General features: G+C 43.4%; 60 protein-coding genes, 5 tRNA genes and 2 pseudogenes (2 of these 67 running past the window's edge). 9 read left to right on the plus strand and 58 right to left on the minus strand.

The window, feature by feature from the left end; genetic code table 11:
• The 29 genes from ccoO to pdxS all read right to left on the minus strand — a co-directional run.
• Positions 1-368: the 5' portion of a cytochrome-c oxidase, cbb3-type subunit II gene (ccoO, locus tag LBC_RS08015; protein ID WP_221253919.1), read on the minus strand. 298 nt of this gene lie to the left of the window's left edge; the window shows 368 of its 666 coding nt (coding positions 1-368); it begins with the start codon at positions 366-368; its stop codon lies beyond the left edge, outside the window.
• The gene (gene ccoN, locus LBC_RS08020) at positions 368-1849 is read right to left on the minus strand and encodes a cytochrome-c oxidase, cbb3-type subunit I (RefSeq protein ID WP_221253920.1); all 1482 of its coding nucleotides are present in this window, start codon (positions 1847-1849) and stop codon (positions 368-370) included. Before ccoN ends, ccoO begins: the two co-directional genes overlap by 1 nt.
• Positions 1850-2112: 263 nt before the next feature.
• Entirely contained in the window at positions 2113-2793 is a 681-nt protein-coding gene (locus LBC_RS08025) for a response regulator transcription factor (RefSeq protein ID WP_221253921.1), read from the minus strand.
• Positions 2790-4136, minus strand: coding sequence for a PAS domain S-box protein (locus LBC_RS08030; protein WP_221253922.1), 1347 nt, complete (start codon positions 4134-4136; stop codon positions 2790-2792). Before LBC_RS08030 ends, LBC_RS08025 begins: the two co-directional genes overlap by 4 nt.
• Positions 4129-4800 carry a sulfite exporter TauE/SafE family protein gene (locus LBC_RS08035; protein WP_221253923.1) on the minus strand — a complete coding sequence of 224 codons (672 nt, stop codon included), beginning with the start codon at positions 4798-4800 and terminating at the stop codon, positions 4129-4131. Before LBC_RS08035 ends, LBC_RS08030 begins: the two co-directional genes overlap by 8 nt.
• A gap of 8 nt (positions 4801-4808) precedes the next feature.
• Positions 4809-5927 carry a glutamine-hydrolyzing carbamoyl-phosphate synthase small subunit gene (gene carA / locus LBC_RS08040; RefSeq protein ID WP_221253924.1) on the minus strand — a complete coding sequence of 373 codons (1119 nt, stop codon included), beginning with the start codon at positions 5925-5927 and terminating at the stop codon, positions 4809-4811.
• Complete coding sequence (locus LBC_RS08045) at positions 5924-6475, minus strand: DUF507 family protein (protein ID WP_221253925.1); 552 nt, start codon at positions 6473-6475, stop codon at positions 5924-5926. Before LBC_RS08045 ends, carA begins: the two co-directional genes overlap by 4 nt.
• A 595-nt stretch (positions 6476-7070) precedes the next feature.
• Positions 7071-7649 (minus strand): MotE family protein, encoded by a 579-nt coding sequence (locus LBC_RS08050; protein WP_221253926.1) that lies wholly within the window; start codon positions 7647-7649, stop codon positions 7071-7073.
• Positions 7646-8068: a flagellar FliJ family protein gene (locus LBC_RS08055; protein WP_221253927.1), complete on the minus strand. Its 423-nt coding sequence runs from the start codon at positions 8066-8068 to the stop codon at positions 7646-7648. Before LBC_RS08055 ends, LBC_RS08050 begins: the two co-directional genes overlap by 4 nt.
• Entirely contained in the window at positions 8065-9315 is a 1251-nt protein-coding gene (locus tag LBC_RS08060) for an adenylosuccinate synthase (protein ID WP_221253928.1), read from the minus strand. Before LBC_RS08060 ends, LBC_RS08055 begins: the two co-directional genes overlap by 4 nt.
• Positions 9312-10160 (minus strand): ATP phosphoribosyltransferase regulatory subunit, encoded by an 849-nt coding sequence (locus LBC_RS08065; RefSeq protein WP_221253929.1) that lies wholly within the window; start codon positions 10158-10160, stop codon positions 9312-9314. The genes LBC_RS08060 and LBC_RS08065 overlap by 4 nt, the downstream gene beginning before the upstream one ends.
• Entirely contained in the window at positions 10153-14283 is a 4131-nt protein-coding gene (locus LBC_RS08070; protein WP_221253930.1) for an EAL domain-containing protein, read from the minus strand. The genes LBC_RS08065 and LBC_RS08070 overlap by 8 nt, the downstream gene beginning before the upstream one ends.
• Positions 14284-14405: 122 nt before the next feature.
• Complete coding sequence (locus LBC_RS08075; RefSeq protein ID WP_221253931.1) at positions 14406-15344, minus strand: NAD(P)/FAD-dependent oxidoreductase; 939 nt, start codon at positions 15342-15344, stop codon at positions 14406-14408.
• 9 nt (positions 15345-15353) lie between these two features.
• Positions 15354-15746 carry a hypothetical protein gene (locus LBC_RS08080; RefSeq protein ID WP_260173402.1) on the minus strand — a complete coding sequence of 131 codons (393 nt, stop codon included), beginning with the start codon at positions 15744-15746 and terminating at the stop codon, positions 15354-15356.
• 68 nt (positions 15747-15814) lie between these two features.
• Positions 15815-16129, minus strand: a complete 315-nt coding sequence (gene trxA, locus LBC_RS08085) for a thioredoxin (protein ID WP_221253933.1) — start codon at positions 16127-16129, stop codon at positions 15815-15817.
• A 71-nt stretch (positions 16130-16200) separates the two neighbouring features.
• Positions 16201-16539, minus strand: coding sequence for a YraN family protein (locus tag LBC_RS08090; protein ID WP_221253934.1), 339 nt, complete (start codon positions 16537-16539; stop codon positions 16201-16203).
• Position 16540: 1 nt separating this feature from the next.
• Positions 16541-17803, minus strand: a complete 1263-nt coding sequence (locus LBC_RS08095; protein WP_221253935.1) for a homoserine dehydrogenase — start codon at positions 17801-17803, stop codon at positions 16541-16543.
• Positions 17800-19008, minus strand: a complete 1209-nt coding sequence (locus LBC_RS08100) for an LL-diaminopimelate aminotransferase (protein ID WP_221253936.1) — start codon at positions 19006-19008, stop codon at positions 17800-17802. Before LBC_RS08100 ends, LBC_RS08095 begins: the two co-directional genes overlap by 4 nt.
• 25 nt (positions 19009-19033) lie before the next feature.
• Positions 19034-19831, minus strand: coding sequence for a hypothetical protein (locus LBC_RS08105; RefSeq protein ID WP_221253937.1), 798 nt, complete (start codon positions 19829-19831; stop codon positions 19034-19036).
• A complete protein-coding gene (locus LBC_RS08110; RefSeq protein ID WP_221253938.1) occupies positions 19825-20817 on the minus strand; it encodes a hypothetical protein in 993 nt (330 codons plus the stop codon). The genes LBC_RS08105 and LBC_RS08110 overlap by 7 nt, the downstream gene beginning before the upstream one ends.
• Positions 20810-21490 carry a 23S rRNA (guanosine(2251)-2'-O)-methyltransferase RlmB gene (gene rlmB / locus LBC_RS08115; protein ID WP_221253939.1) on the minus strand — a complete coding sequence of 227 codons (681 nt, stop codon included), beginning with the start codon at positions 21488-21490 and terminating at the stop codon, positions 20810-20812. The genes LBC_RS08110 and rlmB overlap by 8 nt, the downstream gene beginning before the upstream one ends.
• 69 nt (positions 21491-21559) lie before the next feature.
• A complete protein-coding gene (gene rsmI / locus LBC_RS08120; protein ID WP_221253940.1) occupies positions 21560-22375 on the minus strand; it encodes a 16S rRNA (cytidine(1402)-2'-O)-methyltransferase in 816 nt (271 codons plus the stop codon).
• Entirely contained in the window at positions 22376-22576 is a 201-nt protein-coding gene (gene rpmE / locus LBC_RS08125) for a 50S ribosomal protein L31 (RefSeq protein WP_221253941.1), read from the minus strand. It abuts the gene before it with no gap.
• A gap of 62 nt (positions 22577-22638) precedes the next feature.
• A complete protein-coding gene (locus tag LBC_RS08130) occupies positions 22639-23283 on the minus strand; it encodes an RsmE family RNA methyltransferase (protein ID WP_260173476.1) in 645 nt (214 codons plus the stop codon).
• Positions 23284-23294: 11 nt separating this feature from the next.
• Positions 23295-23699 (minus strand): hypothetical protein, encoded by a 405-nt coding sequence (locus LBC_RS08135; protein WP_221253943.1) that lies wholly within the window; start codon positions 23697-23699, stop codon positions 23295-23297.
• Positions 23700-23952: 253 nt separating this feature from the next.
• The gene (locus tag LBC_RS08140) at positions 23953-24351 is read right to left on the minus strand and encodes a tetratricopeptide repeat protein (protein WP_221253944.1); all 399 of its coding nucleotides are present in this window, start codon (positions 24349-24351) and stop codon (positions 23953-23955) included.
• Positions 24318-24590, minus strand: coding sequence for a hypothetical protein (locus tag LBC_RS08145; RefSeq protein WP_221253945.1), 273 nt, complete (start codon positions 24588-24590; stop codon positions 24318-24320). Before LBC_RS08145 ends, LBC_RS08140 begins: the two co-directional genes overlap by 34 nt.
• A gap of 367 nt (positions 24591-24957) precedes the next feature.
• A complete protein-coding gene (pdxT, locus tag LBC_RS08150; protein ID WP_221253946.1) occupies positions 24958-25806 on the minus strand; it encodes a pyridoxal 5'-phosphate synthase glutaminase subunit PdxT in 849 nt (282 codons plus the stop codon).
• Positions 25806-26678, minus strand: a complete 873-nt coding sequence (pdxS, locus tag LBC_RS08155) for a pyridoxal 5'-phosphate synthase lyase subunit PdxS (protein ID WP_221253947.1) — start codon at positions 26676-26678, stop codon at positions 25806-25808. The genes pdxT and pdxS overlap by 1 nt, the downstream gene beginning before the upstream one ends.
• A gap of 121 nt (positions 26679-26799) precedes the next feature.
• On the opposite strand from pdxS, the gene LBC_RS08160 reads away from it, so the two are divergent.
• From LBC_RS08160 to LBC_RS08170, 3 genes and pseudogenes are all read left to right on the plus strand, one after another.
• Positions 26800-27969: a DUF2157 domain-containing protein gene (locus LBC_RS08160; RefSeq protein WP_221253948.1), complete on the plus strand. Its 1170-nt coding sequence runs from the start codon at positions 26800-26802 to the stop codon at positions 27967-27969.
• Positions 27966-28487 carry a GDYXXLXY domain-containing protein gene (locus LBC_RS08165; RefSeq protein ID WP_221253949.1) on the plus strand — a complete coding sequence of 174 codons (522 nt, stop codon included), beginning with the start codon at positions 27966-27968 and terminating at the stop codon, positions 28485-28487. The genes LBC_RS08160 and LBC_RS08165 overlap by 4 nt, the downstream gene beginning before the upstream one ends.
• Positions 28488-28675: 188 nt before the next feature.
• Positions 28676-28780: pseudogene (locus LBC_RS08170) on the plus strand (Rid family hydrolase); the annotation flags it as partial.
• 174 nt (positions 28781-28954) lie between these two features.
• Here the strand turns inward: LBC_RS08170 and LBC_RS08175 are convergent.
• The 10 genes and pseudogenes from LBC_RS08175 to mqnP all read right to left on the minus strand — a co-directional run bounded on the left by LBC_RS08175 (position 28955) and on the right by mqnP (position 36155).
• The gene (locus tag LBC_RS08175) at positions 28955-29779 is read right to left on the minus strand and encodes an alpha/beta hydrolase (RefSeq protein ID WP_221253950.1); all 825 of its coding nucleotides are present in this window, start codon (positions 29777-29779) and stop codon (positions 28955-28957) included.
• A gap of 28 nt (positions 29780-29807) precedes the next feature.
• A pseudogene (locus tag LBC_RS08180) lies at positions 29808-30541 on the minus strand (hypothetical protein).
• Positions 30542-30721: 180 nt separating this feature from the next.
• Complete coding sequence (locus tag LBC_RS08190) at positions 30722-31120, minus strand: tetratricopeptide repeat protein (RefSeq protein ID WP_221253944.1); 399 nt, start codon at positions 31118-31120, stop codon at positions 30722-30724.
• Positions 31087-31359, minus strand: coding sequence for a hypothetical protein (locus tag LBC_RS08195; RefSeq protein WP_221253945.1), 273 nt, complete (start codon positions 31357-31359; stop codon positions 31087-31089). The genes LBC_RS08190 and LBC_RS08195 overlap by 34 nt, the downstream gene beginning before the upstream one ends.
• Positions 31360-31752: 393 nt before the next feature.
• A complete protein-coding gene (locus LBC_RS08200) occupies positions 31753-32334 on the minus strand; it encodes a 6-carboxytetrahydropterin synthase (RefSeq protein ID WP_221253953.1) in 582 nt (193 codons plus the stop codon).
• A gap of 1 nt (position 32335) precedes the next feature.
• On the minus strand, positions 32336-33091 hold the full coding sequence (locus tag LBC_RS08205) for a 7-carboxy-7-deazaguanine synthase QueE (RefSeq protein ID WP_221253954.1): 756 nt from the start codon (positions 33089-33091) through the stop codon (positions 32336-32338).
• A 92-nt stretch (positions 33092-33183) separates the two neighbouring features.
• Positions 33184-34152 (minus strand): GTP 3',8-cyclase MoaA, encoded by a 969-nt coding sequence (gene moaA / locus LBC_RS08210; protein ID WP_221253955.1) that lies wholly within the window; start codon positions 34150-34152, stop codon positions 33184-33186.
• A 107-nt stretch (positions 34153-34259) separates the two neighbouring features.
• Complete coding sequence (locus LBC_RS08215; protein WP_221253956.1) at positions 34260-34769, minus strand: DUF6115 domain-containing protein; 510 nt, start codon at positions 34767-34769, stop codon at positions 34260-34262.
• A gap of 1 nt (position 34770) precedes the next feature.
• Positions 34771-35289 (minus strand): hypothetical protein, encoded by a 519-nt coding sequence (locus tag LBC_RS08220; RefSeq protein ID WP_221253957.1) that lies wholly within the window; start codon positions 35287-35289, stop codon positions 34771-34773.
• Positions 35286-36155 carry a menaquinone biosynthesis prenyltransferase MqnP gene (gene mqnP, locus LBC_RS08225; protein ID WP_221253958.1) on the minus strand — a complete coding sequence of 290 codons (870 nt, stop codon included), beginning with the start codon at positions 36153-36155 and terminating at the stop codon, positions 35286-35288. The genes LBC_RS08220 and mqnP overlap by 4 nt, the downstream gene beginning before the upstream one ends.
• Before the next feature lie 91 nt (positions 36156-36246).
• On the opposite strand from mqnP, the gene miaA reads away from it, so the two are divergent.
• Positions 36247-37134 carry a tRNA (adenosine(37)-N6)-dimethylallyltransferase MiaA gene (gene miaA / locus LBC_RS08230; protein ID WP_221253959.1) on the plus strand — a complete coding sequence of 296 codons (888 nt, stop codon included), beginning with the start codon at positions 36247-36249 and terminating at the stop codon, positions 37132-37134.
• A gap of 400 nt (positions 37135-37534) precedes the next feature.
• Here miaA and LBC_RS08235 read toward each other — a convergent pair whose 3' ends face one another.
• From LBC_RS08235 to caiT, 19 genes are all read right to left on the minus strand, one after another.
• On the minus strand, positions 37535-38176 hold the full coding sequence (locus LBC_RS08235) for an NAD(P)H-binding protein (RefSeq protein WP_221253960.1): 642 nt from the start codon (positions 38174-38176) through the stop codon (positions 37535-37537).
• Between the two features lie 765 nt (positions 38177-38941).
• A tRNA-Leu gene (locus LBC_RS08240) sits at positions 38942-39026 on the minus strand.
• A gap of 10 nt (positions 39027-39036) precedes the next feature.
• Positions 39037-39113, minus strand: a tRNA-Arg gene (locus LBC_RS08245).
• Between the two features lie 13 nt (positions 39114-39126).
• Positions 39127-39203 (minus strand) — tRNA-Arg (locus LBC_RS08250).
• 8 nt (positions 39204-39211) lie between these two features.
• Positions 39212-39288: transfer RNA gene (locus LBC_RS08255), tRNA-His, on the minus strand.
• Between the two features lie 5 nt (positions 39289-39293).
• A tRNA-Pro gene (locus tag LBC_RS08260) sits at positions 39294-39371 on the minus strand.
• A gap of 120 nt (positions 39372-39491) precedes the next feature.
• The gene (locus tag LBC_RS08265) at positions 39492-40829 is read right to left on the minus strand and encodes an acetyl-CoA carboxylase biotin carboxylase subunit (RefSeq protein ID WP_221253961.1); all 1338 of its coding nucleotides are present in this window, start codon (positions 40827-40829) and stop codon (positions 39492-39494) included.
• On the minus strand, positions 40829-41287 hold the full coding sequence (gene accB, locus LBC_RS08270; protein WP_221253962.1) for an acetyl-CoA carboxylase biotin carboxyl carrier protein: 459 nt from the start codon (positions 41285-41287) through the stop codon (positions 40829-40831). The genes LBC_RS08265 and accB overlap by 1 nt, the downstream gene beginning before the upstream one ends.
• Positions 41288-41335: 48 nt before the next feature.
• Positions 41336-42163, minus strand: coding sequence for a hypothetical protein (locus tag LBC_RS08275; RefSeq protein WP_221253963.1), 828 nt, complete (start codon positions 42161-42163; stop codon positions 41336-41338).
• Complete coding sequence (locus tag LBC_RS08280) at positions 42160-42435, minus strand: septum formation initiator (RefSeq protein WP_221253964.1); 276 nt, start codon at positions 42433-42435, stop codon at positions 42160-42162. The genes LBC_RS08275 and LBC_RS08280 overlap by 4 nt, the downstream gene beginning before the upstream one ends.
• Positions 42432-43691 carry a phosphopyruvate hydratase gene (gene eno, locus LBC_RS08285; protein WP_221253965.1) on the minus strand — a complete coding sequence of 420 codons (1260 nt, stop codon included), beginning with the start codon at positions 43689-43691 and terminating at the stop codon, positions 42432-42434. The genes LBC_RS08280 and eno overlap by 4 nt, the downstream gene beginning before the upstream one ends.
• Positions 43692-43695: 4 nt before the next feature.
• Entirely contained in the window at positions 43696-44790 is a 1095-nt protein-coding gene (recA, locus tag LBC_RS08290; RefSeq protein WP_221253966.1) for a recombinase RecA, read from the minus strand.
• A gap of 77 nt (positions 44791-44867) precedes the next feature.
• Entirely contained in the window at positions 44868-45584 is a 717-nt protein-coding gene (locus LBC_RS08295) for a TetR/AcrR family transcriptional regulator (protein WP_221253967.1), read from the minus strand.
• 66 nt (positions 45585-45650) lie between these two features.
• Positions 45651-45935 (minus strand): ferredoxin family protein, encoded by a 285-nt coding sequence (locus tag LBC_RS08300; RefSeq protein ID WP_221253968.1) that lies wholly within the window; start codon positions 45933-45935, stop codon positions 45651-45653.
• On the minus strand, positions 45932-47218 hold the full coding sequence (locus LBC_RS08305) for an FAD-dependent oxidoreductase (protein WP_221253969.1): 1287 nt from the start codon (positions 47216-47218) through the stop codon (positions 45932-45934). The genes LBC_RS08300 and LBC_RS08305 overlap by 4 nt, the downstream gene beginning before the upstream one ends.
• Entirely contained in the window at positions 47205-48740 is a 1536-nt protein-coding gene (locus tag LBC_RS08310; RefSeq protein WP_221253970.1) for an AMP-binding protein, read from the minus strand. Before LBC_RS08310 ends, LBC_RS08305 begins: the two co-directional genes overlap by 14 nt.
• Positions 48737-49948 carry an L-carnitine CoA-transferase gene (caiB, locus tag LBC_RS08315; RefSeq protein ID WP_221253971.1) on the minus strand — a complete coding sequence of 404 codons (1212 nt, stop codon included), beginning with the start codon at positions 49946-49948 and terminating at the stop codon, positions 48737-48739. The genes LBC_RS08310 and caiB overlap by 4 nt, the downstream gene beginning before the upstream one ends.
• 9 nt (positions 49949-49957) lie before the next feature.
• Positions 49958-51094 carry a crotonobetainyl-CoA dehydrogenase gene (gene caiA / locus LBC_RS08320; RefSeq protein WP_221253972.1) on the minus strand — a complete coding sequence of 379 codons (1137 nt, stop codon included), beginning with the start codon at positions 51092-51094 and terminating at the stop codon, positions 49958-49960.
• Positions 51095-51476: 382 nt separating this feature from the next.
• Positions 51477-53141, minus strand: coding sequence for an L-carnitine/gamma-butyrobetaine antiporter (gene caiT, locus LBC_RS08325; protein WP_221253973.1), 1665 nt, complete (start codon positions 53139-53141; stop codon positions 51477-51479).
• Between the two features lie 756 nt (positions 53142-53897).
• Here caiT and fixA point away from each other — a divergent pair.
• The 5 genes from fixA to LBC_RS08350 all read left to right on the plus strand — a co-directional run.
• A complete protein-coding gene (gene fixA, locus LBC_RS08330) occupies positions 53898-54659 on the plus strand; it encodes a putative electron transfer flavoprotein FixA (RefSeq protein WP_221253974.1) in 762 nt (253 codons plus the stop codon).
• A gap of 213 nt (positions 54660-54872) precedes the next feature.
• A complete protein-coding gene (locus tag LBC_RS08335) occupies positions 54873-55100 on the plus strand; it encodes a hypothetical protein (protein ID WP_221253975.1) in 228 nt (75 codons plus the stop codon).
• Complete coding sequence (locus LBC_RS08340; protein WP_221253976.1) at positions 55027-55935, plus strand: FAD-binding protein; 909 nt, start codon at positions 55027-55029, stop codon at positions 55933-55935. Before LBC_RS08335 ends, LBC_RS08340 begins: the two co-directional genes overlap by 74 nt.
• Before the next feature lie 18 nt (positions 55936-55953).
• On the plus strand, positions 55954-56739 hold the full coding sequence (locus tag LBC_RS08345) for an enoyl-CoA hydratase-related protein (protein WP_221253977.1): 786 nt from the start codon (positions 55954-55956) through the stop codon (positions 56737-56739).
• Between the two features lie 299 nt (positions 56740-57038).
• Positions 57039-57671 carry the 5' portion of a sodium:solute symporter gene (locus LBC_RS08350; RefSeq protein WP_221253978.1) on the plus strand. Its footprint extends 963 nt past the window's final position, so the window shows 633 of its 1596 coding nt (coding positions 1-633); it begins with the start codon at positions 57039-57041; its stop codon lies off the right edge, out of view.

Raw genomic sequence — 57671 nt, forward strand, 5'->3', positions numbered from 1 at the left:
GCTTTCATGTGATGTTCATGCCAGTCTGTGGTGCGATAATCCCCCACTCTCCATAAATCAGGTCCAGTACGCTTAGAACCCCATAAGTGAGGACGGTCAAAGGCATACTCACCGCTAAGAGAATACATGCCGTAACGGTCAGTCTCGGACTTAAATGGGCGAATCATCTGCGTATGGCAGGCATTACAACTTTCTTTTATATACACATGCCTGCCAGCAAGTTCTAACACGCTATAAGGCTGCCTACCCTCAAGTGGGCGGGCGCGATTAGCAAAATCTGGTAGAATTTCAACAATACCAGCATACGCTATAACTACAAAAACACAAACCGCAAAGAAAAACGGATTTTTTTCCAACCAAGCAAACATTACGCTACCTCCACTTTCATACCACCCATAGGAGAGGCGTTTTTAGGCTCTGCATTAAGCTTTGGCGCAGATAAAGATTTATAGATATTATAAACAAAAATGAAAAAGCCTATTAGGTACAGCAAGCCACCTATCGCACGTATCCAGTAGTATGGGATAAGCACAGTAACAGTGTCTATAAATGAATATAGCAAATTGCCGTATTCATCGGTCGCACGCCACATCATACCTTGGGTAATACCCGCAATCCACATAGATGCAAAGTATAATACAATACCCGCAGTTTGTATCCAAAACTGTACTTCCATGAGTGATTTTGAATAAATTTCTCGCTTAAAAAAGCGTGGCGTCATATGATAAAGAGCCGCCATAGTCATAAAGCCGACCCAGCCAAGCGTACCATCATGCACGTGTCCTGGCACCCAGTCTGTAAAGTGAGCTAGGGCATTTACAGATTTAATAGACAAAATCGGACCTTCAAGGGTTGAGAACATATAAAAAGTAGATGCTAGCACCATAAATTTAATCAAAGGATTTTCTCTTAGCTGCTGCCACTCGCCCTTCATCGTCAAAAGGATATTTGTAGCACTACCCCAGCTAGGCAGAATTAGCACCACAGAAAATACAGAGCCCATAGTCTGCATCCAATCAGGCACAGTTGAGTAAATGAGGTGGTGTCCGCCAGCCCAAAGATAGACAAACATAAGTCCCCAGAAGCTAAAAAGCGAAAGCTTGTAACTAAATATAGGCTGTCCACTCTCCTTTGGTAAGAAATAATAAATTTGTGCAATTATCGCCACCGTAAAGACAAACGCCACGGCATTATGCCCGTACCACCACTGTACAAGCGCATCGTTTGTGCCAGCATACATAGAGACTGAGTGTAGCCAGCTACCATAGCCACTTACTAGGCGGGTTGGCACCTCCATATTGTTAAATAGATAAAGCATAGCCACGCCCAAAAACGTAGCAATATAATACCATACAGAAATATAAAGCGTCTTTTCTCGTCGAATACCAATTAGCCCAAATATGCTAACACCCCAAAGCACCCACACAAGCACGACTAAAATATCAATAGGCCACTCAAGCTCCGCATACTCTTTTGATGTGCTTATTCCAGCCCAAAGACTAACTACCGCAAGCACCATAACAAGCATATAAAGCCAAAAGTGAAGCTGTCCAATACAGCGTAAAAATGCGCTCTCAGATAAAGATACCTTTAGCACGCGCTGCCCGATATAATACCACGACGAGAAAATACCAGAAAGCATAAAACCAAAGATTACGCCATTAGTATGAAGTGGGCGAAGCCGTGAAAAGCTCGAGTACTCCCCTGCTATATAGTTTAAATCAGGATATGCCATCTCAAATGCTATAAAAACACCGATAGCCATACCCACGATACCAAAGACTATCGTGGAAAACATAAAAAGCTTAGCCACGGTGTAGTCATAGCTAAGCATCTGACCTGGTCGCATAAAACCCTCCTATTAAATTTACGTTAAAAATTACAAATATATTTTAAACTAAAGTTGATATAAAAAAACTTAAATTTAAAATTTCTTAAAATTATTAAAGACAAACTTTCGCCCAAAAGCACCACTTATTAAGTCCTTAACAAAGCTTTGCCACAGATAAATTTTAGGGCTATTGTTTTTTAAAATTTAGCTTTTATGCTACTTAGTTTTATAAATTTATCACTTAGAATCCAGCTAAATTTATTAGCATATTAAAGTCCATTTTAGCTAATAAATTTTTCTATTTTATAGCCAACCGTTGGGACATTTTTTATAAAATTTATCCCAGCCTTATCTCGTATGCGCTTTATAAAAGTCCTCACCGCAGTGTTGTTTATCTCGCTATTTTGCCAGATGCGCTTTTTAATAAGCTCCATATCCACAACCATGCCTAAATTTGCCACAAGAAGCGCCACAAAAGAACTCTCTCGCTTTGAAAGAGATAGCGGCAAGCCGTCTTTTAGCAGGCATTTTCTAGCCCTATCAAAGCTTAGTCCCTCGCAAAGCTCCACGACATCACGCACTGGCAAAGCCCTATTTACGAGTTTTTTAAGTAGCTCTATCATATCGTCCATATCGACTGGCTTTATGATGTATTTATCTACATTTGCATCAATCGCGCCTAAAAGCATCTCTTTTTCACTATGTGCGCTTATCATTATGACTGGGGTTTGGCGGTTTAGGCTCTTAATCTCATGCGCCATATCAAGCCCATCCATAATAGGCATAGCCACGTCGGCCAAAACTACATCTGGGGAGTATTTTTTAAATTTCTTAAGCCCCTCATCACCATTTTTAGCTGTTATGACAGAGTCAAATTCCTCCTTTAACACCTCACTCATCAAATTTAAAGTACAAACCTCATCATCAACCACAAGAATACTCAAATCTCTTAATCTGCTCATACGTCATCCCCCCCCCCCGTATGCTTTTTGCATAGGGGTAATAAAATACTAAAGCAAGTGCCATCTTTGGAGCTTTTTAGCTCGATTTTGCCACCTATGCGCTCTAGTATAAGCCTAGAGACATATAGCCCAAGCCCTGTGCCTTGCTTTGCTTTTTTGGTCGTAAAAAATGGCTCAAAAATCTTGCTTGCTAACTCATCTGGTACACCACTTGCGTTATCTTTTATACTAATAATCGCATATTCACCTTTTTGAAAAAGACAAATTTTTATAATCTTATCCTCTTTATCACTCTCCTCAAGAGCGTCTTTTGCGTTTTTTACGACATTTATCATCACTTGATTAAGCCAGCTTTTGTAGCTTTTTATATAGGTATCGCTCTTTACCTCTATGATAAGCTTTATCATATTTGTCGCTAAAGTATTGCCTATCATAAGCTCAAGCTGAGAAAATATCTCAGATAGCCAAAAGCCCTGCATCTCCTGCTCAGATGAAAAAAATGAGCGAAAATCATCAATCGTGTTTGACATATTTAATATCACCTGCTTTGCTGCACCATAGGTCATCTCAAACTCTTGTGAAATTTTTTGCGGATTTATAGGCGAGGCTAAGAGCCTATCCCTATCGCGGCAGTTTGGATTTACATAGCAGCGTCCTGGCTGCCAAAGTGCCACATCGTCGGCTAGACCTTTGATATTTTGCTTTAGCTTATACATGAGGATAGATAACTCATTTAGGGGCTGGCGCCACTGGTGGGCTATGCTAGCAACCATCTCGCCCATAGAGGCAAATCTACTCTGGGCTAGGAGCATTTTTGTGCTTTCCTCGTTTTTGGCTACTTCGCTTAGCACGAGTGATTCTAAGTGCTTATTAAGCGCTTGTAGCTGGGCGGTTTTTTGCTCGACTTTAACCTCAAGCTGCTCGTTTAGCTCTCTTAGCTTGCTTTGAGTGCGAACTAGCTCGTCATTTATTAGCACCATTTTTGTAATATCATGGCGGATAGCGACAAACTCAAGTATCTCGCCCTGCTCATCTAAAATAGGTATAATGGTGGTGTTTAGATACACTATTGAGCCGTCTTTGTTTAAATTTTTAGCAACTGTTTTATAGACCTTTTTGCTAAGTATGGTCTGCCACATTTTTTTAAATACATCTGGCGATACGTCTGGGTGGCGGACTATATTGTGATTTTTGCCTATTAGCTCCTCGCGTGAGTAGCCGCTTATCTTGCAAAACTCATCATTTACAAAAGTAATTATGCCATTTACGTTGGTTTTTGAGACTATGTTACTCTGTTCTATGGCGTTTTGATACTGCAAAAACCTAGTACAAACACTATCCATAAGCCAAATACCCCAAATATGCTAGATAAATCCCATTTAGCCCCACAAGCAAAAGCGTAAAATTTAAAAATACACCTCTAAATCGCGCCAAAAAGCTAGCAAAAGCACCAGCAAAAATCAGGGCTGGCAAAGTGCAAATGCCAAATATAGCCATTATCAAAGCGCCCTCTTGCCAGCTTTGGCTAAGCATGGCATACGAAAGAAAATAATACACCACCCCACAAGGAAGCAGCCCATTTAAAACACCAAGAGCTAGGATTTTGATAAAGAAATTCTTAGGGTTATTTAGGCTTTTTACTATGCTTGTGCTTGCACTGCTTACTACTCCAGCTAGCCTTTTACTCTCTAAAATAGCCAAAATACTCCCCCTAAAATAAAGCGCCGCAGCCACAAAAACCATAAAGCAGCCCACCGCAAAAAAAAGCAGAGCGCGGGCTTTTTGGCTGATTACTACGCTTGCGCCAAAGCTAGCTGTTAAAATTCCAAGCAAAACGTAGCTTAAAATGCGCCCAAAATGAAATAAAAAATAGCCAATTGCCTTTGCACCTTTTGCTCTCTGCCTTAAACTTACGCCCAAAAGTGTGTTAAAGCCACCACACATAGCCATGCAGTGGCTTAGGCTATTAAGCACGGCAACACTAACAATAAAGGCGATTTTTGGCACTAATTTACCTATAAAATTTCCACAAATTCAGCGAAAATATACTTACTCTCACTAGGTCCACCGCTGGCTTCTGGGTGGTGCTGGACGGAAAATACGGGATAATCTTTATACCTAACACCCTCAATCGTACCATCAAATAAATTCCTGTGCGTTATCTCTGCCACTTCGGCGATATTTTCTGGGACGTTGTAGTTGTGATTTTGCGTAGTTATCTCCACTGCGCCTGTGATTAAATTTTGCACTGGGTGGTTTGCACCGTGTTGTCCGAATTTAAGCTTATAAGTAGGGTAGCCAAAGGCGTTTGAAAGCAGCTGATGTCCTAAGCATATGCCAAACATAGGCACTCGTGCCTTAATTAGCTCCTTAATCTGGGCTATCTCATCTGTTAGCATTTTTGGCTCGCCTGGGCCATTTGATAAAAACACTCCATGAATCTCTGAGTTTTTAAATTTATCTATTAGCTCGCTAGCTCTAATATCATGCGGATACACCGTAACCTCAAGCCCCACCTCACAAAGCTCGTTTAAGATATTGCGCTTTACACCGTAATCTATCACGGCTACTTTTTTACCTATGCTCTTTAGCGGCTTGTAGCTCTTTGTGCGCATATCCCAAGCCGCGCTTTTATGTGTGTACTCATCTTTTGCACTAACTCGTGCGACGTGATTAGTAGAGGCTATGCTACCAGCTGCGCTTAGGCGTCTGGCTAGCTCGTCCTTGTCGTCTATCTGCGTAGAGACGTATGCCATTAGTGCGCCTTCGTTTCTTAGCATTTTGGTTAAATAGCGCGTATCTATGTCATAAACGCCAAATTTACCCTGCTCCTCAAAAAGCTTTGCAAGGCTCTTTTGAGCACGATGGTTTGAGTAGGTTTTGCTGTAGTTTCGCATAAAAGCACCGCTTGCATGAATTCTAACGCTCTCCATATCATCATCATTTGCGCCGACAATACCTATTTCTGGCATAGTAAAGACTATAAACTGCCCAGCATAGCTAGGGTCTGAGATAATCTCCTCGTAACCGCTCATAGAGGTGTTAAAGACCATCTCGCCAGCCCATTCGCCGTGTACACCAAATGCCTTTGCCTTTAAAAAAGTGCCATTTTCTATATAAATATAAGCGTTCACAGCATGCCTCTTTTTCTAAGCTCGTCTTGATAAAGCCTCTCATAGACTAGATCGTACTCGTCTGTACCAGGGATTAATTTGCGCTTATATTCGTCCATTTTTCCAGCTACTTCTGCCTCGATTTGAGAGTAAATTCGTAAGTAATTATCAATTGAGGAGTAGATTATATTTTTTACTCTATTGTCGCTTACGCTAAAATTTATAAGCCCCTCGTCTATTAAAACCGAAAGGATAAGGTGCGCAATATGGCTAAATCTATCCTCATGTGAGAGCATGAAGCCTTGCTCGGCTGCGAGCCTTTTTTTCACAAGGCGAAACATATCCCTGCGGTCAATTTGCAGCTCTTGCATTTGATCCTCTTGCTCCTCTAATATATCCTGCGCCCTCTCCTCAAGTGTGCGTTCTTTTTTTATGTCTGCGATTAGGATTATTTCTGCTTGTTTTGCCACTGGCTCGACTCCCGCATCAAGGGTAACAAAGCCTGAGTTTAACAAATCAATGGCAATTTTATTTGCAATATATGGTGCATGTGGGAGTTTTATACGCATTATTTTCCTTTAGTTTTTAATATATTTTATCCTATTAGTGGTTAAAAATAAATAATTTTTTGGTTTATTTAACAATAATAATATATTTAACTTAAAGACAACTTTTTTATTTACATTTTTGATATTTAAATTTACCAAAATACCGATTTTACAGTACTTTGTGGTGAATAAGGCTTAAGTATAAGAGTGATAAAATTATTACTTATTTTGTTAAATTTAAAACAAGTATTATCGCTATTAAAGACTGTGACAATTTTAGCTTAAATTTGATTTATCAAACAAAGAGTTTAAGGCTTTATTTTAGCGATTACAAGTAAAGCAAAGTTGCAAAACACCTAATTGACATCATTTTAAAATAGCCTTAAATTTATGGCAAATAATAATCATGTTAAAGTGCTTTAAATAAAGCCAAACCCTCACGTCAGCATAAATTTAAAGCTTTGATTTTACTAGGATAAAATCATGTACCAAATTTATGCCGAAGTTTACGGCTTTTTTATAGTAAAATTTCATACCTTGTGCGCAAAAGCTCTAAAGTCAAAAGTAGCCCAAAACCTACCAAAAAGCTAAAGTTTTTTAAATTTAAAAGATAAAACTACTCTATCAAACTGCCAGCAGGGGAGCTTATCTCCTCTTTCTTTTCGTCTTTAAAAGGTGGTCCATCTTGGAGCATTTTAGTAAGAGTACTAGCCTTATCTGGGCTCATTTTTGCCATGACGGCAGCGATTTTCTTTGGCTCAAGCGCATATAATATAGACGCTGCTGCTGCACCCGACATAGCAGAAAGTACGTCTGCGGCGGCTTGGTCTTTCATCTTTGCATAGCTTGCTGCGACTTTATCGCTTGTCATACTCTTTAGATCGGCTAGAATTTTTTCATTCTGCTCTTTAATCGCAGCTATCTCGGCTTTTTGGGCTTCGACACGCTTTTGCGTAGCCTCAATCTCAGCCTTTTTGCTGTTTAAATCAGCAAGGCTTTTATCATATGCACTTTGCACTTGCGCCCTGTAAGCCTCAAGCACCTGACGCTGTTCGTCTATTTTTTCTAACTCTTTTACTAGCTCACTCTTTCTAGCCTCAAATATCTGCGTGCAATCAACTGGCACATCGCTCGCTGCACTAAATACAAGTGTGGCGCATAGCATAAACGCTAAAATGATAAATTTAAATCTCATAGGCGCATCTTTCTAGCAAAGCCAATGGTGCCAAACTCATCAAGTCTAGCAGCCTCGGACTTTGCATTTGCTTCAAGGGCTGCTTTAATCTCTTGTTCGTGCAGGTAATTTATCTTTTCAAATTCCAAATTTGCCTGCTTATAAAGATGCTTAAAGTGCGCTAGCTCCTTACTAGCTAGGCTAACTCTCTCACTAGCCATAGCTAGGCTTGCACGTGCCGAAGCAATGCTGGCTATGGCCATGCTAAGCTGCGAGCTATCGCCTTTTGTGGGTAGAGTTAGGCTTAAAAGCTCGGATTTTGCATTTTGTACAACAATTTCAGCATTTGCTAGGGCATTTTGCGCCTTTGCCACCCTAGCCTCAGCTAGCTCTAGAGCACGCTTTTTTACCTGCAAAATGGAGCTAAATTTGCTTTTCATCTAATAATAGTATCGCGGCGGTCTGCGCCAGTGGAGACTAGGGCAACTTTAACGCCAGTTAACTCCTCTATGCGCTCAATATAGCGACGCGCATTTAAAGGTAGATCGTCATATCGCTTAATCCCAGCTATGCTCTGCCAGCCAGGAAGCTCTTCGTAAATTGGCACTGCATTTTCCAAATCAGCTGGGAAATAATCAATCGTTTGCCCCTTGTACTGGTAAGCTTTGCAGATTTTTATACTCTCAAAGCCATCAAGTACATCAAGCTTGGTTAGGGCAAATTTATCAAGTCCATTTAAGCGTGCTGAGTAGCGTACCGCAACCGCATCAAACCACCCACATCTGCGGCGTCTGCCAGTAGTCGTGCCAAACTCCCTACCCACATCACAAAGCCTATCTCCATCGCTGCCTAAATCCTCAGTAGGAAAGGCACCGTGTCCCACGCGCGTAGTATAGGCTTTTAAAATTCCTATCACATCGCCTATCTCTTTTGGGCTTAGCCCTAGTCCAGTACACGCCCCTGCGCTTACGGTATTTGAGCTGGTTACGTATGGGTAGGTGCCGTGGTCAATGTCAAGCAAAGTGCCTTGTGCGCCTTCGATTAGGACACGCTTATCCTCATCTAAAGCAGCCCAAAGCAGGCGTGTGGTATTTGTGATATATGGGGCTAGGGCGTTTTTATACCTCGTAAGCTCGCTTAAAAGCTCATCACGGCTTGGTACTTCTATCTTTAGGGCGTTTAAAATCGCACTATTTGCCTCAAAATCTGCCATTAAGTCATCCACAAGCTTTTCTGGCTCAAGCAGCTCGCTCATACGATGCCCTGTACGACTTACCTTATCAGAGTAAGCTGGTCCTATACCCTTGCCTGTAGTGCCGATAGCCTTCTCGCCTTTGGCTCGCTCTTTGGCTTGGTCAATTAAGCTGTGATGGGTTAGGTTTAAATGTGCCTTATCGCTTATAAAAAGCCTGCCTTTTAGATCATCAAACTGTGCCATTTCAGTGATTAGGACGTCTGGATTTACAACTACGCCGTTACCTATTAAATTTATTATATTGTGGTGCAACACGCCACTTGGCATAAGGTGTAGGGCGTATTTTACACCGTCAACTATAATGGTGTGTCCTGCGTTGTGTCCGCCATTTGCACGGCACACCATATCATAATTTGTCGAGAGCATATCGACTATCTTGCCCTTGCCTTCATCTCCCCACTGCGCTCCTACTATGACATCAGCTTTTCTCATTTTGCTTCCTTTGTTGATATTTTTTCAATTACGGCATCGGTATAGACTGCAAATCCACTACACTCCACCTCATCTACCATATATTCCCCTCCGCTAGCCAAGGTCGTATTTGCCTCAATCAAACGGAAAAATAGCCCCTCATAATACCTCATACAAGAGTAATAAAGTGGCTCTACACGCACACTTTTAAATTTACTTGCCCTAGATAGGTCTATGAGACTCTTAGCATTTTTAGCTATCTCATCAGGTAGCTTTATCCGCTCTAAATCATCTGCACTTTTTACACGCAAAAGCTCGCTTAGCCAACTTACATTAAGAGCTAAAATATCCTCTACCCTGCTATCTCTAAATAATGCTATGTCTATACCTAAAAGATCGCATATAGCCAGTGGTATACCCATGTGACTAAGCTGAAGCGTAGCCGAATTAAGCCCTAAATTTGAAAAAAGCTCAATAGACAAACTAGCGTGTAAAGAAAGCTCATTTAAACCTATGCTCTCAGCCCCTATTTGATATAGCTCATAACTTGGGTAATGAAATACAGGCTGAATATAATAATACCTACCCTGCTCTTTTAGCCTACGCATAGCTATACGCACCACATCAACGGTGCTATCAGCCCTTAAAGATAGCTCGGCGTTTGATATATCGCTTAATCTAAGCAAGAGCCTAGGCTCAACACTAAGGGCTTGATGATAGCTAAAATAAGGCGTAACTATCTCGCTAAATCCAGCCTTTAAAAGTATATCGCTTGCCATGCCTTCTACACGGCGTTTTATCGCTGCGCTAGCACCAAAATACAGTCTAGACCCAGACGGTATCTCGTGTGCAAAAACATCACTCATATTGCTCCCTTATCCTGTCTGTACCGACACTTTGTATGTAGTTTAGGCAATCCCCTTCAACACTCTTTGCAAGAGAGCTCATAGCAGCTATATCTGTCTGTTTTAGCGCGCTTATGAGGATGTCTGTAAACTTGCTAAAGTAGGTATTATCTCTAAGCTCATCCTCTATATCCTTTTTCTCATGCTCACTTAGTTCGCTTGCTTCACGTACTATTTTAGACGCTACCTGCCTTACTTGTACGCACTCACAAAGCCTTTGAAACTCATCATCTTGCATGAGGTAGGATATATCAAGCTCGCTAAGCTCTTTAAATTCATACTTCATAACCTCATCAACAAACATAGGCTCATGTATGACATACCCCTGAAATATCTCAAATCCCAGCGCGCTTAATATACGCAAAGTCGCCATATCCTCGATGCCTTTTGCCGATGCTTGAACCTTGAAGATATGTTGTAAATCCCTAATAATCTTAATAGATTGCAAAAATGTCTTTTTGCTTAATAAATTTTTACAAAAGCTCTTAGAAAGTTTTATCTCATCTACGTCTAAAATTTGAAGCGCCTCAAGCGAGCTATCCCCAGAGGCAAAATCATCAAGGACAAATCTAACGCCTAGGTTTTTATACTTAACCATATGATTATGCGCACCCTCAAGATACCTAACCTCGCCAGCATCACAAAGCTCAAACTCCAGCATAGAGACGTCTAGGTGCGGATTTTGACTTAAGATAGAGTTAAATTTATCAAAAAAGTCATCCTTGCAAATTTGTGCTAGACTTACGTTTACGCTTACCTTTGCACCTCTGTGTTTGCTAGCATAAAGATACTGCACATAAAGGGCTTCTTTAATGCAAAATAGTGCTATCTCATCAAGCACGCTTTGATTTTTTAGATATGGCAAGAAATTCTCAGGATATATCACGCCATCCTCGCTACGCCAACGCAACAAAGCCTCAAACGCCACTACGCGCCCCTCGGCAATGTCAATTTGCGGCTGATACTGTAAAAATAGCTCGCCACTTTCAAGAGCGCGAAATAGCTTAATGCTATCATCATACTGGCGCTTAAAGTGCCTATCTCGTCTAGCGTCAAAGACGTAAAAGCGGTTTTTACCCGCTAGTTTTGCCTGATACATCGCCCAATCAGCCTGCTCTAACATATCAGAAGCGCCGTACTGCCTCTCATAAAGGCTTACGCCTATACTAGCACTTAGCCCTATCTGAACGCCCTCAATTTTTATCTTACTAGAGGCGATTCTGAGCATATTTGCCACAATCTCATCTATCTGCCCCCTACTTTCGTATTTGACTATGGCGCCAAACTCATCAACCCCAAACCTAGCAAGCACTTCTTGCTCATCAAAAAGAATATCAAGCCTACTAGAAAGATCTACCAAATACGCATCACCTATCCTGTGTCCGTAATTATCATTAATTGATTTAAAGCCATCTAAATCAAGATATATCACAGCTAAATGCTCACCCTCATTCATCTCTAAAAGTATACTCTCAAGGCGCTGGGTAAATAAAAATCTATTTGGTAATTTTGTAAGTGGATCATGATAGGCTATATGCTCTAAATAATCTTTGCTAACACCGTCGTTATTTATATTTGAAAAAGTAGCTAGAATAAATTTATTAGCACCATCCTCATCACTTATGCTTGAAAGCGTAACAGACTGAAGTATATCCTCGGCACTGCTTGTGCGACTCCATATCCTAGCCCTATATAGACCATTTTTCTCTAAGTCTCTCCAAAGATCATCGTAAAAATCAATCCCATGAAGTCCTGAGCGGAATAAATTTATATTATTTCCAACAAGCTCAGCATGAGTATAACCCATAGTATTAGCAAAGGCGTCATTTGCATCTATTATATTACCATTTGTATCAAGTATCACAATACCTAAATCAGAGTATGAAAATATCGAGGCTAGAACGTTTTTATAAAAGAGATTATTACGCTCTCCACTTATATCCTCAAGAGCGCCACTGATTTTTAGCACTTTGCCTTCTTCATTGCGCTCAGTTACCTTGGCCCTAACCCTAACCCAAATAATGCTGCCATCTTTTCGATATGTGGCTATATCTCCACCAAATGTATCTTTGTCAATTGCTATATTTGCTAAAAACTGCTCCGAAGTCTCTGCGCTTTTATCAACCAAAAGCATAGACCTAATACGCTCATAGTTTAAAAGACCAAGCTCTTTCATACTCTCATATCCTAGCATTTGAGCGTAATTGTCTCCAAGAGTAACTATATCAGTAGTCCTGTCCCACTCAAAAGACACTGCACCAGTCGCCCAAACCACACTACGAGAAATTTTGCTCTCAAGCTCTCGCTTTTCTATAAGCTGCTGATGTTCACTATAATCGCTTGCAGAGTAGACTATTTCATTAAAATTTCCATTCATATCTCTGCTAAAACGTACATTTATCCTATATGGAGCAACCCTATCATTTGCACCTTTTATTCGCACGATAAGTCTTAGCCTATCTTTGCCACTAGCACCACTCCCAAATAAGCGCTTATTCATTTCAATTTCATTTATAAAGGCATTTTTATCAGCTGCGATGACGCTATCTCGCAGGTCAAATCCGCTCTCTAAAAGCACGTCGTAATTTATGCCAAAAATATCTTGGATGCTCTTTGTAGCGTTTATTATCTTAAATGGCTCATCCTTGCTAGCTACCATAACAGCACCCACCATCATATTAGAGTACTGCTCTATCACATCTACATTGCGACGTCTGCGGAGCTTTTTGCCGATATCTTTAATGATTAAAAACTTAAGCCGCTTTCCATCGCTTAAATTTATCTCTGAAATATTTATGCTAGCCTCTATCACTCGCCCATTTTTACCAAACTGCTTTACGGTATAGCTTGTGCCATTTTCCTTTGCTATTTGGCGAGTAAATAAAATATCACGCATGCTAAAATCAGCCAAATCAAGAATATTTAAGGATAAAATTTCCCCTCTTGAGTAGCCATATAATTCTAAAGCAGAGTTGCTAGCTTCGATAATCTGCCCACTATATGCGTCATAGACTATTATATTTATCGTACTTCGCTCAAACAAATACCCATATCTTTCTTGATTATCCTTTAATATATCATTTGTCTTTTGCATCTGCTTATAAAGCCTATAAATACCCTTTTTAATAGACTGCATCTCCTCTATATCACTACCTATCGCTATACTATTATCCCCATTTGAGTCTAAAAATTCGATAAGCTTTTGCATAGGTTCTATAAGCTGTTCTTTTAGCAAAGAGATGTTTTTTAGCAAAAATACCAAAAAGATTACAGTACTTAATGTGATTAAAATCGCAAGAACAGCAATTGACATAATATCTAAACAATTTACATAAAAGCTAACCACATAAAGCCCGTATCTAGCGTCATAGCTAGCCATATAGCCAGTCGATTTTACATAATCAAGCCTAACTGTGGGGACTAAATCATCGCCTTTGCTTAGGTCTCTTTTAAACTCTTTGCTTTGAAATAAAAGTTCTGGCTCACGCCCTGAGATGAAGTTTTTGCCGTCTGTTATGTATGAGTTATGGAATTTATACCCTAGCTCATCTTTTAGCCTACTTAGGAAAAAGTCCATATTAACTTCAGCGATAATAAAATACTGATCACTTATCTTATAAGCTGCGTAAAAATACGGCTCCTCGTTTGGCGCAAAAACAAATTTAGATATAACAAAATCAGTAGTAGCAAGCTTTGATAGAAAAGACATCTCAAAATTTGTAATTTTATGAGCTTTTACATATTCAAATTTATCCACCACCTCATCATTTGCAACATCAAGCAGGTAAAGCGAACGAAACTGCTCCTTGCTCTTACCGTCTTTTATGAGCCTAGCTCCGTTTACTTCAGATAAAAATGCCTGTAAATAAAGGTGTGATTTTATCTCATCAAAGCTATTATTAAGAGAGTAAGTTATGTCTTTATTAAGCTTTGTTATGTCTTTTCTAACGTCTGCTGAATTTACATTTAGCGCATAAACAGCACAACAAAAGAGTATACCAAAAGCAACTGATATAGCTACGTAAATGCGTGCGATGAAGTTTTTTTTAAAACTTTCATACTTGATATATGAGCGTTTAGACAAAACCCAATTCCTCATTTTATATTTTTAAAGTCTGATTTTAACAAAAGTTTTCTTGATTTTAGATATGATTTTGTAAATTTGGGTTTGTAGGTGAGTAGAAGCTGGCAGATTTGCCAGCTATTTTAATGAAGGCTCTCTATGTAGCTCATAGCCGAAAGTGCTGCAACAGCGCCATCTCCAGCCGCACAGACAACTTGCTTTGGAGCGTCTGCTCTAAGGTCTCCTGCTGCAAAAAGCCCAGCCACGCTTGTTTGCATTTTTAAATTTACCATAACCTGTCCACCATCTACCATATCACAGATAAACTCGCCGTTTTCCTGCTTTAAAATCTCGTTGTTTACATTTAGCCCAACAAAGGTAAAAACACCAGGTACTGCTAAATCACGCTCGCCCTCTTTTGTGTTTAACTTTAGCCCGCAAAGTCCACTAGCATCACCGTAAGCTTCCTTAATTGTCGCTGAAGTAATAAATTCTATTTTTTCGTTTTTGCGAGCTTTTTCTACTGTTACTGGGGCTGCGCGAAACTCGTCTCTACGGTGGATAACGTAAACTTTTGAGCAGATATTTGCTAAATAAATCGCCTCCTCAATAGCTGTATCACCTCCGCCTAGGACTGCGACTTCTTTATTTTTATAAAAGAATCCATCACAAGTCGCACACGTACTAACGCCACGTCCAAAATATGTATCCTCGCCAGCAAATCCAGCTCTGCGTGGAGTGCTGCCAGTACACACAATGACGGCTTTTGCGTCATGGCTAGCGCCGCCTTCAAGCTCGATTTTAAAGCTTTTGTCGGCATTTTGGCTTACGCGCACCACATTTGCCCACTCATGCTTTAGCCCGAAATGGCTGCATTGCGCCCACCACGTACTCATAAAATCATACCCACTCTCACCTGGATTTTTCTGACCTGGGTAGTTTTCTATCTCGCTTGAGCTAGTTATCTGTCCGCCTGGTTCGCCTTTTTCAAACATAACAACATTCTTAAGTCCTCCACGAGTGGCATAAAGTCCTGCCGTAAGCCCAGCAGGACCGCCACCTATAATCGCTAAATCTAGCATATTTTCTCCTTAAATTTTATCTATTTTAGAGCTTTGCTTATAAATGCTAGCCCTATCACGCTCTATTACCACACTAGCTGGCAAGTCCGTGATATTAAAAGTGCTTAAAATTTTTAATATAGTGTTTATATCAGAGCTTAGCTGTATAAGCCCCAAGCCTGTATCGCCGCGCTTTTGAGCTATATCGATAGCCAAAACTGGCTGATTTTCGTCTAATTCTATGCCACCTTTTGCAATTATATCCTTGAGTTTATTTTGGTTTGAGCTATAAAAAAGCAATTTATAAGACATTTTATCAGGCGTAAAAATATCAGCCCTCTCATACAAATAATACTGCGAAAAATCAATGAATTTAAACTTAGAAAATCGGTAATTGTTGTATGCAAATGCCGCCGCTATCATAGCTGCGCCAAAAAATGAGCCAAAGATATATGTAAGGGGCAAGAAACTGCCCCAACGGCGTTTTGGCATTATAGTAGCGAGTTTAGTTTATCCGCTATGGCTTGTTTTGACTGTGCGCCAACTAACTGGTCGACAACTTCGCCATTTTTGAAAAATAGCATTGTTGGGATAGAGCGGATACCATACTCAACCGCCAAATCCTGAACCTCGTCAGTGTTTACCTTGCAAATTTTAGCCTTGCCGTCAAATTCCTCCGCAAGCTCAGCTATAACAGGTGCTAGCATGCGGCAAGGTCCACACCAAGGAGCCCAAAAATCCACTAAAGCTACGCCCTCTTTAGCTACACTAAAGTTTTCTGATGTTAAATCGATGTATTTTCCCATAATACTCTCCTTAAATTAAATTTCGGCATATTATATATAAATAATTCTGAATTCTATCTAAAGGATAATTTTTATAAAGTAATATTTTCTATTATCTTTATAGACGACTCGTTTACGACAATTAAATCAAGCTGTATATCGCAACTAATCTCATGAGTAAGCTCATAAAATTCAATACATCTAAAAAGCTTCCTAAGCTTTTGGCTATTTACCCGATACTCTGCCTCATAATCTGAGGTACTTGCTTTTACCTCGATAAAATGCAAAATGTCATCTTTTTTAGCGATTATATCTATCTCACCAAAGCGGCTTTTAAAATTTCTTTGCATAATAGTAAAGCCACGCGACATAAGCCACGAGGCCGCTCTATCCTCGCCCTCTTTACCAAAGATATAAGAAAATATCCCCAAACTACTCCTCAATCCTCATCATAAATATCTCACCCCTTACAAAATCGCTTGATTTTAGTATTTGCATAAATTTAACTGCGTCCTTTTCAAATGCAGTATGCGTGATGAAAAATAGCGTCGCCTCAAGGCTATTTTCATCATCTCGGCGCTGTAAAAATGCGTCGGCCGAAAGCGCATGCTCGCTCATTATCTTTGTGATTTTCGCCAGTACTCCGACTGCATCCTCGACATTTAACCTAAAGTAAAACTTGCTTTGTATCTCGCCTTTTGGCACCAAAGATAGCGGTGCGATAGGAGCTTTGTAGCCTAGCATAGGTGGATTTATGCCACGTGCAATATCAATTAAGTCGCTGATGACTGCGCTTGCTGTGGCATTTCCTCCAGCACCAGCACCATAATACATAGTCTCACCTACTGCATCTCCAGCTACACTAATAGCATTCATCACGCCATTTACCTTAGCTATCATCTTATCCTTTGGTACGAGGGCTGGGTGTACGCGTAGCTCCACACGCTCGCCTATCCTGCGCGCAATAGCTAAAAGCTTAATCTCATATTCAAATTCCTTAGCAAAGGCGATGTCATCAGAGCTTATGTTCTCAATGCCTTCTATGAGTATGTCCTCTGGGCGGGCGTGTATATCATAGGCTATACTTGAAAGGATTAAAAGCTTGTGCGCTGCGTCAAATCCGCCCACGTCAAAGGTCGGATCAGCCTCAGCATAGCCAAGTTCTTGCGCACGTTTTAGCACGTCTTTAAATTTAACGCCACCTTTCATCATCGATGTCATTATGTAATTACTTGTGCCGTTTAGTATGCCTTTTATGGAGATTATGTGATTTGCGCTTAGCCCATCTCGCAGGGTCTTTATAATAGGTATACCGCCAGCCACGCTAGCCTCATAGCCAAACGGCACATCAGCCGAAAGCCTAGCAAGCTCATCTCTATGATAGGCTAAAAGAGCCTTATTCGCCGTTACGACTGGCTTTTTACGCTCTAGCACTCGCTTTATCGCCGCATAAGCCCCATCAACTCCGCCCATAAGCTCGACATACACATCTATGTCATCCCGCTCTAATACAGCGCTAAGATCCGTGCTTAGGTGCATTCCAGCCACATCTCTTGGCTTGTTTAAATCTCTTACAACACCCACGACTGGCTCTATACTCTTGCCTGCTCGCGCAGTGATGATTGAGGCGTTGCGTACAAGTATGCGTGCCACCGCTTCGCCAACGGTGCCTACGCCTAAGATTGCTACTCTCATTTAAATTCTCTCAAATATTTTTTGATATTTCGTGCCGCTTGGCGTATGCGGTTTTCATTTTCAATCAAGGCTATTCGCACATATCCTTCGCCCCCTTCGCCAAAGCCCACGCCAGGGCTAACCGCCACACCAGCCTTGATTAAAAGCTGCTTTGAAAACTCAAGGCTACCTAGGTGAGCTGCCACTGGCGGAATTTTCGCCCAGATAAACATACTCGCCTGCGGTGCGTTTAGCTGCCAGCCTGCCTGAGCAAAGGATTCAATTAGCACCTCCTGACGACGTTTGTAGCCTGCACTTATCTCCTCCACACACTCGCTGCCACTTTCAAGCGCAAAGGTCGCTGCCACCTGAATGGGTGTAAACATACCATAATCAAACCACGATTTTATCTTTTTAAGCGCAGCGATTAGGCGTTTATTCCCACACACAAAGCCTACTCTCCAGCCTGCCATATTATAGCTTTTTGATAATGTATAGGTCTCTACTGCGACGTCTTTTGCGCCTTCAACTTCAAAAATGCTAGGCGTCTTATATCCATCAAAGCACAAATCAGCGTAGGCAATGTCGCTGATGATATAAAAGCGTTCTTGCTTGCTTAGGGCGACTAAACGCTCATAAAAGCTTTTTTGTACGGTTACGGTTGTAGGATTGTGCGGGAAATTTACCACAACATATTTTGGCTTTGGGCTACTTGCATGTATAGTGCGAGTTAAATCATCAAAGAATTTATTCTCATCGAGTTCAAATTTATCATTAAAGCTAAGCGGCATTTTGGCAACGTTTCCACCCGCAATGATAAAAGCCTGCGTGTGGATAGGGTAGGCTGGGTCTGGAACGACAGCGACGTCGCCTGGATTTATAATAGCTTGGGTTAGATGCACAAAGCCCTCCTTACTGCCCATTACAGCCACAGCTTCGGTCTCTGGGTCTAGACTCACACCGTATTTTTGCCTGTACCACTCGCAAATAGCTAATCTCAGCTTGTAAATGCCTGCACTCACGCTATATCCGTGCGTTTTGTCCTTTTGGGCGCTTTCGCAGAGCTTATCGACTATGTGCTTGGGCGTCCTGCCTTCTGGATTCCCCATTGAAAAATCAATTATATCAGCCCCATCCCTGCGTGCTGCCATTTTTATAGCATTGACCTCGGCAAATACGTAATTTGGCAACCGCTCTATCGTGTGAAATCTAATCTCCTCAAACATTATTCCCTCCTAATTTTGTATAAATTTATTCCCCTTTATCATTTCGCGAAAAAGCCTTAAGCATCATGGCTCCCTTGCTGGCTCCGCGCTCGTTAAAAACCACAGCATACACACTAGAAGCAGGAAGCTCTAACCTTAAAATCTTTGCGTCTAAATCTTTTTTAGCGTATGCAAGCTCATTTAATTTAGCATCATACACACCTATTTCCGCCGTCCATTGCCTAGCACCCCTACTAGATAGCTCCAAAGCCCCCACATCTCCGACTAATAAAAACTCGCTCGTGCCTAAAAGCGTTACGCTTTTTTCAGGCTCGATTTTAGCTAGATTGAGCCTTATATCGCTATCATCTAAAACAATCCTTATACCAAAGTCGTTGCGCTCTATGAGACTTACTCTAAACCCTTGCGCTCTAAGAGCATCATCAAGAGCCGCTAAAGTATCGCTAAATCGTTCAAATTTCACACTATACTCAAGTGGCTGCCTGCCTATGAAACTTACCTCACTTTGGCTAGACAGCATTAAAAGCGCATTTTTTAGCGCCTTTACAAAAAGTAAGGCATGGCTACTGCTTTGCGAGATAAATTTAATCTCAAATCCAGCCCTGTTAAGGAGCGCCCTATCGAGCCTAGCTCCCAAAATCTCCTCTATCTGAGCTAATTTTAATCCTCCATTATCGCTAAAAATACTAGATAAAGCTACTTGAGTTAAATTTATTTCAGTTTGACTTAGGGCGTTTATGCTAGTTTGCGCGTTTTTTATATTTATGCTAGCACCCAGCAAAAAAGCCTGCAAAAAGAGTAAGACTAAAAGCTTTTTTACCACGATTTTCCGCCATTTAGCGTAACAAATTCATCGTAGCTAATCTGCTTTATAGCGCCATCTTTTACTAAAAGCCTAACCGCTCCACTAGGGTTAAAGCTCTGCTTCTTGCCGTCTGTTATTAAATTTACACCTCCATTGCCAGCCACGATTAGCTGCGTTTGACTTAAATCTATCACAAACTCTCTGCCAGCCGCTGCATCATAGCTTTTTTTGCTCTTTGTTTTTAAATTTATAATGCCAACCCAAACCTTTTTTAGCGTCTTTAAGCTAGCTGTTTGCACCTTTTTAGGGCTATCTTGCAAGGCTTGAGTATCGCTTTTAGCTGGCACTATATCTTGGGTGTTAGGTGTGGCATCTTGAGTTTTATCCGCCGGCTCTTTTGCTTGAGCTTCTTGATTTTGTGCGCCCTCATCACTAGCACTTACTTTTTCTTGTGCTTCTTGAAGAGCTAAAGCCGAGCTATCATCAATACTTTGGCTTTGTATGCCCTCACCTGCACTTGGTTTTGGTTCCTCATTTGCCTCATTTAGATTGCGCTTAGCCTGCTCTACTTGCTCTAAATTTGGGCTAACGACTTGAGTTTTTTTCTCTTGCATATCTTGGATAAATTTATCAAGCCCTATATGCTCGCTGAAAAAATAAACAAAAATAGCCGCCACAAATATCAAAAACCCAAACCACATAAGCCCCCTTCCAGCAGGCTTTACATCACGCTCTGCACTATCTGTAAAAGGTGGAATTTTATCTATCGCACCGCAGCTTTTTACACCTTGAGAGTATGGCACTGCAGCAGCATACTCAGACAGCCACTCGCTCATATCTACGTCAAACTCGCGAGTGATGATTTTAATGTGTCCGCAGACGTTATATTTTGCCAGTGCGTCGTAGTTTTTCTCCAGTATCAAAGAGATAATCTGAGGCTCTATGTGTGTTTTTCTAGCGACCTCTTTAACGCCTAGTTCTCTTAAAGTTTCAAAATTATTCATTTACTATCCTATCACATATTATTGCAAAAGCTGCACTTACATTTAACGAATCAAAGCCGTTTTTAAGCCGCACGCCGACTGTTTTATCACACTTTGCAATGACCTTAGCACTTAACCCATCGCCCTCGCTTCCTAGCACTAAAGCTAGCTTTTTGTCGAATTTAACCAAAGAGACATTTTTGCCTCCAGCAGCTGTGGCATACAGGCTAAATCCTACCTGCTTTAGCTCATTTAAAAGGCTTAATCCATCAGGCACTAAAGCAATAGGTAGCTCCAAAGCCGCGCCACTACTAGAGCGTAAAATTCCAGCCAGATTCGCACTTTTGCCAACTATTGCCAGCCCATCACAGCCTAACGCATAAGCGGTCCGCGAGATAGCGCCGATATTTCCGACATCGCTAAGCCCATAAAGCACAGCGATAAAATCTTTTTGCTTAAGCTCGTTAATATCACAAAACGAAACAGGCTCGATTTTAGCCAGCAATCCCTGATGATTTCCACCAGCCGCGAGTGCTTGGGCTTTTTTATTATCCACCCTGATTATCTTTGCACCCGTTTTTACTATCTCGTTAAATAGCGGCTTTTCTATATCTTTGGCAAGATAAACCTCGATTATGCGCTTAAAATGGCGCTTTAAAACGTGTAAAAAAAGTTGTTTTCCATATATTATCATTAGGCGATGATAGCGAATTTTAAATGAAAATTTACTTATTTTTTCTCTATTTGGTGGGTTTTGCTCTGCTTATGTGGTTAATTCTGCATACACACTTTTTACACTTTTGCCAGTGAGTTTTGATAGGAGTTTTGCCTTTTGTTTTGGAGCAATATCGAGGCTTTTAATATCATCTATACTAATGCGTTCAGTGTTTTTAGCTAGCTCATTAGCGCCTAGCACTACGCACCATTCGCCATCGATGTTTGCATTTTCTAGCTTATCTAAAACAGTTTGAGCGCTACCAAAAAATTTATTTTGGAATTTTTTGCTTATCTCTTTAATGGCAAATATCTCACGACTTGGGTCTATTTGAGCTATGTTAGAAATTAGTGGCACTATCCTACGTGGGCTTTCATAGATTATGGCTGGATAGGGCTGATTTAGCGCATTTTGCAGAGCCTCTTTTCTCTGGGTGCCTGTATTTGGCAAAAATCCCAAAAAGACAAATTCTTTCTCGCAAAAACCGCTTGACACAAGGGCTATTAATGCCGCGTTTGCCCCTGCTAGAACTTCAAATTCTATGCCGTTTTTAAGCGCATATTTAACAAGCCCCGCCCCTGGGTCTGAGATACCAGGCATGCCAGCATCGCTTAGATAGGCTACATTTTTATCAAAAAAGCTAGGCGTTAAATTTGATACAAACTCAGCCTCATTATGGCTGTGGACGCTTATAAATTTATCTATATTTATTCTAGCATCAAAGCGCTGGTTTAAAAGTGTGATTAGAGATTTGCTTATTCTAGTGTCTTCGCAAAGTATGACGCTACACTCCTTTAGCGTGCTTAATGCACGCAAGGAGATGTCGGCTAAGTTGCCTATAGGCGTGGGGATAAAATAGAGCAATTATTTAAGTGCGTATTTTTTCTTAAATTTCTCTACGCGTCCTGCGCTATCTACTATCTTTTCGCTACCAGTAAAAAATGGGTGGCAAGCTGAGCAGATGTCTACTCTAATCTCTGCTTTATTTGACTTAGTTTTAAAGGTATTTCCGCAAGCACAAGTTACAGTTGCCTCTACGTATTCTGGGTGTATCTCTTTTTTCATCGCTTTTCCTTAGAGAGTTTATAAAGCCGTGATTATACTAAAATAAACTTAAAAAATCAAGCCTAGGCTAAACTTTTCGCCGCAAGCGCTATCGCAGCGGTTTCAGAGCGCAATATACTAATCGTATTAAGCGAATATTTTTGCCTAACTAGCTCACGCTCTCTTTGGCTAAAACCACCCTCCGCACCAACGACTATAAAGCCTCCAGCATGCGCCCCCAAAGCCTCGCCGCCAAAGTCAAGCAGTGCCACATTCTCGTGCGAAGCGATAAATTTATCAAGGCTTTCATAAAGCTCAAAACTCATCAAATATTCGCGCCCACACTGCTGGCTTGAGAGCGCGCAAATACGCTCAAGCTTATCAAAATCAAGGCGGAAGTTTTTCTGCGAATAATCGCAATAAATAAAGCTTATGCGCTCCACGCCAAGCTCATTAAGCGCAGGCAGAGCCTTTTGTACGCTCTTTGGGTCAATCACCGCCCACGCTAGGCAAAATCCGCTCTTAATCACAGGCTTTTGCGATGTAAAAACAAGCTCAGCAAAGCCATCTCGCCTACTAAGCTGCCTAATCTCGTAAATATAGACGCACTCGTCTTTTAAATTTCTCATCTCAAGCCGCTCAGACTCACGCATCCTACGAGCTTTTATATGCGATAGCATATCCGCATCAAAGCCCACTCTCTCATCGCCCGCGCACTCGTGGTACATAAATTTCACGCCTAGGCCTTTGAGGCTATTAGGATTAAAGCTATGTCTAAAATCCCTTTTATTAGCGCAAATTTTCTAAATTTATCCCGCTCGCCTAGCCTTAAATAGCGCTTTAGCCTAGCATATCCAGCCGCGCTTGAGCCAATAAGCAGCACAGCTACTAGCACCATAACCGCGCTTTTATGGCTTAGCCTAAACTCAAACGCCGCCAGCATAATAATGCCTGTAAAAATAGAACATGCGATGATAGTGTGATAAAGTGGCAGGTAGTAGCGCACATAAAGTGAGTAGTTGCGCGCCCTGTACGCTAGCTGCGTGATCACTAGATAAAGCACCGCACAGCCTAGCATAGCATGCGCAAAGCCCACGTGATAAGGCAAAGTGTATGTGTAAAGCGGGACTAAATGCTCGCTCATTTGCTCTCCTTTAGTTTAAAACGAGATTGTAGCAGATTTTGTTTAAAATTTAAATTTATGGGGGCTTTTGGGGTGAGATTTGGCAGGACTTTAATTTGTTTTAAGGGGTTTTACCAGCTTTGTCCTGGACGATGAGATGGCACACTAGCGTAAATTTAAAACAGCTGGGTGTGGCTGGTTTTTGGCTGACTATTTTTAGGGCTTGCTGGTTTTGCTAGCCCCAGGTGCTTAGATTGAGATTAAAAGCAATCTTTTATAAATTGCAAGCCTGAGAAATTCCAAGCTTGCATGCCTTTTGTTTGTATTCTTTGGCTTTTAAGAGATTTCTTTCTTGCTCAAAGGCAATGCCTAGATTATAGCAAGCCTCTTTAATATCATTATCACAAGCTAAGCTGTATAGATATTTTGTCTCTGCCATATCTTGCCTAACTCCCTCGCCGTCATAATAAAGAAGCCCTAAATTATAGCAAGAAATATAATTTGGCTCCTTTTCATTATCGCAAGCTAGCTTATAATATCTAGCTGCTTCTTTTCTGCTTTGTTTAAAGCCATCTTTTCCATAGTCATAAGTAACACCTGTATTGTAGCAGGCAAATGAAGCAAAACCTTCATTTGGAGCTAAATCGCAAGCTTTTTTATAAAATTTAGCCATTTTTCATCATCTTGCTTTACTACTTTGCCGTTTTGATAAATCCCTGCTACAAAGCCACATCCCACAGCTCTATAAGTTTTTGAAGCCTTTTCGTCATCACAAAGCTTGCTAGCTAGCTCAAAAGCTTTTTTGTAATCTTCTGCATCATAAGCATCAACTATTTCCAATAATTTTGGCGAAAACGAATTTTCAGCCAAAGCAAAACCAGCCACAAGGGCAAACAAAACTAACTTTTTCATTTTTATCCTTTGGGTTAAATTTAAAGCTAATGAGTTTGCGATTATTCTATCTTGCCCTGCTTAGAAATTGCTTAATGGATGGTAAATATAAAAGGCTAGAAGCTGGATTATTTTATTAAAAAGTAAGGTTGCTCCAAGGGTCAGCCCTGCCGTTATGGCAGGAGCTGGCTAGCGATAATTAGCCCCTTTGTTAGAATGGGCTTAAATTTAAAAGAGTGTAAGAAATCAAAAAATAACTCCAAAAATGCGAAGTATTTTCGTCTTAGACAAAGGCGGTTTTTAAATTTACGACGGGAGCATACTGATAGTATGTGACCGAGTAAATTTAAAAACCAACGCAGTATAAGGCGAAAAGACGAGCTGGCTTTCACCCCAGAGAAAGACTTTCTAAAAAATACCTATGCACTCGCTCATCTCTTGTTAATTCTGGGTGATATGACGTGGCTAGCATATTATCCTGCCTAACAGCCACGATACGCTCATTCACAACAGATAGCACCTGCACGCCCTCGCCCACATCGGCAAAAACAGGCGCACGCACAAAGACCATCGGCACGCTTCCCACGCCCTTAAACTCGCTCACACAGGTAAAGCTACCCAGCTGGCGTCCGTAGGCGTTTCGCTGCACGCTTGCCTCAAGCAAGCCAAAATGCACCGTGCTATCCCCCACAAGTCGCCCTGCTAGCAGTATCGCTCCAGCACACGTCCCAAACGCCCCCACGCCGCCTTTAATCATCTCACGAAGCGGCTCAAAAAGCCCCAGCTCACGCAAAAGCTTGCCCATAGTCGTGCTCTCCCCACCTGGGAAAATGAGTGCGTCAAAGCCGCCTTTTAGGTCGCTTTGCTGGCGGATCTGGCGTATATCAAGCCGCCCTTTAAATTTATCCGCCCCTGTGGCGGGGTCTTGGACGGCTGGGGCTGGCTCATTAGAGCTTTGAGAGAGCGGGCTTGGGCGGCTAGGGTCGTTAAAGGCTGGGGCGCTTGGGCTTTGGCTTGACTGGCTTAAATTTAAACCAGCCAAATCAGCACTGCGTGGGCGTTTTGAAGGGCTAGATTTTTGAAGACTCGCCCCATCATCAAAGCTATCAAATTTAAACCCAGCAGGAGAGAGCGTAGATGATAGCCCCACACGCTCGGCTCTGCCGTCAATACGCTCTAGCATAGCGATATGCTCGGCAAAGCTGCCCTGCACCGCTAGCACGCCCACTTTTATCATTACTTGCCTCGCTCCGCCATTAAAAGCTTAATCTCATCTTCATTTATGCCCACCATCGCTTCGCCAAGATCCGCGCTAATCTCAGCTAGCACAGCTGGGTCGTTAAAATTCGTTACCGCCTGCACTATCGCACGCGCACGCTTGACTGGGTCGCCCGATTTAAATATGCCGCTTCCCACAAACACGCCCTCAGCCCCCAGCTGCATCATCAGCGCCGCATCAGCAGGCGTCGCCACGCCACCAGCGGCGAAATTTACCACCGGCAAGCGTCCGTTTTTATGCACATATTCTAGCAGGGAATACGGCACGGCTAGGCTCTTTGCCTCGTGATACAGCTCGTCCTCGCTCATCGCCTGCACACGCCGTATTGCCGACATCATCGCACGCATATGACGCACCGCCTGCACCACATCACCCGTGCCTGGCTCGCCCTTTGTGCGGATCATCGACGCACCTTCGTTTATTCGTCTTAGCGCTTCGCCCAGATCCTTTGCGCCGCAGACAAAAGGCACGCTAAACTCACGCTTGTTAATGTGAAAAACGTCATCAGCTGGGCTTAAAACCTCGCTCTCATCGATATAATCAATCTCAATGGCCTGCAAAATCTGAGCCTCGACAAAATGCCCTATGCGTGCCTTTGCCATCACTGGTATACTCACCGCAGCCTGAATGCTCTTTATCATCGCTGGGTCGCTCATCCTAGCCACGCCGCCAGCTGCTCGTATGTCGGCTGGGATTTTCTCTAGTGCCATTACCGCCACAGCCCCTGCGGCTTCGGCTATGCGGGCTTGTTCTGGCGTGGTTACGTCCATTATCACGCCACCTTTTAGCATTTGCGCTAGGTTTGCGTTTAGCTCAAATCTATCTTGCATTACTCGCTCCAAATTTAAATTTAAAAGGCTGATTATAGCGTATTTTGCTTAATCTCTAAGCTTTTTTATGAACTTAAAATGCACTTTTTGTTAGAATTTAAAAAATCAAAAAAGGCAAGTGATGAATAATTTTAAATTTATGCAAAACCAGATAAAAATCTGGCAAAACGAAGGATTAATCGACGAAAATCTAGCCGCCAAGCTAAAATCAAGATACGAAAGCCCTAGCAGGCTCTATCTTGCCGTGCGCATTATCGCTTCGCTTTTTGCCTTTGGGGCGGCACTGCTTTTTATCGCTCACAACTGGGACGAAATGGCGCTTTTAGCCCGCTTTGGCGTGGTGCTAGCCGTGCTTGCTGGGGTGCAGGGCGTGGGGCTATTTTGTCTGCGTCGTGAGCAGATTTTGCTCGCTAGGGCGTGGCTATTTTTGGCAAATCTGCTCTTTGGGGCGGCGCTTACTCTTGTCGCGCAGATTTTTAATTTGGGCGAGCATATGAGCGATGGCGTGCTGGTTTGGGCGGTGGCACCGCTTGCTTTTGGGGCGATCTTTGGCTGGACGGAGCAGGTGGCGCTCTCGCTCGTGCTTGCTGGGGTGTATATGGGTATGGAATTTATGATTTATGACTCATTTTCACCCGCTTGGAGCGTATTTTTAGCGGTGGGAGCATTTTGGTATTTTAAAGGGCGTAGCGGCTGGCTTGGGGCTTTTGTGGGGGCTTTTTTAAATTTTATTTTTGCGCTTTATAGCTATCACACCTTTGGCGATTTGACGCAGGCTACGCTGCTTTATCTGGCTGCTAGCCTCTTTTTAGCGCTTGTTTTTTATGGCTCGGCGATAGGGCAGGTGAGTGCGATTGTAGGCACATTCGTGGCGTTTTTGTGGCAATTTTTTGCCTCTTTTGATAATTATGCACTCTTTAATAACGTGGGCAAAGAGCCGTTTTGGTGGGCTATTTTGTTGGTGCTTTGTGCGGCCAGTGTGGCAATAGCTCTTAAAAAGCGGCGGTGGATTTTGGGCGCAAGTGCGCTTTATCTTTTAGCGCTTGGTTTTGGGGCTAGCCGCTGGCTTAGTCCGCTTGCAATTGGCGGCATAAATATCTTGCTTTTTGTGCTAATTGGCTTAAAAGCGATAATGACTAAGGGCAAGCTAAATATCTATCTGGGGGCTAAGCTAATCTTAGCTGTGGCGGTTAGCGAATACCTCACGCTGCGATATGGCTACCTTGGCACAAGCTTAATATTTTTAGCGGTGGCCGGGGCTGTTTTGGTGCTTTTTAGGAGGGCAAAATGAGAGCTTTTAAAATTTGTCTAGCGCTTTGCGTGCTTGAGATTTTAGTGCTTCTTGGGATGTATGCTATCTCAGCTATGCCGCTTATTTTTGGGCGAGAAATTACCATCATCGCCCGTCCAGTAGATCCCAGAGATCTTTTGCGGGGAAATTACGTAAGGCTTGGCTATGATAATTTGCTTTCTAAAGAGCAAATTGCCGCTGGGACAAAAATTTATGCCCCGCTTGTGCCAGATAATAGGGCTGGGGCAAACGGCTATAAATTTGAAAGCATTACGACGCAAAAGCCTGGTTCTGGGCTGTTTTTAAGTGGCGAAATGGGGGCATTTTCAAAGCCAATTTTTGGCATTGAGGCGTTTTTTGTGCCGGTAAAAAAGGCAAAGGAGCTTGAGCGCGAGCTAGCAAGTGTCGGTGCTTTGGTAACGCTTGGGGTGAGCGAGAGCGGCAAGGCCAGGATAAAAAGCGTAAGCGCACTTGATAAAGGCGTAAAGCCCGCACTAAGCAAAGCCCCAAAGGAGTAAGGATAGCGATAATATAGCCGTGCAAATTTGTTGGTTTAAATTTCTAAGTCATTTAGCCTTTAGCATTAGGGGAGCAAAAACCTAGATAATAGCAAGGCTTAGATAAGTATTCCTAGCCTGCACCACTAGCCGCTGGGCAAGCTTTAGCATAGTTTAGCTTGCCCCCAAAGCTAGAGCTTTAGCATATTGCAAGCTATTTTAGTGCCGATTTTCCAGCGCGTTCAGCCTTTGCCGTTAGGGACTTGCCAAAGGGCGTAAAGGTCGAAATCGAGATGATAGCAAGGCTAAAGTAGGCTAAATTTAGGGTAAGCTACTTTTTGGGCTTGCCAACACACTAAAAACTCACTCTAAATTTATCCCAAAAGCCAACTTATAAATTTAGCCCTATCATTATGCTAGCTTCAGCGTGATAGGAGGTACTACCATAAAAAAAGACTTTTTAAAAAGCACCTTGTGGTAAATTTAATCTAAGCAAAATCTAGCTCCCAGCCTTTTAGTATCTGCAAAATCTCGCTAGCAAGCTCCTTTTCCTTACCCATAAAATTATGCCTAGCGTCCTTAATAAGCCCCACACTAGCGCCGTTTTTGATATGGCTTGCCATTAGCCTTATAAAATGTTCGCCATCACCCTGACTAAAGCCGTCAAGCGTGCCTATTATGATAGCCCCAGAGTGATTTATGCTTTTTATCTGACTAAAATCAGCACCAATATCGGAGTGGGCGTTATCAAGCTTATCAGAAAAGACCCACCCATATGCCGTGCGAGCCAGGCAAGGTAGCCAACCAAAAAGCTCAAACTCAAGCATCTCATCGCCCCTATTTTCACTCATATATCGCTTTATCGTCTGCCTTTGGGCTTGGCTTACGCCCTGCCTTAGATAGCTTAGCTGAGCAGGGCTTATTAGTATAAATTTCTCTATGCCAGCGTCTTGATGAGAGGATAAATAGGCGATGATTTTATTGGCCCCTAGACTATGCCCTGCTAGGTAAATGCGCTCATAGCCAGCCTTTTTTGCGTAGTTTAAATAAGCGTCTATGTCCTCGTCGCTGTGGGCAAAGTCTTCGTTAAACGAGCCTATTAGCTCGCAGCGATTTGTGCGGACATTGTGAGTATTGATTTGCGAAAAGGCGTCATTTGTCTGTGCATAGATAAAGTCTATGCCGTTTTGCATTAAAGCCACGCCTATATGCTCGTAAAAGGGGTTTGAGTAAAAGTTGCCGTGCACGCCTGTTATGGCGATTAAAACAGCTTTTTTGCTCCCGCTGCAAAAAAGAGTGCCATCTAGCAGCACGCCACGCTTTGTAGGAAAGCTTAAGTGCTTAATAGCTTTTATACCTTATGCCGTATTGTTTTGACGGCGGATAGAAGTCCGTGCCTATGCGTGTGCCTTCTAGCATAGCTGGGGTGTAGCGATAGCTATCGGCTCTATCCCAGTCAAAGCACCTTTGGATTTGGCTTTCGTTGCCTGATTTTATAAGCTCTATTAAATTTGGATTTAGCATTACGCTTTTACCAATGGCGATAAACTCCGCCCAGCCAGTTTCGTATGCGTTTAAAATTTCATCAGCCTCATAAAGATTTCCCACGCCTATAAAAGGCATACGCCCGCCTATCCTATCGTGCAAAAGCTCCATTCTGGCACGAGTGCTATCAGCCCCACGCCTAGCCTTTTTGTAAAAATCCCAAAGCGATACGTGCAGATACTGCAAAGGCCTTTTAACCAGCTCGTTTATTAAAGCAAAGCTATCACTCATACTAAGCCCAAGCTCGCCTGGCTCTTCTGGACTAAAGCGATAGCCGATAATAAAATCGCTCCTGCCCTGCTTTTTACGCATATCATTAATAGCATCCACAATCGCCAAAGCAAAGCGAAGCCGCCTAGGCAAATCCCCGCCCCACTCATCGTCTCTGCGGTTAAATTTAGCCGAGAAAACTGCTGTATAAGCCAGCCGTTTGCTCCGTGTATCTCCACCCCATCAAAGCCAGCCAAAAGCGCCAGCCTAGCTGCATTGGCAAAGCTAGCCACCATATCAGCCACCTCGCTAGCGCTCATAGCCCTAGCCGCACCATACTCGCTAGGTCCTAGCACGCCCCAGCCCCCTGTCTTGCTCGCATCGGCTCTTATGCCGCAGGGGCTGGCTGGCTTTGCTCTGACTGGTTTTTCTCTGACTATTTTTAGGGCTTGCTGGTTTTGCTAGCCCCAGGTGCTTAGATTGAGATTAAAAGCAATCTTTTATAAATTGCAAGCCTGAGAAATTCCAAGCTTGCATGCCTTTTGTTTGTATTCTTTGGCTTTTAAGAGATTTCTTTCTTGCTCAAAGGCAATGCCTAGATTATAGCAAGCCTCTTTAATATCATTATCACAAGCTAAGCTGTATAGATATTTTGTCTCTGCCATATCTTGCCTAACTCCCTCGCCGTCATAATAAAGAAGCCCTAAATTATAGCAAGAAATATAATTTGGCTCCTTTTCATTATCGCAAGCTAGCTTATAATATCTAGCTGCTTCTTTTCTGCTTTGTTTAAAGCCATCTTTTCCATAGTCATAAGTAACACCTGTATTGTAGCAGGCAAATGAAGCAAAACCTTCATTTGGAGCTAAATCGCAAGCTTTTTTATAAAATTTAGCCATTTTTCATCATCTTGCTTTACTACTTTGCCGTTTTGATAAATCCCTGCTACAAAGCCACATCCCACAGCTCTATAAGTTTTTGAAGCCTTTTCGTCATCACAAAGCTTGCTAGCTAGCTCAAAAGCTTTTTTGTAATCTTCTGCATCATAAGCATCAACTATTTCCAATAATTTTGGCGAAAACGAATTTTCAGCCAAAGCAAAACCAGCCACAAGGGCAAACAAAACTAACTTTTTCATTTTTATCCTTTGGGTTAAATTTAAAGCTAATGAGTTTGCGATTATTCTATCTTGCCCTGCTTAGAAATTGCTTAATGGATGGTAAATATAAAAGGCTAGAAGCTGGATTATTTTATTAAAAAGTAAGGTTGCTCCAAGGGTCAGCCCTGCCGTTATGGCAGGAGCTGGCTAGCGATAATTAGCCCCTTTGTTAGAATGGGCTTAAATTTGAAGTTCGCTAGAGAATGCAAAAACCAAAAAAATAAAAAAACGTCAGAATGCGAAGTATCGTGAGATGATTTTTTACAAACCAAGAGCCAGCGAGTGCTTTGGCACGTAGCTGGCGATGGGCGAAGCATACTAATAGTATGTGAGCCCCGAAGTTTGTAAAAAAGGGCTCACGAGACGAGCTGACTAAACGTCAGTAGGATTTACGATTTCCCTTTTCTGCACTATCCACTCTAATAGCTCAGGCTCATCCCAGCTAGCAATAATCTCAGGCGAAAAGACAATATCAGCGGGCTTTATAACGCCCATATTTGCGTTATATGCGTCTTTGCGAAAGCACTGCGCATAGCCAGTATCCGTCTCATGCACGATGATGCTTTGCACCTGCACGCCACGCTCTCCGTTATTCATTACGCTTAGGCTTAAAAGCTCATCAATCAGCACGAAAAATATCCGACAAAACTGCTCGGCCGAGGGATTTACAGGCACGCTCACCCAGCGTTTTGAAAACTGCTTAACCGCCGCAATATACTCGCTATCGTCCCCTGCCCAGATAGTCGTAGCGTGGTCAAAGCCGTCAATTAGCGTCTTTATACCGCGCTTCATCAGCCCAAAGTCATAAACCATCCCCGCATTGTCCAGCCACTCGCTTTCTAGCAGCACCTCCACTCGGTAGCTATGCCCGTGTATGGACGTGCGACACCGCCTAGACGTGCAGTCCCTGACTATGTGTGCGTTTTCAAATTTAAACATCTTTCGTATTATCATCTCACACCCCTTCCTTATCGTTCCAAAGCCTTATGTGAAGCCTGTCGGTGTAGTTATATCCCAGCCTTATCGCTGCTGCTGCCACGGCTGGAGCGTGGCGTTCTAGCTCGGCTTTGTTTGCCCCAAGCGGCATTAGCCACACTGGCGTAGTGGGCGAAATAGCGGCGATTCGTGCCACCTCGGCTAGCTCATTTTCTAGCTCATCCGCCCTGCCTGAAAGGACAAATTTAAACGCCGCCCCCTTTGCATTAGCAGCGATTGTTCTAATGGCGTCTTTATTTATCCGCCTAGCTTCGCTCTCGCCGCTAAGGGCTAGCTTTACGCTCATAGCAAAGTGGCACTTTTTTAGCACCGCCAAGGTCTTAAAATCTGGCGTGATAGTGGCGTTTGTTTCAAAGTGTATCTCGTAGCCCAGCTCATCAAGCAGCCAAAGCAGCCTAGCAAACTCCGCCCTATTTTGCTGGATAAACGGCTCTCCGCCAGTGATGACGACTATGGGCTTAGCTGCCTTGCCATACTCCTGCACTGTGCCTACTAGCTCGTCCGCACTAAGACGCAAAAAGCCAAAATGCCCTACCGCCACGGCTCTAAGCGTATCGCAGCCCCTTAGGCTTTGCCCAGTTTTGGGGCTTTTAGCGCTCACGCCAAATCCTTGGCATTTTAGATTGCACCCCGCCAGGCGGATAAAAACAGCCAGCCTGCCAGCCGCCGCGCCCTCGCCCTGAATGCTTAAAAAATGCTCAACTACCTGTAGCACCTTTATCCTTAAGCTTAATTTTTGCACGCCCTAGCTTAGCTTGGGGCGTGGGGGCTAAAATCAAATTTAAAGCTTTAAATTTGCCACTCAAGCTAGCCCCCAGTGTGGTAAAAAGCTCGACTTGAGGTCTCATTCTCCGCTCCCACGCTCCAGCGATTTTCCTTTGGCTTATTAGCCAGCACCTTAGCTAGAATTTGCTTAGCCGCCTCAATATCCCTAGCCCTCATAGCCTTTGCGATACTTAGGGCATCCTCGTGATAAAGGCAAGGGATAAGCAGCCCCTCAGCGCTTAGGCGTATGCGATTGCAACTTTCGCAAAAATCGTGCTTATGCGGGTCGATGATACCAAATTTATACCCATCGCTAAGCTCGTAAAGCGTGGCTGGTGCGCTTGGGAGCTTGTCTATGTTTTTTATCTTATATTTTTGGCTTATTATAGCCAGTATTTCGCTAGATTTTAGCCCCACTAGCTCGGTATCGGCGTGGGAGTTTTCCATATATTCTATAAAGCGGATTTGTGAGCCATTTTCTCGCGCAAACTCAAGCAAACTTATAAGCTCATCATCATTTACACCCTTTAAAGCGACGGTATTTAGCTTGACTTTTAAGCCAGCTTTAAGCGCTGCGTCATACCCAGCCAAGACGCTAGCAAGCACATCTTTTTGCGCGAGATTTAGGGCGCGCTCTGGCACTAAGGTGTCTAAAGAAAGATTAAGCCGCTTTAACCCGGCGGCCTTTAGTCTATCCGCTATTGGAGCTAGCAAAAAGCCGTTTGTGGTCATTGCCAGGTCAATATTTGGAGCATATCCTGATATCATTTTTATAAATTTCTCAAGATCCTTTCGCACAAGCGGCTCTCCGCCAGTTATGCGGATTTTATTCACTCCGCCGTCAATGGCTACTTTAACAAATTCAAAAAGCTCCTCAAAGCTTAACAAATTCTCCCTAGGAACCCAGCTAAAAGGAGTGGTCGGCATGCAGTATTTGCACCTAAAATTGCAACGCTGCGTTACAGAAATACGCAGATAATCAACAACCCTGCCATGCCCATCAACTAGCATTTTCTCCCTTTTTATATCGTAAAATAAATGCCAAACTATACTGTATTTGTCTTAATCGCGCTTGAAATTTGGCGCGCTATTTTTAAATTAAATTTTTATATAAACACTTAAGCCAGACTTATACCACTCATCTTTAGCACAAACTCAACACGCCCTACGCCAAGCTGCATATCCTTTGCTATCATCTCCACGCTCTTGCCACTTCGGTACTGCGCTAGGATTAGCTCGCTCTCGCTTTGGGGTGTAGGCGGAGTGAGCTTACTAAAATCACGAGTGCGCTCCTCTAGGCTGTTTATGCGGTTTTGTTGCTCACTTTGCTGCTCGCTTATTTTTTGCTTTAGTTCCTGAAGAGTGGCCAGCATAGGCAGAGTTTTATCACGCAATCTAGCGTCTAAAAACTCCTCAAGCTCGATTTGCACACGGTCTATATCTATGCTATTTGCCTCTTTTGCAAGCGTCTCTATACGCTTTTTTAGCTCATAATTTTCTCTCATTAAAGACTCTATCGCACCCTCGTAGTGCCTGAATTTAGCGCTATTTTCCTTATCTCTAAGCACTAAAAGCGCAAAAAATATCGCCAAAAGAACCACAAAACCAACCATCAAAATAGCCTGCATACTATCCTCCATTTTTTATCATGCGTATCATCTCGCGCTCTTTGCTTGCTACAAATCCGTCCCAGTCTGAAACGTCATCATCATGCATAAGCTCGATTTTAGCCACCCTCTTATCACAGGCTTTAAGATACATGGCAATCTGCCTTTTTGGAAAGACAGGAAGCTCAAAGCGCATATAATACTTCTCATCGACGCTTAAAATTTCATCACCAAAGCCCACATATTCAAAGCCCACCTCATTGATAATAGCGCTCATTGCAAGGCTTTTAAACTCGCGTTTTACGCCGCTTACAGCCTCACTTAGGACGTCTATTTTACGGTGTAAATGCACGAGTAAATTTAAAAGCACCTCGTCAGTATTTTTTGTCTCGCCCTTTGCCCTTGCTCGCTTTAGCCACGCACCAAGGGGGTCTTCCTCACTAAAGCTTAGAGAGTTATATTCCATTAAATGCTGCTCCTTTGCCACTGCATCAAGTTCAAGGCATACCTCGAGCATAGCTGGTACAAGCCGAATACTCACAAAACACCCCAAAGCACAAAGGCAAAAAATATAATCCCAAGCCAGCCATTTAGCGTAAAAAACGCCTTATCTATCTTTGTAAAATCACACGCTACTATGCGGTGCTCAAAAAACAAAATCACAGCACTCACGCCCACTCCAGCATACACCACTACACCAAGCCCTGCCGCCCATGCAAAAAGCAACCAAAAAAGCACAGTCAAAGCATGAAAGAGCCGAGATAAAGCCATCGTGGCAGCCTCGCCATAAATTGAAGGCACGCTATAAAGCCCAGCCTTTCGATCAAATTCCATATCCTGAAGCGAGTAAAGCAGGTCAAATCCAGCCACCCAAAACAGCACCCCAAGCCCCAGTAAAACAGCCCAAAGCGGTATACTAGCACTCACAGCTACCACCCCAGCTATTGGAGCAAGCCCCAAAGAAAGCCCCAAAATAATGTGTGCGCTAGATGAAAATCTCTTAAAAAACGAATATCCACCAAGAACCGCCAAAAACGGCACACTAAGCGCAAAAGCTAGCGAATTTATCGCCCACGAACAGAGAATAAAAATCAAAGCATTTGACACAGTAAAAATAAAAATAGTCGCCCCGCTCACTCGCCCATCGACGCTAGGGCGGTCTTTGGTGCGCTCGTTTGCCGCGTCAATATCGCGGTCTAGGTAGCGGTTTAAAAGCATGGCGAAGTTTCTAGCACTCACCGCGCAAAGTATGCCAAGGACTAAAAGCCTAAAGCCAAACCACGCAGAGCCACTTTGCAAAAAAGAGGCAACAAGCATAGCAATAAATATAAAAGGCAGCGCAAAAATGGAGTGCTTAAACGCAATAAGCTCGCCAAGGTCGCGCAAAGTAGTGATGATTTTTTGCATTTTTACTCCGTTAATAAGGTTTAATTTTACCGTTTTTTGGTTTAAATTCAAATTTTTTGGGTAAAATCGAGCTAAAAACCAAGGAGAGGGCTTGCAAAACCTAACGCAAATCGCCATAATAGGCACCACAGCAAGCGGAAAAAGCGCGCTAGCCATAGAGCTTGCTTGCGAGTTTGGCGGAGTGATATTAAGCCTTGATAGCCTAGCAATTTATAAGCAAATCGACATCGCAAGCGCAAAGCCAAGCGTCGATGAACTGGGGCTTGTGCCGCATTTTGGCATAAATCTAATAAACCCTGATGAGGAGTTTAGCGCTGGGGAGTTTTTTAAAATTTATAAAAGCGCAGCAGAGCAGGCAAAAAGGCTAAATGCGCCACTTTTTATCACTGGTGGGAGCGGATTTTACCTAAAGTCCATGCTCGAAGGACTTAGCCCAGCTGTACCCAAAATAGCAAAGAGCGACATGCCAAGCCTAGATGAGATTTATGCCACAGCAAGGCACGTGGATAGCGAGTGGGCGAACAAATTTAGCCCAAGCGATAGCTATCGGCTTTATCGCTGGTGGGAGATTTATAAATTTACAGAGGAGGTGCCAAGCGAGTTTTTAGCCAAAAACAGGCGCCCTCCGATTATTAAAGAGCTTGAGGTTTTTGACATACTCTGGCAAAAAGATGAGCTTAGAGAGAGGATAAAAACGCGCACAAAGCAGATGTTAGAGGCTGGGCTAATAGAGGAGGCGCGCGGGCTATTTGCGCGCTATAACCAAAACCTAAAGTCGCTTCGTTCAATCGGGCTAAAGGAGTGCGGCGAGTACCTGCGTGGTGAGATAGGCAGCGCAGACGAGCTATCAGAGCTTATTAGCACGCACACCGCACAGCTAGCCAAACGCCAGCGGACGTTTAATAAAGGGCAGTTTAAAGGCAAATTTACAGGCACGCTTTTGGAGTGCAAAAGTGCCATAAAGTGCTATTTGGGTTAGAATTTTAAGAGGCTTTATTTGGTAATTTTTGCAAAATTTAAGGCATGGTTTTGATAACTTTAAATTTGGTTTAGCAGTCTTTACTCTAATTTAACACTTTATTGTGGCACTCTAAAACTCTAAAATCTTAACAATGCGCTTGAGTTTATCAATGCTTCATATCATTAACACAAAAGGCTGATTGTGCGCATTTTACCCTTAAGCTATGGAATATAAAAGCTTAATAAATTTAAAATATTTTTTAAAATTTTAACATAAAATATAGTTAAACTAAGCCAATAATTCCATAAAAAACATTATTTTAAAGCCACAGAATCACTGGCTAGAATCAAATTTAAAATACAAATTTAAGCCAAAAAGCGCAAATAGAGCAAATTTAGCCAATAAAATCCACAAAAACCTAATCCAAAATTGCGTCTATCTCATCTAATTTATACAAATGCGCGCCTGTTTTTCCACTCTTGCTCGCTTTAATCATAGCCTTTGCAAGATTAGTCAAATCCTGAGGCGCAAAGCGCTTAAATAGCCCAAATTTATTAAAAAAGTTAAGCACGGATAGGCTTATTTTCTCACCCAGCCTCAGCCTATGAGCGCGCAGTAAAATGCTAGGACGAAAAATAGACACGCTTTTAAATCCAAGATCTTTTACAGCTTCCTCCAGCTCGCCTTTAATGCGAGTGTAAAAGGCGCAAGATTTCTCATCTGCCCCAGCAGAGCTAAGCAGCACAAGGGTCTGAATGCCTGCTTCATGCGCCTTTTTGGCAAACTCAAGCTGATAGGTAACATCGACTTTATACTGAGCTTGCTTGCTACCTGCGTCTTTTATCGTGGTTCCAAGTGTGCTAAAAAGTACGTCAGCCCCTAAAAGCTCAAGCTCTAAAATGCGATCAAAATCTATGACGTGATTTTGCAATTTTTCGTGTTTTATCTCAAGCGGGCGGCGGGTGTAAGCACTCACGCTCGTAAAACTCGCATCGTCTAATAATTCACGCAAAAGCACACCGCCGCTAGCCCCAGTCGCGCCTAGCAAAATGGCTCTCATACTTATCCTTTAAGTTAAATTTATCGCATTAATATAACATAAAAAGCAAAAATTTAACCACGCACAAGGCTAAAATAATGGCTTTATTTCTGCTAATATTGGGCTTTAACACATTTACTCATAGCAATTTTTTAGTGGCGCCATAAAAAACTCACAAAAACCAGCCAAAATAGATGATAAAAGTTGGCAAAATTATGTAGACTGCAAGAGCTATATTTAAGTTTTATTTTAGATTTTTGGCTTAGTTAAAACTCTTTGCACTTTAGCCCTTTACGTTATAAAATATTTAAATTTATTCGCACTTAGAATTTCTGGCATACACGCAAAAATGCTATATTTTAAGAGGCTATGCCGCTAAATTACAGGATAACTAAATATGCCTGGAATTTATTAAGCTAGAGATTATAGTTATATTTTTACTATGTCTTGAATTTATTAAAGCATGGACGAGGAATACTCATTCAATTAGCTCTTAATAAACGATGCGATGAAGTTGTTTTTACGCAAAACTGCACTTAAGTCCTGAAAGACTGCGACAAAAGTTCAACCAGCCTACAATCTCAATAAATTTTGCTAGCAAAAAGCATGCCCACGCTTAACTAAGCAAGAATGCGTTTTTCATGATTGTTTGCAAAAACTCATCAAATAAAGTACTACCTAATATTAAAATTTGAAATTAGAAAGAGATATTTTTAAAAATTATAAAAATATACAAAATAAAATTTTAAAATCTAAATTAGTATAGAAATAAAAAATTTAAAAAGATGGTGCGGTTGAGAGGACTTGAACCTCCACGCCGTGAAGCACCAGATCCTAAGTCTGGCGTGTCTGCCAATTTCACCACAACCGCATAAAAAAGGTGGTACGCCCAAGAGGATTCGAACCTCTGGCCTACGGCTTAGAAGGCCGTTGCTCTATCCAGCTGAGCTATGAGCGCATATCTCATAAAGTGGCGCGCCCGATAGGAGTCGAACCCATAACCTACAGATCCGAAGTCTGTCGCTCTATCCAATTGAGCTACGAGCGCCCATGAAATGGGGTGAGTGATGGGAATCGAACCCACGACCCTCAGGACCACAATCTGATGCTCTAACCGACTGAGCTACACTCACCATAATGGTCGGGGTGAAAGGATTCGAACCTTCGGCCCTCTGGTCCCAAACCAGATGCGCTAACCAGACTGCGCTACACCCCGATTGTGAGCTGTCCCACTTATAAATAATTGAGTTTGGCATTTTACCTAAAAAGGGTTTAAATGTCAAGCAAAACAGCCCATAAATTTAAAAAATTTAAACGTAAAAATTAAATTTATCATTTAATAATGGCGCGAAAGATAGTTTGTGTCGTATCTACCGTGCTTAAAATCCTCGCTATCCATCATCATTAAATGAAAATCGCGCGTCGTTTTAATCCCCTGAATAACAAGCTCATCAAGCGCTACCTTCATCTTTGCTATAGCTCGCTCCCTATCCTTGTCATACACAATCAGCTTGCCTATCATACTATCATAATATGGAGGCACGCTATACCCCTCATAAATATGGCTATCAAAACGCACGTTTCGTCCGCCTGGAGCTATAAATTTAGTAATTTTACCAGGATTTGGAGTGAAACTTTTTGGATCTTCGGCGGTGATACGGCACTCTATGGCGTGTCCGCTTATTTTAATGCTTTCCTGTGGAGGGAGCTTTTCGCCCTCTGCTACACGAATCATAAGCTCTATAATATCCACTCCACTTACCATTTCACTCACGCAATGCTCAACTTGCAAACGTGTATTCATCTCGATAAAATAAAACTTCCGCTCGGCTTGGTCATATAAAAACTCAAACGTACCAGCGCCGCTATAGCCTATCGCCTTGGTCGCTTTTACCGCAACTTCATGCAGCTTTTGCCTAGTCTCATCATCAAGCACTACGGCTGGGCTTTCCTCGATGAGCTTTTGATGGCGTCTTTGCATAGAGCAGTCCCGCTCACCGATGTGCAGGACATTGCCGTAATCATCAGCGATAATTTGCACCTCGACGTGGCGTGGACTGGTGATGTATTTTTCCATATACATTGTGCCATCGCCAAAAGCGGTCAACGCCTCACTCTCAGCCGCCCAGAAGTTCTTTTCTATATCCTCCTCGCGCTCGACTACACGCATTCCGCGTCCGCCCCCACCTGCAGCAGCCTTTAATATGACTGGGTATCCTATCTCGGCGGCTAGTTTTTTAGCGGCCTCAGCATTTGCCACAGCGCCGTCGCTACCTGGAATTACAGGCACTCCAGCGTTTTTCATCACGCTTTTTGCCTTGCTTTTATCGCTCATTAAATACATAGGCTGCACGCCTGGGCCTATAAATTTAATCCCCTCTTTTTCGCATATTTCGACGAAATTTCTATTTTCACTCAAAAAGCCATACCCCGGAAAAATAGCGTCTGCCTCGCTTATCTCAGCGGCTGAGATGATGGCTGGGATGTTTAGGTAGCTGTCGCTACTTCTTGGATTGCCTATGCAAATAGCAGCGTCTGCGTAGCGAACATATAAGGCGTCTTTATCGGCCGTAGAATAGACTACGATAGCCTTTTTGCCCATTTCTTGGATAGTGCGCAAGGCTCGCAGTGCGATTTCACCGCGGTTTGCGATTAGTATTCGCTCAAGTGCCATTAGATTTTCTCCACTTCATAAAGCGGCATAGCAAATTCCACAGGCTGCCCGTCTTCGACAAGAGAGCGCACTATCTTGCAGTCAAACTCAGCTTCGATTTCATTCATTATTTTCATCGCTTCGATGATGCCTATCGTATCGCCCTTTTTCACGCTCTGTCCAGCCTTTATAAACGGAGCTGCACCTGGGCTAGCTGCGACGTAGAAAGTGCCTACCATAGGCGAGTCTATGGTATCTGTGCTAGACGCTGGGACTGGGGCTTGGGGCGCGGCGATAGCAGGCTGTGGGGCTTGGATTATCTGAGTAGTGCAAGCGGCTGGATTTGTCGCAGCAGCTGGCGTGCTAACGGCGTCTTGTTTTTCTAACTCGATCTCAAAATCGCCCTGCTTTATTCTTATCTTATTTATATCTTTTTTCTCAAAAATATCAATAAGCTGTTCAATATCCTCTTTTTTCATCTATCTCTCCCTTATTAATTCAAAATCCTACATTTTACCCAAAAAAGCTTAAATTTTCAGCTCATATCCGCCTTTAATAGGACGCAAAACATACCCTTTAAAGCTCCTTGGAACTATGACGACGCGAAAATATCCATTATGCGCACCTATATTTAAAAACTCAAATCCGGCCGATTTTAAATGCCTAGAAAAGGTCAAAAATTGCCTAAATTTAGCACTAAAATCAAGCACTATTTTTTCATTTTTATACGTAAAATCTTTAGCAAGCTTTGCGCTGGTATAAATTTTAATCCCCTTATCACTAGCTTCAAATTTAATTAAATTTTTAAATTTAAAGCTATCTTTTATGATATTTGCACCATTTTGAGACTCGGGAGTTTTTTGGGACTTTGTTTGTGGAATTTGGGCAAGCACTGTTTGCTTTGGCACTTCTGCTTCGACTGGATTTTTTAAGGCTTCGTCCTTAGGCTCAAGATTAGCGGATTTAATGCCCCCATCATTAGATTTATTAGGCACAACAGGCACAGGTGGAGTTATGTTTAAATTTATTATCTCTGGCACAGGGGGAGGTATCTCGCAGGGCTTACAAACCGTGTTTTTAGCAGATGTTAGCACGTATGGTTCGCTAGCATCTATGCTTTTGTTTACTTTTATGGTCTGCTTGCGTTTGCTGCCGTCTTTTTGCACGGTATATAAAACCACCTCATCTAGGAGCATATCGCCTTTATCAAGTGATATTTTAAGCTCTGAAAACGGCTCAAATTCCTGCTTTAAATTTGTAACCACAACATCTGTATTTAGCTCGCCTGTGGGAATAAAAGGGTTTTCTCTTGCTAATAAAAAGCAAGCAAGAGATAAAAATATGATTTTCTTCATTTTGCTGCCTCAAAAAGCATCTTTAGCTCAAAATATTTTTTCTGAAGTGCGGCATTTTCCTGCTTTAGCTGCTCTATGTCGGATTTTAACTGCTCTTTTTTGCCCTGTAAAGCAAGCATTACTTCAAGCGAGCGTGCCCCAAAAAATACACCGCCAAAGTAAATCCCTAGCATTATAGTAACAAAAGCAGCGAGGGCAAGCACACCAGCTTGACGAAGCCTTTGCCCCCTCCTAGCATGCTCGTCGTACCCTTTTAAAAGCTCCTCGCTCACTTACTAGCCAGCTCTTTTCCTAAGTACTCGCTAGTTTCGCACTCGATTTCTAGCAGGCGGTTGTATTTGGCGTTTCGCTCGCTGCGGCTTGTCGCGCCAGTTTTTATCTGTCCAGTATTAAGTGCAACGGCAAAATCAGCGATAAAGCTATCCTCGCTCTCGCCGCTTCTATGGCTCATTATGCACGCATAGCCGTTTCGCTGGGCTAGGCGGACTGTTTGCATAGTCTGGCTTACTGAGCCGATTTGATTTGGCTTGATTAAAATCGCATTTGCCACGCCCTCTTTTATGCCACGGGCTAGGATTTTTTCGTTTGTTACAAACAGATCATCGCCCACTAGCTGCACCCGCTTTCCAAGACGCTGGGTAAGCTTTTTAAAGCCCTCCCAGTCATCTTCATCTAGTGCGTCCTCAATTGAAAAAATCGGATATTTCTCACAAAGCATAGCATAATACTCTATCATCTCATCGCTGCTTAGCTTGCTGCCTGCGACTTCGTATTTGCCATCATTATAAAGCTCGCTAGCTGCCACGTCTAGGGCTAGCTTTATCTGCTCGCCAGCCTTGTAGCCAGCCTCGCTAATGGCCTGCATAATGAGCTTTATCGGCTCTTCATTGTCCTTTAAATTTGGCGCAAAGCCGCCCTCATCGCCCACTGCCGTGCTGTGTCCTGCGGCGTTTAATATGGCCTTAAGCTTCTGATATATCTCAGCCGCAGCACGCAAAGCTTCGCTAAAGCTATCAAAGCCAAAAGGCATAATCATAAACTCCTGAAAATCGACGCTGTTATTTGCGTGAGCGCCGCCGTTTATGATGTTAAACATAGGCACAGGCAGCACGCTAGCGTTTGCGCCGCCTAGGTAGTGGTAGAGCGGGATTTTTAGGCTATTTGCCGCAGCACGAGCCACCGCCATAGATACGCCAAGGACGGCATTTGCGCCTAAATTTGAATAATTCTCCGTCCCATCAAGGGCTAGCATCTCATCATCTATCATCTTTTGATTATACGCATCAAGCCCGATTATGGCCTCAGCTATGCGTTCATTTACGTTTGCGATGGCCTTGCTTACGCCCTTGCCGCCGTATTCCTTGCCGCCGTCTCTTAGCTCTAAAGCCTCTCTTTTGCCAGTGCTTGCTCCACTTGGCACTATCGCGCTAGCAGTTGTGCCATCGCTTAGCATTACGCTTGCTTTTATGGTTGGATTTCCCCTGCTATCAAGCACCAAAAGCGCTGTTACGTCTTCGATGTATACCATGATTTTATCCTTCGTCGCTGATTTCTTCGCTGGCTTCCTCGCCATCACTTACTTCAAATTTGATATTACCCATAGAGCCTTTTATTGCCTCTACTATCTCATCTGCTACGTCTTTATTCTCTTTTAAGTAGGCTTTGGCATTTTCCCTGCCTTGTCCTAGCTTGTTTGCCTTGTAGCTAAACCACGCTCCGCTTTTATCGACTATATCAAGCTTCACGCCATAATCAATTATCTCGCCTTCACGGCTTACACCCTCGCCAAACATAATATCAAACTCAGCCGTCTTAAATGGAGGGGCGACTTTGTTTTTTACCACTTTTACCTTGGTACGGTTGCCAATTGGCTCGTCATTTTGCTTTAGTGTGGCGATTTTTCGCACATCAAGGCGGACTGAGGCGTAGAATTTAAGCGCATTTCCACCCGTCGTAGTCTCTGGTGTGCCATATCCCATAGCGCCGATTTTCATACGAATTTGATTAATAAATATAACCGTTACACCCATTTTATGAACGACGCCTGTTAGCTTCCTTAGTGCTTGGCTCATCAGCCTAGCCTGAAGTCCCACGTGCTGGTCTCCCATATCGCCTTCTATCTCGCTTTTTGGCGTTAGTGCCGCGACGCTATCGACGACTATTACATCTATGGCTCCACTTCTGGCTAGAGTTTCAACTATTTCTAAAGCTTGCTCGCCAAAATCAGGCTGGCTGACGTAAAGGTTATCTGTATCTACGCCTAAATTTGCAGCATACTTAACATCAAGCGCATGCTCCGCATCGACAAAGGCACACACTCCACCAGCCTTTTGACACTCGGCCACAATATGAAGTGTCAGCGTCGTTTTACCAGAGCTTTCAGGGCCATAAATCTCGATTATTCTGCCTCTTGGTACACCACCTATACCAAGTGCGAGATCAAGCCCCAGCGATCCAGTCGAAGTAGCATCTATATGCTCAACTTGCTTATCCCCTAAGCGTACAAGCGTGCCCTTACCAAACGCCTTATCCACCTGTTTTAAAGCAAGCTCAAGGGCTTTTTGCTTATCAGCTTCGGTTTTTTGTGTCTTTTCTAGCTTATCGCTTTTGCTAGATTTTTCAGCCATTTTTTACCTTTTGTTAAATTTTCGCTAGATTTTAGCCAAAAACAGATGAAAAATGCCTAAATTTAACATAGGCTGGATCAAATTTTAATACCAGCATATTCCTTACAACAACGATTAAGCATCACTCGTCCGTCGTCTGTAGCGTAAAAATTTAATAGCTGATGATAGTATCTCATCGTCATTTTTGTGGCGTCATCTTGGCTTAAAATGCCATCTTTGACGTCTTGGAGTATGGTCTTATTAAAGCGAAGACAAATGTCATTAAAATCATTTACAAGCCCAGCCTGCAAATAGCCGTCATTTACGCAGCGTTCCAGCATAAAAAAGCTACGATCATAAATGTTATTTGAGTGAAACATCTTATCCAAAAACAGGGGAGATGCCTTGGCGATTTTATCAGGGAAAATCTCATAATATTGCTTAAGATAAGCGTCAAATTTACCCTCGCCGTGAGCGAAAAATAAAAGCCAATAAATCTCAGGCTTAGCATAAGCATACTCACAAAAGCAAGCACACACCTGCATATATACCTCAAGCGAATTACTGCTCTTGCTAATCGCCTTTTTTAAAGCTTTATTATACTCATCAAGCTGATCTAGTATAGAAAGAAATATTAAATGAGTGAGGTTATCAAAATAATTATAAAGCGTAGCAGAGGAGTAGCCAGCTAAAGATGCGGCATTTCGTATTGTTACTGAACTCACGCCGTCGCGATTTATTATCTCATTTGCCGCATCAATAAAATACTTCATCATTCTTGATCTTTTAATGCTCTCTCGCTCTTGCTTTGTCATATTTTTATCCGTGTCAAATTTAATAACCTTAATCTTAGCTTTTAAAAGCTTTCATAAAGCTAAAAATTAACCAAAACGATACTCCACACCAAAACTGCTGTTTGGATACTCCCATTTTTTTATCACGCTACCTTCGCATAAAATCCTACACGTCCCACACTCCAAGCACCCAGCATAATCAAAGCCCAACTCACCATTTTCGCCTATTTTATAAAGCCCAGCAGGGCAGATTTGAGCTAGCTTTTTAAACTCACTTAGCTCTATCTGACTAGCTAGCTCAATGTGGGCGTTACCCTCATCAACATTAAATTTATTTACGCTTAATTTTGCGTCAATATTTAAGCTTCTCATAGCGATTTTATCCCCCTGTATAAATCTTTGATTAAATTTAAAAATCCCACTTTTTTAAGCCCACTAGCTAGCTTTTTTCGCAGCGGCTCGCTTGTGCCATTTACGCTAAAAATGTCCGCCATTATTGAATTTATCATCTTAGGATAGGCATTAAAAATCCGCTCATTTGCTAGCAGTTTTGGGGCGTTTTTATAAAGCCGCATATCGCTTAGACTAGCGGTTTTTGCTAGCTCACTTTCATACTCGCTTAAAACAGCGGCGGAAAAATCACCCCTGCTCTTTGCCGCTACGACCGCTTTGGCTGCCGCTATGGCACTATCGACTGCCATATCCATACCACGCACGCAGTAGCCTATGTTTATACAAAGCCCAGCCGCATCGCCTAGGACTAGCACTCCATCGCCGCTTAGCCTGCCGATTGCATTAAAGCCGCCCTCTGGTATGACGTGGGCTGAGTATTCGCTTAGTTTTGCGTCTTTAATTAGCGGAGCGATGGCAGGGTGAGATTTTAAGCTTTCAAGCATAGATGGCAGGCTAGTTTCGCACTCGCTTGCCGCTTCAAGCCCTAGCACCACACCAAGAGAAATACTATCCCTGTTTGTATAAATAAAACCTCCGCCCATATGCCCCTGCGTCGCGTCGCTTAGCATTAGCCACGCCGCACCCTCGCCGCTACCACAGCCAAAGCGTTCGTTTATCGCCTGCTCGCCGATAGTTAGCACCTCCTTTGCCCCCACGGCACAGTTGCTCTTATCAGGCTTAAAGCCAAGATTATTTTTAGCGCAGATTATCGAATTTGCCCCATCGGCTACGAGCACCACGCTAGCTTCTAGCTCCTCGCCGTCTGAGATGACGCCGCAGACCTTGCCGTCTTTTTTTAGCAGGTCATCGACCCTTACGCCAGTTATTAGCTCAGCCCCTGCTTCGCAGGCTTGCTGGGCTAGCCATTTATCAAGCTTAGCCCTTAAAACCGAATAAGACCGCTTCTTTGGCTCATCATCTGGGGCGAAGCTATAAAGCAGGCTCGTGCAGTTTTGTTCGCTCATAAATGAAAGGCGTTCTTGCGTGATGACTCGCTCTACGGGTGCGTTTAAGCCAAAATCAGGGAAAACCTGCTCTATGGTGTGGGCATACAGCCTGCCACCGCTTGTGTTTTTTGCTCCTGCTTCGCTACCTCGCTCGATTATCAGCACGTCTAGCCCCTGCGTTGCCAGCAGATAGCCAGCCACGCAGCCAGCCACGCCAGCCCCAACGATAATGACATCAAATTTATCCTCGCTCATTTGCTTTTCCTTTTAAATTCATTCGCTCAAACTCCGCCTTTAAAAGCTCCTTTTTGACCTTGCCGCTAGCGGTTTTTTCAAGATTGTCTTTAAAAATGACAAACTTTGGCACTTTAAATCTCGCTACCCTAGCCGCACAATACTCCTGCACCGCCGCCACACTTAGCTCGCCCTTGCCGCTTGGCACGATAAAAGTAGCTATCATCTCCTCATCCAACTCGTCTTTTACCCCAATTGCCGCCACTTCGCTCACTCCGCTTAGCTGGCTAATAAGCATCTCAATCTCCACACTGCTTACATTCTCGCCTAGGGTTTTGATTAAATTTTTAGCTCTATCAATGAAGTAAAACTCGCCCCATTCGTCACGCCGCATCACATCGCCAGTCCTAAACCAGCCGCCGAAAAAGCTTTTTTCATTTAAGGCTTCATCGTCAAAATAGCCGCTAAAAAGCTCCTTGCCTCGTTCTGCTCTTAGCCATAGCTCGCCAGCTTCGCCTACGCCAGCTTCGCTGCCGTCATCTCGCACTAGCCTAGCGGCATATCCTGCTCCCAGCCGCCCTATGCTACTTAGGTTTTCACTCTCGCTTGCCCTTTGCGTTATCGCCCCTACCACGCTCTCGCTCATACCCCAAGAACTCAGCATTCGCCCCACGCCAAAGCGGCTTTTAAATTTAATCAACTCCGCCTCGCCAATCGAAAGGTAAAACATCACAAGCCGCAAGCTATGCACCCTATCCAGCTCGCTTTTTGGGCTTAGCATTAGGGTTTTTATTATCTTTGGGATTAGTTCTGTTATCTCTGCCTTGTGCCGCCGCACGCTAGCCATAAAGCCACTCGCACTATAGCGGCTTAAAAGCACAAACTTTCCGCACGCCCCAAGAATAGGCAGCAGCTGAGTGCATTGAGCATCAATATGCCACAGCGGCATCACGCTAATAAAGCTCTCCCCGCCCCTAAGCCCCATCACGTCCGCCCCATAAGCCACGCTAAAAAGCAGATTATACTGCGTTAGCACCACGCCCTTTGGCGTCCCAGACGTGCCAGAGGTAAAGATAATCTCCGCCACGTCCGCTAGCCCTGCCTCGCTTTTAAAGCTAGCGCGGGGCTTGATTTTTTGAATTTCTGCCTTTGTGATGATGAGCTGGGGCTTAAATTTAATCGAGAAAAGCTCAAACTCGCTAATAATCGCCCTAGCCTTAATCCTAGCTAAAATCTCGTCCGCTTCGGCTGGCAAAAAGCAGGCATTTAGCGGTACTACCACCGCCCCAAGGGCAAGCACGCCAAGCCAAGCGATAACGTACTCGTCGCTATTTCTTAGCCACAACGCCACCCTCTCACCACGTTTTACACCAAGCCTTTTTAAATGCTCCGCCACGCCGTAAGCCCTACTAGCCATCTCTTTATAGCTATGGCTTACGCACTCGCCGCTTTCACTCTCAAAGACAAGAGCCGTCTTGTCCCCACCTTGAAGCTTGAGGTTAGCTAGAAAATGGGCGACGTTTTTCCAGCCTAGCTCGCTCATTTTTCGCTTAGCCTTATTGTCTTTTGGCTTTGCAAATCGGCAATTTGTGCGACGTCGTATCCCAGGCTAGCTAGCAGGACTGCCGTGTCCTGTCCGTAGCTAGGACGAGGTCGCCATATACGTGATGGGCTGTTTTTAAATTTAGGAAAGACGTTCGTGCCTTTTACAATCTCTCCCTTAGCGTTTTGCCAGCTAATAAAGCTCTGCCTAGCCTTGTAGTGTGGGTTGCTTTCTAGCTCGCTTACTTCAAGCACTTTGGCTGCGGCTATTTTTAGGCTGGCTAAAATATCCAGTGCTTCGCTTACGCACAAAGAGCCAAAATAGCTATCAAGCCCAGCTTCAAAACGCTCGCTCACGCTCATATTGCGGCTTATTAGCTGAGCATCCTTTGCCACTTCGCTTGCGTATAGCTCAGCTAGTCCTATTAGCTCAAACATCGCCGCCACTTGAGCTATGCCGACCACTTCAAAGACTATGTAGCCGTCCTTGCACGCATATAGCCCGCACCCTGCATAAAGCGGGTCCTTGCCCTTTATCATTCTAGGGCACATCTCTTCGCCGTTTAGGTAGTTCATCATATAATACTGCCCAGCCCTTAGCATAATCTCATACATCGCCACGTCAATGCTCTCGCCCTCGCCACTTGCCCTAGCCTTATAAAGTGCCGCTAGCGTCGCACTAAGCAGCGCGTAGCCGCACATATAATCAGCCGTGTAGGGAAAGGCTGGCATAGGCTGATTAACATCTCCGTTTTGGATTAAATAGCCGCTAAAGGCTTGGGCTATGGTGTTATAGGCTGCTAGTCTTACAAATCGCTCATCGCCGCTATGCCCAAAGCCTGATAAATGGGCGATGACGAGCTTTTTATTTGCCTGCCAGAGCAGCTCATCGCTTAGCCCCTTTTTGGCAAAGGCTGGACCTTTGCTGCTTTCTATAAAAACATCGGCGGTTTTGATTAAATTTAAAAACACCTCCCGCCCCAACTCGCTAAAAACATCAAGGCAGAGTGAGTACATATTTCGTCTGGCTAGCTCGCTGTAATACTCCTGCACTCTAATCGTGTCTGGGTATTTTGGATTTTCTATCCATATCACCTCAGCCCCCCACTCAGCCATCAGCCCAGCCGCAAAAGGAGCCGCCACCTCCATAGCCGAAAAGACCACTCTAACGCCAGCTAAAACGCCAAATTTAGGAGTATCAAGTCCCATTTTGCCCCCTTATTTAAATTTTTTAAGCACGGCTCTGCCTAGGGTTAGGATTTGCATCTCATCGCTGCCCCCGCTTAGCCTATCTACTCGCAAATCTCGCCAAAATCGCTCCACTCTATGCCCTGTTACGCCGATACCGCCCAAAATCTGCATCGCATCATCGACGACGCTAAAAGCGGCATTTGCGCAGTAGTATTTACACATCGCACTTTCGGCTGTTACATTCTGCCCCCTGTCCATTTTCCACGCCGTTTCATAAATCATATTTTTCATCGCATTTAGTTTGATACTCATATGGGCGATTTTTTCTTGGATTAGCTGGGTTCTGCCGATAGTCTCGCCAAACTGCACTCTTAAGTTTGCATACCTCGCAGCGTCCTCAAAGGCACAAAGCGAGACGCCATAGTTCGTGCAAGCTACCAAAAACCGCTCCGCGTCAAACTCCTCCTTTACCCGCTCAAAGCCGCCGCCCTCTACGCCAAAAATATCGCTCTCATCTAACGCCACGTTATCAAAGCTTATCTCGCAGCAGCTATCCATTCTAAGCCCCAGCTTTTCAAGCGGCGTTAGCTTAATGCCAGGCAGGCTCATATCGACAAACCACTCGCTAAAGACAGGCTTTTCGCTTGCTGCGTCTCTTGCCATTACGATTAGATAAGGCACGCCAGCCGAGCTAGTGATAAAGCACTTTTGCCCGTTTAGATAGACCTTGCCGTCCTTTCTTGTATAAGTCGTCTTTAGGCTTCCCACGTCGCTGCCAGCACTTGGTTCAGTAATGGCGGAGTTAAACATCTGCTCTCCGCTGCCACGAAATTTAAAGATTTTTTCAATCTGGGCTTTGCTGCCATATTTTAAAATGGTGCTAAAGCCTGGTAGCTGGTAAAGCACATATGTGGGCGCTCCGCACCTGCCTAGCTCCTCCCAAATAGCCGCTAGGCTTACCCAGCTCTCACCCATACCGCCGTATTCTTGGGGCAGTAGCATAGTATCCACGCCAAGCTCGGCTAAGGCCTTTACCCAGCGAAGCGGATACTCGTGCTTTGCGTCGCACTCTTTAAAATAGCTCTCCCAGTTTTGGCTAGCCATAAGCTCCCTAACTCCAGCTACGAAAAGCTCTTGTTCGTCAGTTAAACTAAAATCTATCATCCCATCTCCTTTTGAAAGTTTTTAAATTTAATTTAAGCCAGCTCGTCTCGCACGTCATCTTTTGCTTCGCCACTTCGTGGCTTGCACCCGTTGGGTCAATGAGACTAGAAAATTTGCTCTCTCACATACTATATGTATGCTCGGTCGCAAATTTTCGTCGCAACATTGAAATCTAACGCACAATACTTCGCATTCTCCGTTTCTGCCCTGCTATCAAGATTTTTACTACTAGCTATTGCTGCGACGTATCGTGAGATGATTTTTTACAAACTGAGAGCCAGCGAGTGCTTTGACACGAAGCTGGCGATGGGCGAAGCATACTAATAGTATGTGAGCCCCGAAGTTTGTAAAAAAGTGCTCACGAGACGAGCAGCCAATAAATTTAAAACCACCCACTTTTCTTTGCATCCTTAAAAAACGCAACTAAAATCAAAATATTGACAAAAAACAGCGGACAACCCCCAGCGATAATCGCCGTCTGAATAGGCTTAAGTCCGCCAAGAGCTAGCAGTGTAACGCCAATAACTCCTACAAGCACACTCCAGCCCACACGCACCCAAAGTGGCGGTTCCAAGTAGCCGCTAGCCTCTTTGCACGTACTCATCGCCAAAGTGTAGCTGCAAGCATTTATAAGCGTGATCGTAGCGATAAAGCAAAGCACGAAAAAGCCCCACATAGTTATGGTAGGGAAAGGAAGTGCAGCCCAAGTCTCAATTATGCCACGAGCCAGTCCGTGAGTGGAGATTATAGTCGGTAAATCTATGGCGTTTGTTATCATTAAATTTATGGTGTTTGAACCAAGCACGGTCCAAAGCAGCCACGTAGTTGCCGTTAGCCCCGCCACCATACCCACGCACAGCTCACGCACACTCCTACCACGGCTAATGCGAGCTAGGAATATACACATCTGTATGCCATAAACTACCCACCACGCCCAGTAAAACACAGTCCAGCCCTGCGGAAAGCCACCAGCTCCTACGGCGTCTGTATAAAAGAGCATTCGCCCAAGGTTATTAAGCATAACGCCCACGCTATCAGTAAAATAATTAATCGTAAAGCCGCTAGCCCCCACGATAAAGACCCAGCCTAGCATTATTATCATTAGATAGCTTCGCACGTCGCTGGCTAGCTTTATGCCGCGGTTTAGTCCAAAAGCGACGCAAATGGCGTTAAATACGACCCAGCAGCTTATTATCATCGTGTCAAGCTCAAGCGAGCGTGGAATGCCAAAAAGATACTGCATACACTCAGTAACCAGCGGCGTAGCTAGCCCAAGGCTAGTGCCCATAGCTAGGATTAGAGCGACGATATAGACGTTGTCAATCAGCGTTCCCAGCCAGCCTTTTGCTAGCCTAGCCCCCACAGCTGCTTCTATCGTGCCGCTTGGGCGTATGACGTTAATCTTTTTAACAAACAAAAAATAGCCAAAAGCCACGCTAAGCAGGCTATAAGTCGCCCACGGCAGCGGCCCCCAGTGAAAGAGCGAGTAGGCTAAGCCCAGCTCACGAGCGGCTAGGGAGTTTGGCTCAAGATGAAATGGCGGCGTGGTAACGTAATAATAAATTTCAGCGCTGCCCCAGTATAGCACCGCAGCCGATGTGCAAGAAGCAAACATCATAAACACCCAGCTAAGCGTGCTAAACTCGGGCTTTTCATCGCCCAGCCTTTTATCGCCTATCTTGCCAAAGACTAGCCAAAACCAGCCAACTACCATCACGACCATATACCACTCAAAAGCCCAGCCCCAAGTGTTTGTAACATAGCTAAAAGTGGCGTTTATGACGCGGTTTGCGGCGTCTAGATCACGCACCACAAGATAGCCCAGCAAGCACACCACTGCAAGGGAAGGGAAGAAAACCTTTGGCTCAATGCTTGTTTTTGTTGATTTGGCTGGATTTGCATCTAAATCTAAAGCATTTTTCAAATCCGAACTATCCTGCGAAAAATTCGCACCACTTTTAAACCCACCCCCAGCAGTCTTATCTGGCTTTGATGGGCTTAAATTTACCGAGCTTTCGCTCAACTTAGTTTCTTTGCTGTTTTGCATTTTGCCCTCCTTTTTATATTTTTATATTTATTTTTTTAACCTGTAAGTTTGACCACAAACCAACACAAATTCGCAAATGCCATCCTTGTCTAAATGATTAATGATTTGTTTAAATTTTTGCCTTATTAAAAGCAAAATAAATTTAATCTGCCACCCAAATAAAAACTTAAAAAAACCAATCAAAACCTTTATTATTTATCTTTGCAAATACAATATTCAAACCATTAACCAAAAGAACAAAACATTCTAAACATGCTAATCAATATATAAAAACAACTATAATCAAGTTATTTTTATAATCATGATTATATAACAACTATGATTAAATTGTCAATAGTTTTATAAAAAATTTTTATTATATTTTTTACTTAAGTTTTTTATAAAATTAAGCCAACTATCGCTTTCAGTCAAGGCTTTTTGAAATATTTTCTTATTATATTCATATAATATAATTTTTTAATTTTTAAAGTATAAATTTAAAAATATCTGCTTAAATTTTTATTTTAAAAACATTCATAGCAGATTTTTTTATAAAACCAAACCTAGAAAGAAGACGTGGAACAATAGGCAATATTTCCTAAATAAAAGCCTAAATTTAAAAAATTCAGTTTAAATATACAACAAAAGGCAAGATTACCACTTATTTTTATTTTAATTATTTAAATTAATTAAATTTTATAAAAAAACTATTGACTTTTTATTTATAGTTATTATATAATCACGATTATATAAATATCGTGATTATAAGGAGATACGATGAATATTTTAGTATGTTGCAAGGTCGTACCACAAGAACAAGACATCGCAATAAATGCTGATAGAACGCTAAATTTAAGTAACGCAGGCGGCAAAATAAGCCAGTTTGACCTAAATGCAATCCAAGCCGGCGTGGATATAAAAGCCAGCCTATCAGAAGCCAAACTCATAGGACTAAGCGTGGGCGGCGAGCTAGCAAACAGCCCAAAAATCAAAAAAGACCTGCTCTCAAGGGGGCTTGATGAGCTGTTTTTATCCACGCAAAGCGATATTTTGCCACCCAGCGACACCGCCTGCGTGCTAGCTGCGATGGCTAATCAGACGGGCTACTCGCTCATCATCTGCGGTGATGGGTCTGGGGATTTTTACAGCTCGCAGGTGGGTATGCGGCTGGGGGCAAAGCTAGGCATAGCCGCCATTAGCGGCGTGAGTGAGATAGTTAGCGTCGATGAAAGTAGGGTCGTGGTCTTAAGAGAGCTTGAGAATGAAACTCAAAAACTCGAGCTCGCCCTGCCAGCACTTTTGTGCGTATCCACAGACATAAACACCCCAACCATACCCGGTATGAAGGCAATTTTAGCTGCGTCTAAAAAGCCAGCCAGCGAGCTTAGCGTGAGCCTTAACGCGGCTGGGGACGTGGAGATTTTAAGCATTAAAGCCCCAGCACGAAAGCAGAGGCTTGGCGTGATAGTAAAGGGCGATAGCGATGAAATGATAGATAAGTTTATCCAAAATATCAAGCACGTGGTTATGGCGGAGTGATGAATTTAAACAGCTAGGGCAAGCTGCGTTAAATGCGTTTGCAGGCTGCTTTGTATGGGGCTTGCGTGCTAATGTGCGTTTTAAGGCTTTATCAGGGTGCTTGCCAGCTTTTGCAGGCAAAGGCTTCTTGCCACGCTTTGAATTAAGCCTGCTGTTTAAATTTAAAGTTCTTTAAAATATGCAGCCTAGCCTTTTACGGCAGGAGGCATAGATGTGCCGTCCGCATCGCAGGCAAAGCTGGCTGGGGCTGGGGGCTTGCGTGAGCCGTTTAAATTTAAAGCTGGCAAAAGCAAAAGCGTCAGGCAAGGCAGAAGCGTCAAAAACCGCCACGCCCCAAAAGCAAAAACAAATTTAAAAAGGAGCAAAAATGAGCGTTTATATCTACGCCGATACGGCAAGCAGGCTAGCGGAGCTAATCAGTGCAGCTGCAAGCCTAAGTGAGGATTTTAGCGTCATCGTGACAACAAGCGAGATAACAAAGCTAGCCAGCGAGCTGGGTGCTAGCAAAATAGTGCAGATAAACGGCAGCAGCGAAATAGCAGAGAGCAATGCCGAAACCATCGCTAGCGTCGTAAATGGGGGCGGCGTGCTACTACTAGCTAGCACAAGAAGCGGCAAAGCCCTAGCCGCACTGCTTGGCGAGAGCTTAAAAGCTGGCGTATGCACCGAAGCCCTAAGCCTAAGCAAAAGCGACGCAGGCGTGCTGTGCGAAAAGATGGTCTACGGAGGGCTTGCCATAAGCGAGCAGCTAATCAAAACCGACCTAGCCATAATCGCTCTAGCTGCTGGCAGCTACCCACCAGCCACACCAAATCCAAAAGATAGCGAAGTAAAAAGCGTCGAATTTATTCCGCCAAAGCAAGCCATAAAGCTAATAAAAACCACTCCAAAGCAAGCCAGCAGTGTGGAGCTAGCAAAGGCAAAGAAAATCGTCGCAGTGGGGCGTGGCTTCTCACGCAGGGACGACCTAGCCATGACACAAAGCCTGTGCGAGATAGTAGGTGCCGAGCTAGGCTGCACTCGCCCCATAGCAGAAAGCGAGCGGTGGCTGGATAGGGACAGATACATCGGCATTTCAAGCGTGATGGCTAAGCCGCAAATCTACATCGGCATAGGCGTGAGCGGACAGGTCCAGCATATGGTCGGCGTGAAGGATAGCGAGAAAATTATCGCCATAAACAAGGACGAAAACGCCCCTATTTTTGAGTATGCAGACTACGGCATAGTGGGGGATTTAAATAAAATTTTACCAAGGCTAATAGCGGCTTTGGGCTAGGGAAAAAAGGGGGAGAAAATGAAAGATTATCACGGAAGTGCCGAGCTAATTAGCACGCTTAAAGATGGAATTTTAACGCTAAAAATCAACCGCCCACACAAGCGAAACGCTCTAAACGGCGAGACTTCGGCTAAGATGGAGGAGATATTAAATTTAGCCGAAAGCGACACAGAAGTAAGAGTTATAATTGTAACCGGCGAAGGGGAGAAAAGCTTTTGTGCTGGGGAGGATTTAAGCGAGCTAAGCGAGAGTGGCGAGTGCCAGACTATCACGGCTCACGGCTTTGGCGGGCTAACAAACAGGCTATCGACCAAGCCCATAATAGCCGCTGTAAATGGTGTTGCTGTGGGCGGAGGAATGGAGATAGCCCTAGCCTGCGATATAGTCATCGCCTGCGAGGGGGCTAGGTTTGGTCTGCCTGAGGTAAAGGTGGGGCTAATCGCCTCCACAGGTGGGCTAGTGCGAATGGGGCGAGAACTACCAAGAAAGGTCGCTATGCAAATGTGTCTAACCGGCGAGCTAATAAATGCCCAAAGAGCCAAAGAAATAGGCATCATAAACGAAGTAGTAAGCAGTGAAAGCCTAATACCACGAGCCGTAGAGCTAGCTGGCGTGATAGCCAAAAACGCTCCACTGTCTTTAAAATTTACAAAGCAGATAATCCATCAATCTGGCTCAATGTCGCTTGAAGATGCGATGCGGCTAAGCGACATCGCCTACCGCTACATCGAAAAAACCGAAGACGGCGTGGAGGGGCCGCTGGCTTTTATGCAAAAGCGTGAGCCAAAGTGGAAAGGTAAATAAGCCAAGCGATTAGGTGAGCTTGTCTCGCTTCGCCATACAGCGCTCTATTTAAATTTTGCTCGGTCATTACCAAAGAGGTAACTCCCATCGCAAAATTTAAATCCGCCTTGTTTGGCTGTGCGATACGTCGCATCTAGTCGTTCCTTATTTTTATTAGGTGGAATTTAACTTCCCAATCCGCCCAAAGGAGAAAAAATGAGTGAGATTATTTTTAGTGTATTTGTGGGGCTTACTCTCGTACTTACTGGGGTGGTTTTCGTGCGGACGATAAGTAAAGAAAGCAAGCTAGGAAAGAGAATATGAATATCTATCTTGCTGGCATATTTTTGGGGCTTTTGTTTTATCTAGCTATTGGGCTTTGGGCTGGGCGTAGGGTAAAAAGCTTAGATGATTATTACGTCAGCGGCAGAAACGCCACTACGCTTTTTATCGCTGGGACTATGTTTGCCTCGATGCTAAGTACAAACGGCTTTATGGGCGATACGGCGTATGCGTATAGCGGCAATATCACCACGCTTTTTATTATTAATACCCTTTGTGCTTGTGGCTATGTCATAGGTCCGCTTTACTTTGGTAGATACATTAGACGCGCACAGGTAAATACTATGCCTAGCTATTTTAGGCTTCGTTTTAATAGCAGGCGCATTCAAATTCTATCTGGGCTTATAGTTACGGTTTCTCTTGGTGCTTATTTGCTAAGCGTCCTGCAAGCTACTGGCATACTAATGCAAAGCCTAACGGGGCTAGATAGGCTAAGCTGCCTTTTAATCAGCTTTGCGGCGATTTTGCTTTTTACGCTTTACTCAGGCTCAAAGGGCGTCATACTCATTGACACGGCTATGTGCGTGTGCTTTTTGCTTTCGACCATTTTTGTGGGATATTATGTCTTTGAAAATGCCGGCGGACTTGCAAGCCTGGTTGAGCGTCTCACA

Source organism: Campylobacter sp. 19-13652 (genome assembly GCF_019702925.1).
Lineage (GTDB): Bacteria > Campylobacterota > Campylobacteria > Campylobacterales > Campylobacteraceae > Campylobacter_A.

What these genes read in the sequence shown, in the direction of transcription:
- pdxT (WP_221253946.1), bottom strand. Translation starts at nt 25,806, where the DNA reads ATGATAAAAGTGGGCGTGCTAGCGGTGCAGGGCAGCTTTGCCGAGCAT.
- LBC_RS08140 (WP_221253944.1), bottom strand. Translation starts at nt 24,351, where the DNA reads ATGGCTAAATTTTATAAAAAAGCTTGCGATTTAGCTCCAAATGAAGGT.
- LBC_RS08055 (WP_221253927.1), bottom strand. Translation starts at nt 8,068, where the DNA reads ATGAAAAGCAAATTTAGCTCCATTTTGCAGGTAAAAAAGCGTGCTCTA.
- recA (WP_221253966.1), bottom strand. Translation starts at nt 44,790, where the DNA reads ATGGCTGAAAAATCTAGCAAAAGCGATAAGCTAGAAAAGACACAAAAA.
- LBC_RS08300 (WP_221253968.1), bottom strand. Translation starts at nt 45,935, where the DNA reads ATGAGAAGCTTAAATATTGACGCAAAATTAAGCGTAAATAAATTTAAT.
- moaA (WP_221253955.1), bottom strand. Translation starts at nt 34,152, where the DNA reads ATGCTAGTTGATGGGCATGGCAGGGTTGTTGATTATCTGCGTATTTCT.
- LBC_RS08310 (WP_221253970.1), bottom strand. Translation starts at nt 48,740, where the DNA reads ATGAGCGAGCTAGGCTGGAAAAACGTCGCCCATTTTCTAGCTAACCTC.
- LBC_RS08050 (WP_221253926.1), bottom strand. Translation starts at nt 7,649, where the DNA reads ATGAGATTTAAATTTATCATTTTAGCGTTTATGCTATGCGCCACACTT.
- LBC_RS08065 (WP_221253929.1), bottom strand. Translation starts at nt 10,160, where the DNA reads ATGAGTGATGTTTTTGCACACGAGATACCGTCTGGGTCTAGACTGTAT.
- LBC_RS08095 (WP_221253935.1), bottom strand. Translation starts at nt 17,803, where the DNA reads ATGAGAGTAGCAATCTTAGGCGTAGGCACCGTTGGCGAAGCGGTGGCA.
- LBC_RS08340 (WP_221253976.1), top strand. Translation starts at nt 55,027, where the DNA reads ATGAGCGTTTATATCTACGCCGATACGGCAAGCAGGCTAGCGGAGCTA.
- mqnP (WP_221253958.1), bottom strand. Translation starts at nt 36,155, where the DNA reads ATGCAAAAAATCATCACTACTTTGCGCGACCTTGGCGAGCTTATTGCG.
- LBC_RS08075 (WP_221253931.1), bottom strand. Translation starts at nt 15,344, where the DNA reads ATGCTAGATTTAGCGATTATAGGTGGCGGTCCTGCTGGGCTTACGGCA.
- LBC_RS08275 (WP_221253963.1), bottom strand. Translation starts at nt 42,163, where the DNA reads ATGAAGAAAATCATATTTTTATCTCTTGCTTGCTTTTTATTAGCAAGA.
- eno (WP_221253965.1), bottom strand. Translation starts at nt 43,691, where the DNA reads ATGGTATACATCGAAGACGTAACAGCGCTTTTGGTGCTTGATAGCAGG.
- LBC_RS08135 (WP_221253943.1), bottom strand. Translation starts at nt 23,699, where the DNA reads ATGAGCGAGCATTTAGTCCCGCTTTACACATACACTTTGCCTTATCAC.
- LBC_RS08295 (WP_221253967.1), bottom strand. Translation starts at nt 45,584, where the DNA reads ATGACAAAGCAAGAGCGAGAGAGCATTAAAAGATCAAGAATGATGAAG.
- LBC_RS08215 (WP_221253956.1), bottom strand. Translation starts at nt 34,769, where the DNA reads ATGCAGGCTATTTTGATGGTTGGTTTTGTGGTTCTTTTGGCGATATTT.
- LBC_RS08030 (WP_221253922.1), bottom strand. Translation starts at nt 4,136, where the DNA reads ATGGATAGTGTTTGTACTAGGTTTTTGCAGTATCAAAACGCCATAGAA.
- LBC_RS08025 (WP_221253921.1), bottom strand. Translation starts at nt 2,793, where the DNA reads ATGAGCAGATTAAGAGATTTGAGTATTCTTGTGGTTGATGATGAGGTT.
- LBC_RS08195 (WP_221253945.1), bottom strand. Translation starts at nt 31,359, where the DNA reads ATGAAAAAGTTAGTTTTGTTTGCCCTTGTGGCTGGTTTTGCTTTGGCT.
- caiB (WP_221253971.1), bottom strand. Translation starts at nt 49,948, where the DNA reads ATGGGACTTGATACTCCTAAATTTGGCGTTTTAGCTGGCGTTAGAGTG.
- LBC_RS08235 (WP_221253960.1), bottom strand. Translation starts at nt 38,176, where the DNA reads ATGAGAGCCATTTTGCTAGGCGCGACTGGGGCTAGCGGCGGTGTGCTT.
- LBC_RS08100 (WP_221253936.1), bottom strand. Translation starts at nt 19,008, where the DNA reads ATGTTTGAGGAGATTAGATTTCACACGATAGAGCGGTTGCCAAATTAC.
- LBC_RS08160 (WP_221253948.1), top strand. Translation starts at nt 26,800, where the DNA reads ATGAATAATTTTAAATTTATGCAAAACCAGATAAAAATCTGGCAAAAC.
- pdxS (WP_221253947.1), bottom strand. Translation starts at nt 26,678, where the DNA reads ATGCAAGATAGATTTGAGCTAAACGCAAACCTAGCGCAAATGCTAAAA.
- LBC_RS08200 (WP_221253953.1), bottom strand. Translation starts at nt 32,334, where the DNA reads ATGATAATACGAAAGATGTTTAAATTTGAAAACGCACACATAGTCAGG.
- LBC_RS08265 (WP_221253961.1), bottom strand. Translation starts at nt 40,829, where the DNA reads ATGGCACTTGAGCGAATACTAATCGCAAACCGCGGTGAAATCGCACTG.
- ccoN (WP_221253920.1), bottom strand. Translation starts at nt 1,849, where the DNA reads ATGCGACCAGGTCAGATGCTTAGCTATGACTACACCGTGGCTAAGCTT.
- LBC_RS08080 (WP_260173402.1), bottom strand. Translation starts at nt 15,746, where the DNA reads ATGATAGCGGCGGCATTTGCATACAACAATTACCGATTTTCTAAGTTT.
- LBC_RS08130 (WP_260173476.1), bottom strand. Translation starts at nt 23,283, where the DNA reads ATGTACCACGAGTGCGCGGGCGATGAGAGAGTGGGCTTTGATGCGGAT.
- rpmE (WP_221253941.1), bottom strand. Translation starts at nt 22,576, where the DNA reads ATGAAAAAAGAGATACACCCAGAATACGTAGAGGCAACTGTAACTTGT.
- caiA (WP_221253972.1), bottom strand. Translation starts at nt 51,094, where the DNA reads ATGATAGATTTTAGTTTAACTGACGAACAAGAGCTTTTCGTAGCTGGA.
- LBC_RS08060 (WP_221253928.1), bottom strand. Translation starts at nt 9,315, where the DNA reads ATGAGAAAAGCTGATGTCATAGTAGGAGCGCAGTGGGGAGATGAAGGC.
- fixA (WP_221253974.1), top strand. Translation starts at nt 53,898, where the DNA reads ATGAATATTTTAGTATGTTGCAAGGTCGTACCACAAGAACAAGACATC.
- accB (WP_221253962.1), bottom strand. Translation starts at nt 41,287, where the DNA reads ATGAAAAAAGAGGATATTGAACAGCTTATTGATATTTTTGAGAAAAAA.
- LBC_RS08190 (WP_221253944.1), bottom strand. Translation starts at nt 31,120, where the DNA reads ATGGCTAAATTTTATAAAAAAGCTTGCGATTTAGCTCCAAATGAAGGT.
- trxA (WP_221253933.1), bottom strand. Translation starts at nt 16,129, where the DNA reads ATGGGAAAATACATCGATTTAACATCAGAAAACTTTAGTGTAGCTAAA.
- LBC_RS08345 (WP_221253977.1), top strand. Translation starts at nt 55,954, where the DNA reads ATGAAAGATTATCACGGAAGTGCCGAGCTAATTAGCACGCTTAAAGAT.
- LBC_RS08145 (WP_221253945.1), bottom strand. Translation starts at nt 24,590, where the DNA reads ATGAAAAAGTTAGTTTTGTTTGCCCTTGTGGCTGGTTTTGCTTTGGCT.
- caiT (WP_221253973.1), bottom strand. Translation starts at nt 53,141, where the DNA reads ATGCAAAACAGCAAAGAAACTAAGTTGAGCGAAAGCTCGGTAAATTTA.
- LBC_RS08165 (WP_221253949.1), top strand. Translation starts at nt 27,966, where the DNA reads ATGAGAGCTTTTAAAATTTGTCTAGCGCTTTGCGTGCTTGAGATTTTA.
- LBC_RS08045 (WP_221253925.1), bottom strand. Translation starts at nt 6,475, where the DNA reads ATGCGTATAAAACTCCCACATGCACCATATATTGCAAATAAAATTGCC.
- LBC_RS08305 (WP_221253969.1), bottom strand. Translation starts at nt 47,218, where the DNA reads ATGAGCGAGGATAAATTTGATGTCATTATCGTTGGGGCTGGCGTGGCT.
- LBC_RS08110 (WP_221253938.1), bottom strand. Translation starts at nt 20,817, where the DNA reads ATGAATAATTTTGAAACTTTAAGAGAACTAGGCGTTAAAGAGGTCGCT.
- rlmB (WP_221253939.1), bottom strand. Translation starts at nt 21,490, where the DNA reads ATGATAATATATGGAAAACAACTTTTTTTACACGTTTTAAAGCGCCAT.